This window comes from Paenibacillus sp. 7516 (assembly GCF_002272715.1).
In the GTDB taxonomy this organism is placed as follows: Bacteria; Bacillota; Bacilli; order Paenibacillales; family Paenibacillaceae; genus Paenibacillus; species Paenibacillus illinoisensis_A.
In genome coordinates, this window is the sequence record NZ_NPBI01000003.1 from 1 (window position 1) to 57,671 (window position 57,671).

The 57,671-nt window shown below is 45.6% G+C and carries 45 protein-coding genes; 31 read left to right on the forward strand and 14 right to left on the reverse strand.

Annotated features, from left to right (window positions below):
• The 3 genes from CHI14_RS29670 to CHI14_RS01665 form a co-directional block, all read left to right on the forward strand.
• Positions 1-601, forward strand: a 601-nt coding sequence (locus tag CHI14_RS29670; RefSeq protein ID WP_212676969.1) for a hypothetical protein, incomplete at its 5' end; no start/stop codon positions are given.
• Between the two features lie 413 nt (positions 602-1,014).
• The gene (locus CHI14_RS01660) at positions 1,015-2,649 is read left to right on the forward strand and encodes a helix-turn-helix domain-containing protein (RefSeq protein WP_095286692.1); all 1,635 of its coding nucleotides are present in this window, start codon (positions 1,015-1,017) and stop codon (positions 2,647-2,649) included.
• Positions 2,650-2,711: 62 nt separating this feature from the next.
• Positions 2,712-4,409 (forward strand): cache domain-containing sensor histidine kinase, encoded by a 1,698-nt coding sequence (locus CHI14_RS01665; protein ID WP_249280963.1) that lies wholly within the window; start codon positions 2,712-2,714, stop codon positions 4,407-4,409.
• Between the two features lie 40 nt (positions 4,410-4,449).
• Here CHI14_RS01665 and CHI14_RS01670 read toward each other — a convergent pair whose 3' ends face one another.
• The 3 genes from CHI14_RS01670 to CHI14_RS01680 all read right to left on the reverse strand — a co-directional run bounded on the left by CHI14_RS01670 (position 4,450) and on the right by CHI14_RS01680 (position 7,942).
• Positions 4,450-5,340 carry a carbohydrate ABC transporter permease gene (locus CHI14_RS01670; RefSeq protein ID WP_095286694.1) on the reverse strand — a complete coding sequence of 297 codons (891 nt, stop codon included), beginning with the start codon at positions 5,338-5,340 and terminating at the stop codon, positions 4,450-4,452.
• A 14-nt stretch (positions 5,341-5,354) separates the two neighbouring features.
• The gene (locus CHI14_RS01675; RefSeq protein WP_095286695.1) at positions 5,355-6,245 is read right to left on the reverse strand and encodes an ABC transporter permease; all 891 of its coding nucleotides are present in this window, start codon (positions 6,243-6,245) and stop codon (positions 5,355-5,357) included.
• A 92-nt stretch (positions 6,246-6,337) separates the two neighbouring features.
• Positions 6,338-7,942: a type 2 periplasmic-binding domain-containing protein gene (locus tag CHI14_RS01680; protein ID WP_095286696.1), complete on the reverse strand. Its 1,605-nt coding sequence runs from the start codon at positions 7,940-7,942 to the stop codon at positions 6,338-6,340.
• 905 nt (positions 7,943-8,847) lie between these two features.
• On the opposite strand from CHI14_RS01680, the gene CHI14_RS01685 reads away from it, so the two are divergent.
• Positions 8,848-10,074 (forward strand): multidrug effflux MFS transporter, encoded by a 1,227-nt coding sequence (locus CHI14_RS01685; protein WP_095286697.1) that lies wholly within the window; start codon positions 8,848-8,850, stop codon positions 10,072-10,074.
• Positions 10,075-10,520: 446 nt separating this feature from the next.
• Here CHI14_RS01685 and CHI14_RS01690 read toward each other — a convergent pair whose 3' ends face one another.
• On the reverse strand, positions 10,521-11,138 hold the full coding sequence (locus CHI14_RS01690) for a TetR/AcrR family transcriptional regulator (RefSeq protein WP_095286698.1): 618 nt from the start codon (positions 11,136-11,138) through the stop codon (positions 10,521-10,523).
• Between the two features lie 123 nt (positions 11,139-11,261).
• Here CHI14_RS01690 and CHI14_RS01695 point away from each other — a divergent pair, with 123 nt between their 5' ends.
• Positions 11,262-12,032, forward strand: a complete 771-nt coding sequence (locus CHI14_RS01695) for an alpha/beta hydrolase (protein ID WP_095286699.1) — start codon at positions 11,262-11,264, stop codon at positions 12,030-12,032.
• Positions 12,033-12,142: 110 nt separating this feature from the next.
• Entirely contained in the window at positions 12,143-12,379 is a 237-nt protein-coding gene (locus CHI14_RS01700) for a hypothetical protein (RefSeq protein WP_095286700.1), read from the forward strand.
• 62 nt (positions 12,380-12,441) lie between these two features.
• Here the strand turns inward: CHI14_RS01700 and CHI14_RS01705 are convergent, their stop codons facing one another.
• The 4 genes from CHI14_RS01705 to garR form a co-directional block, all read right to left on the reverse strand.
• Complete coding sequence (locus tag CHI14_RS01705; RefSeq protein WP_095286701.1) at positions 12,442-13,803, reverse strand: TolB family protein; 1,362 nt, start codon at positions 13,801-13,803, stop codon at positions 12,442-12,444.
• A gap of 216 nt (positions 13,804-14,019) precedes the next feature.
• Positions 14,020-15,339 carry a gluconate:H+ symporter gene (locus tag CHI14_RS01710; protein WP_095286702.1) on the reverse strand — a complete coding sequence of 440 codons (1,320 nt, stop codon included), beginning with the start codon at positions 15,337-15,339 and terminating at the stop codon, positions 14,020-14,022.
• A 128-nt stretch (positions 15,340-15,467) separates the two neighbouring features.
• Positions 15,468-16,904: a four-carbon acid sugar kinase family protein gene (locus CHI14_RS01715; protein WP_095286703.1), complete on the reverse strand. Its 1,437-nt coding sequence runs from the start codon at positions 16,902-16,904 to the stop codon at positions 15,468-15,470.
• On the reverse strand, positions 16,891-17,799 hold the full coding sequence (gene garR / locus CHI14_RS01720; RefSeq protein ID WP_095286704.1) for a 2-hydroxy-3-oxopropionate reductase: 909 nt from the start codon (positions 17,797-17,799) through the stop codon (positions 16,891-16,893). Before garR ends, CHI14_RS01715 begins: the two co-directional genes overlap by 14 nt.
• A gap of 292 nt (positions 17,800-18,091) precedes the next feature.
• On the opposite strand from garR, the gene CHI14_RS01725 reads away from it, so the two are divergent.
• A complete protein-coding gene (locus CHI14_RS01725; protein WP_095286705.1) occupies positions 18,092-18,742 on the forward strand; it encodes a GntR family transcriptional regulator in 651 nt (216 codons plus the stop codon).
• Positions 18,743-18,827: 85 nt separating this feature from the next.
• Here CHI14_RS01725 and CHI14_RS01730 read toward each other — a convergent pair whose 3' ends face one another.
• A complete protein-coding gene (locus tag CHI14_RS01730; RefSeq protein WP_095286706.1) occupies positions 18,828-19,229 on the reverse strand; it encodes a VOC family protein in 402 nt (133 codons plus the stop codon).
• Between the two features lie 286 nt (positions 19,230-19,515).
• Here CHI14_RS01730 and CHI14_RS01735 point away from each other — a divergent pair, with 286 nt between their 5' ends.
• The 3 genes from CHI14_RS01735 to CHI14_RS01745 all read left to right on the forward strand — a co-directional run bounded on the left by CHI14_RS01735 (position 19,516) and on the right by CHI14_RS01745 (position 22,831).
• Positions 19,516-20,055 carry a hypothetical protein gene (locus CHI14_RS01735; RefSeq protein ID WP_095286707.1) on the forward strand — a complete coding sequence of 180 codons (540 nt, stop codon included), beginning with the start codon at positions 19,516-19,518 and terminating at the stop codon, positions 20,053-20,055.
• A 181-nt stretch (positions 20,056-20,236) separates the two neighbouring features.
• Entirely contained in the window at positions 20,237-21,115 is an 879-nt protein-coding gene (rarD, locus tag CHI14_RS01740; RefSeq protein ID WP_095286708.1) for an EamA family transporter RarD, read from the forward strand.
• 537 nt (positions 21,116-21,652) lie between these two features.
• Positions 21,653-22,831 (forward strand): MFS transporter, encoded by a 1,179-nt coding sequence (locus CHI14_RS01745; RefSeq protein WP_095286709.1) that lies wholly within the window; start codon positions 21,653-21,655, stop codon positions 22,829-22,831.
• 52 nt (positions 22,832-22,883) lie between these two features.
• Here CHI14_RS01745 and CHI14_RS01750 read toward each other — a convergent pair whose 3' ends face one another.
• Positions 22,884-23,792, reverse strand: coding sequence for a LysR family transcriptional regulator (locus tag CHI14_RS01750; RefSeq protein ID WP_095286710.1), 909 nt, complete (start codon positions 23,790-23,792; stop codon positions 22,884-22,886).
• Between the two features lie 212 nt (positions 23,793-24,004).
• Here CHI14_RS01750 and CHI14_RS01755 point away from each other — a divergent pair, with 212 nt between their 5' ends.
• The 16 genes from CHI14_RS01755 (at position 24,005) to CHI14_RS01830 (ending at position 46,717) form a co-directional block, all read left to right on the forward strand.
• A complete protein-coding gene (locus CHI14_RS01755; protein WP_095286711.1) occupies positions 24,005-24,757 on the forward strand; it encodes an FCD domain-containing protein in 753 nt (250 codons plus the stop codon).
• Positions 24,758-24,772: 15 nt separating this feature from the next.
• Positions 24,773-26,818 carry a hydantoinase/oxoprolinase family protein gene (locus CHI14_RS01760; protein ID WP_095286712.1) on the forward strand — a complete coding sequence of 682 codons (2,046 nt, stop codon included), beginning with the start codon at positions 24,773-24,775 and terminating at the stop codon, positions 26,816-26,818.
• On the forward strand, positions 26,815-28,803 hold the full coding sequence (locus CHI14_RS01765; protein ID WP_095286713.1) for a hydantoinase B/oxoprolinase family protein: 1,989 nt from the start codon (positions 26,815-26,817) through the stop codon (positions 28,801-28,803). Before CHI14_RS01760 ends, CHI14_RS01765 begins: the two co-directional genes overlap by 4 nt.
• A gap of 59 nt (positions 28,804-28,862) precedes the next feature.
• Positions 28,863-29,999 carry an ABC transporter substrate-binding protein gene (locus CHI14_RS01770; protein WP_095286714.1) on the forward strand — a complete coding sequence of 379 codons (1,137 nt, stop codon included), beginning with the start codon at positions 28,863-28,865 and terminating at the stop codon, positions 29,997-29,999.
• A 57-nt stretch (positions 30,000-30,056) separates the two neighbouring features.
• Positions 30,057-31,175: an ABC transporter ATP-binding protein gene (locus CHI14_RS01775; protein ID WP_095286715.1), complete on the forward strand. Its 1,119-nt coding sequence runs from the start codon at positions 30,057-30,059 to the stop codon at positions 31,173-31,175.
• Positions 31,172-32,089 (forward strand): ABC transporter permease, encoded by a 918-nt coding sequence (locus CHI14_RS01780; RefSeq protein WP_095286716.1) that lies wholly within the window; start codon positions 31,172-31,174, stop codon positions 32,087-32,089. Before CHI14_RS01775 ends, CHI14_RS01780 begins: the two co-directional genes overlap by 4 nt.
• Before the next feature lie 10 nt (positions 32,090-32,099).
• Positions 32,100-32,903, forward strand: coding sequence for an ABC transporter permease (locus tag CHI14_RS01785; RefSeq protein WP_249280965.1), 804 nt, complete (start codon positions 32,100-32,102; stop codon positions 32,901-32,903).
• Between the two features lie 18 nt (positions 32,904-32,921).
• Positions 32,922-34,136: a M24 family metallopeptidase gene (locus CHI14_RS01790; RefSeq protein ID WP_095286718.1), complete on the forward strand. Its 1,215-nt coding sequence runs from the start codon at positions 32,922-32,924 to the stop codon at positions 34,134-34,136.
• 78 nt (positions 34,137-34,214) lie between these two features.
• On the forward strand, positions 34,215-35,417 hold the full coding sequence (locus CHI14_RS01795; RefSeq protein ID WP_095286719.1) for an MFS transporter: 1,203 nt from the start codon (positions 34,215-34,217) through the stop codon (positions 35,415-35,417).
• Between the two features lie 378 nt (positions 35,418-35,795).
• Complete coding sequence (locus CHI14_RS01800; protein WP_095286720.1) at positions 35,796-36,587, forward strand: SDR family NAD(P)-dependent oxidoreductase; 792 nt, start codon at positions 35,796-35,798, stop codon at positions 36,585-36,587.
• A 523-nt stretch (positions 36,588-37,110) separates the two neighbouring features.
• Positions 37,111-38,391 (forward strand): MFS transporter, encoded by a 1,281-nt coding sequence (locus CHI14_RS01805; RefSeq protein WP_095286721.1) that lies wholly within the window; start codon positions 37,111-37,113, stop codon positions 38,389-38,391.
• 333 nt (positions 38,392-38,724) lie between these two features.
• Positions 38,725-40,956 carry an S-layer homology domain-containing protein gene (locus CHI14_RS01810; RefSeq protein WP_095286722.1) on the forward strand — a complete coding sequence of 744 codons (2,232 nt, stop codon included), beginning with the start codon at positions 38,725-38,727 and terminating at the stop codon, positions 40,954-40,956.
• Entirely contained in the window at positions 40,953-41,846 is an 894-nt protein-coding gene (locus CHI14_RS01815) for a GNAT family N-acetyltransferase (RefSeq protein ID WP_141236627.1), read from the forward strand. Before CHI14_RS01810 ends, CHI14_RS01815 begins: the two co-directional genes overlap by 4 nt.
• A gap of 226 nt (positions 41,847-42,072) precedes the next feature.
• Positions 42,073-42,477, forward strand: a complete 405-nt coding sequence (locus CHI14_RS01820) for a VOC family protein (protein ID WP_095286724.1) — start codon at positions 42,073-42,075, stop codon at positions 42,475-42,477.
• A 266-nt stretch (positions 42,478-42,743) separates the two neighbouring features.
• Positions 42,744-45,038, forward strand: a complete 2,295-nt coding sequence (locus tag CHI14_RS01825) for a stalk domain-containing protein (RefSeq protein WP_095286725.1) — start codon at positions 42,744-42,746, stop codon at positions 45,036-45,038.
• A gap of 191 nt (positions 45,039-45,229) precedes the next feature.
• Positions 45,230-46,717: a S8 family serine peptidase gene (locus tag CHI14_RS01830; protein WP_095286726.1), complete on the forward strand. Its 1,488-nt coding sequence runs from the start codon at positions 45,230-45,232 to the stop codon at positions 46,715-46,717.
• A gap of 73 nt (positions 46,718-46,790) precedes the next feature.
• Here the strand turns inward: CHI14_RS01830 and CHI14_RS01835 are convergent, their stop codons facing one another.
• Entirely contained in the window at positions 46,791-47,216 is a 426-nt protein-coding gene (locus CHI14_RS01835) for a MarR family winged helix-turn-helix transcriptional regulator (RefSeq protein ID WP_095286727.1), read from the reverse strand.
• Positions 47,217-47,359: 143 nt separating this feature from the next.
• Positions 47,360-47,998 carry a nitroreductase family protein gene (locus tag CHI14_RS01840; protein ID WP_095286728.1) on the reverse strand — a complete coding sequence of 213 codons (639 nt, stop codon included), beginning with the start codon at positions 47,996-47,998 and terminating at the stop codon, positions 47,360-47,362.
• A gap of 246 nt (positions 47,999-48,244) precedes the next feature.
• Here CHI14_RS01840 and CHI14_RS01845 point away from each other — a divergent pair, with 246 nt between their 5' ends.
• Entirely contained in the window at positions 48,245-48,700 is a 456-nt protein-coding gene (locus CHI14_RS01845) for a DinB family protein (RefSeq protein WP_095286729.1), read from the forward strand.
• Between the two features lie 284 nt (positions 48,701-48,984).
• Here CHI14_RS01845 and CHI14_RS01850 read toward each other — a convergent pair whose 3' ends face one another.
• Positions 48,985-50,265 carry a glycoside hydrolase family 125 protein gene (locus tag CHI14_RS01850; RefSeq protein ID WP_095286730.1) on the reverse strand — a complete coding sequence of 427 codons (1,281 nt, stop codon included), beginning with the start codon at positions 50,263-50,265 and terminating at the stop codon, positions 48,985-48,987.
• 410 nt (positions 50,266-50,675) lie between these two features.
• On the opposite strand from CHI14_RS01850, the gene CHI14_RS01855 reads away from it, so the two are divergent.
• Genes CHI14_RS01855 through CHI14_RS01870 form a run of 4 tightly spaced genes read left to right on the forward strand, consistent with a single transcriptional unit; the run spans position 50,676 to position 55,271 of the window.
• Complete coding sequence (locus CHI14_RS01855) at positions 50,676-51,626, forward strand: ABC transporter permease (protein WP_095286731.1); 951 nt, start codon at positions 50,676-50,678, stop codon at positions 51,624-51,626.
• A 16-nt stretch (positions 51,627-51,642) separates the two neighbouring features.
• Entirely contained in the window at positions 51,643-52,554 is a 912-nt protein-coding gene (locus tag CHI14_RS01860) for a carbohydrate ABC transporter permease (protein WP_095286732.1), read from the forward strand.
• A gap of 38 nt (positions 52,555-52,592) precedes the next feature.
• On the forward strand, positions 52,593-54,203 hold the full coding sequence (locus CHI14_RS01865) for an extracellular solute-binding protein (RefSeq protein WP_095286733.1): 1,611 nt from the start codon (positions 52,593-52,595) through the stop codon (positions 54,201-54,203).
• Between the two features lie 51 nt (positions 54,204-54,254).
• Complete coding sequence (locus CHI14_RS01870) at positions 54,255-55,271, forward strand: glycoside hydrolase family 130 protein (protein ID WP_095286734.1); 1,017 nt, start codon at positions 54,255-54,257, stop codon at positions 55,269-55,271.
• A 58-nt stretch (positions 55,272-55,329) separates the two neighbouring features.
• Here the strand turns inward: CHI14_RS01870 and CHI14_RS01875 are convergent, their stop codons facing one another.
• A complete protein-coding gene (locus CHI14_RS01875) occupies positions 55,330-57,666 on the reverse strand; it encodes a helix-turn-helix domain-containing protein (RefSeq protein ID WP_095286735.1) in 2,337 nt (778 codons plus the stop codon).
• Positions 57,667-57,671 lie beyond the last annotated feature (5 nt).

The following is a 57,671-nucleotide window of genomic DNA, read 5'->3' on the forward strand; positions in this document are numbered from 1 at the left end:
CGTGGGTACAGCGGGTGCGACAGGAGTCACTGGAGCGACCGGTGCCACAGGTTCAACGGGAGTAACCGGTGTGACAGGGGCCACTGGAATTGCCGGCATCGATTCGCCGTTTATTGAAACTCTTAAAATAGGAGACATCGATACGTTAATCCCATTTAATGCTGGGAGCGGAAATAATCAGGCCATTGGGGCACTTGCTTTTGATGGTCAAGACTCTACGATCAGCAGGCTTGCAGCATTTGTTACACAAATGGGTACAAATACAGGTACCTTTCAGATGGCCGTGTTGGAGCCAGTCACTGGAACAACAACAAGTGTCATTGGTGTCACTACGGTAGCTACAACCATAACACCAGGCCTGTTCATATTGCCATTAACAGCACCAGTTACTCTTTCAGGTAATATAGTCTATTACTTAGCTGTGTATAACCAAATTAACGGTTCATCCATAGGTGGCCGTACTACAGGAACGGGGACTGTAGATGATGCTATTCCAATCAATTTCAGAGTTCAAAATCTTACAGGTTTTGCGGTTGGTGATCTTATTAATACCAGTGATGTCAGTTTGCTCTTATCCCCATGGGTCGCCGGATTAGTATAGCCGATATCCAACCGGCTTTGTTACTTTGTGGATGAATCGACGAATAGCTTGTTTCAAGCGTATTGAAATCATTTCATTTGATAAGAAAAGAAAGCCGTAATGGAGCAGCTTGTCAGTCGGCAGGTGCTCCATTGTCTTGTTTCCGGGGGCCTTTACAAAGTATTTTCCAAGGATTCAATCTTCGCAAGTACGGGCTTCAACAGAGCCAATTTACATAAAGTTTATTGGTCCAATTTGGTTTGGAGAGTAGATCAGCCCTGGTTTTACATATGAACCACAATTTTAGTTCTGAAGGAGATAGGCTCGTTCACTTTGCAATGGTAAAATAGCTAAAAAGCTCCAGGGCTTTTACATTTTTCAGCAAAATCAATGAAATAGGGTTCATCACGAAATAACGTAAACTGGGGGTTCTCATGTACAAACTAATGATTGTGGACGACGAATTGTTAATGCGCGTTGGAATTCGTTCCATGCTGAACTGGGAGGAATTTGACTTTTGTGTTGTCGGTGAAGCAGGAAACGGTAAGGAAGGCTTGGAGCTTGCACTCGAAGCTTCTCCCGATCTGATCATTACGGATATCAAAATGCCCATTATGGATGGTCTTAAGCTCATAAAAGAAGCATCTGTAGTACTGAAAAATTGCAAGTATGTCATTCTGAGTAATTTTGATGAACTCCATTATGTGAAGGAAGCATTAAAGCTGGGTGCTGTAGACTACTTGATCAAAAGTGAAATTACAGAAACATCCCTGATCGAACTGCTTACGAAGATCAGGCAGAAACTGCAAAGCGAACAGAACAGTCTGACCAATGTACCATTGGTGCAGCATGATTATTCGAAGAGTTTAAGACATCTCAAGGATAGTTTCTTCCAGGATATTGTAAGCGGATTCATAAGTGAAAAAGATATGATTACCAAAGCCGAAGAGCTGCATTTTCGCATACGGTCTGACAGGCTTGTGGTGATCAAGTTTGTCGTGAACTATTACGAGCAAGTGAAGAGGAAATATATTGAGAAAGGAGAGAAGCTGCTCCGCTTTTCGATCGTGAATATTATGGAGGAGATCATTCCATCCAAGTGGAACAAGGAGATTTTAGTTGAAAGTTCATCCGAATATTGGGTTATCGTCAATCTCCCTTCTGGCAGTGGATCCAACCAGGACGACATTAATAAACTGTGCAACAAGCTTCTATCCTCGATCAAGGATTTCATGAATCTATCGCTAACGGCTGGTGTAAGTACAACGGTTTCCGGATTTCGCTTTCTTAGGAAGGCATGTCAAGAGGCAGAGTCCGCGCTAAGGGAGAGTTTTTTCACAGGTAGCAACCAGGTTTTGTTTTACGAGAATATGGCTCAAGCTCCGGCACGATACGAAATAAATGGGATGCTGAGTCCGCAGCAACAAAAAGACATTCATAAGTTGTGGGTTAGCAAGGACGTCAAAGAGGCAGAGAAGTTTCTTGAAATGGTGAGATCGGATCTGGAAGCAAAGCGGGCGGATGAGCACAGTATTCGTAAGCAATATATCACGATAATGGAAATGCTCCACTCTCATATGACACGCGATACACGAGGCAGCAAGCCGTACTTAAAGGAAGAGTCGCCCTATGAAAGAGTTCTAAGAGGAGAGTATTGGGAGGACATTCATCAGGAAATGCTGACGCATATCGCAAATTGCTTCCAAGCCGATTCCCAAATCGTGCAGGAGCTTACGTATGCAGATCTGGCCATTCAAATCATTGACAAGTATTATGCCGAGGACATTTCATTGCAAAGCGTCGCTGGTCAGATTAATGTGAATCCGTCGTATCTTAGCAGAATGTTTAAGCAGGAAAAAGGAGAGAACTTTATCTCCTACTTGACACGGGTTCGAATCGAACATGCCAAGACTTATCTATTAAGCCGCGAATTAAAAGTATATGAGATCGCAGATGCAGTGGGGTACCACAATTACACGTATTTCAGTAAGATTTTCAAAAAGTCAGTAGGTGTAACTCCAGAGGAATACCGTGAGCTAGAGCTGGAGTCCAGGTTATCCCGTGAATAGAGGTGCAGCATATGAAGCGTCCAGGGCTCTTCCGTATCAAGTACAAAATTTTGGTGATTTGTATGACAGTGATAATCCTTCCGGTATTCGTGATGACCATCAATTCATATTACTCTTCTGAACGCTTGTTGGCACAGAATTATACCAAGCTGCTGAGCGATCTGGCCAAGCAGACCAATATTCGTATTGACGAGTTTCTCAAAGAAATCGAGAAAATCTCGCTGCTGGCCAGCAATGGTCTTAACGACAGTTTGTCTGCGACACATGATGGAAGCTTTCCGATACAGGATTTCCTGCGGGATGGTAAGGAGCAGAATGAGATTGCGGCCTATAATCTTCTAATGAATTACATCATGATGAAGGACCGTGTATTTTCCATTTACCTCTATAACTTGAACGGAGGACAGGATCTGTTCGTTAGTCCACACCAGCCCATAGACCCCAACTTCAAGATGGCGAACGAATTATGGTTTAAAAAGTTTATGCATTCCAATGATCGAACGATTACGTTGACCACCAGGATTGATAAGCAATTGGAAAATAAAATTCTGGCCGTATCACACGCACGCAAGATTCATGATGTGACCAATGGAAAACTGCTCGGAGTGATCGTCGTCAGCATCGATATCAGATTTATAGAGATCGTTAATCGCAACCTGCAGGAAGGGCTTCGCTCCAGATTTATGATTGTCGATGAGGATGACAAAATTGTATACAACGTAAATGATCAGCTGATTGGGACCTTGTTCCGTGATAACGTTCGTCCAGTAGAATCATTGAATATTGTCGTAACCAGCCCGCTAAGTCAGCAAAAGTGGACCACTTATTTATATATGCCTTTGGATGAGCTGACTGCGGATGGAAAAATATTGGGTCGTAATCTCATCATGCTGGCTATCGTCATGTCCCTGTTTGCTGCCATTATTTCGATCTTTCTCTCGCATGTGATCACGCGTCCCATCAAGAAACTTTTGCGTAATATCGCGCTGGTTGAAAAAGGGCAGTTTGAACAGGTGGAAGAGGTTCGCTCTCGAGATGAGATCGGACATTTGTCCGTTCGCTTCAATAAGATGTCGCATGAACTGAAGCGTATGGTTGAGCGAATGCAAAAAGAAGAAATAGAGAAAGCCGCAGCCGAGATGCGAGCACTTCATGACCAGATCAACCCTCATTTTCTGTACAATACACTTGGATCCGTAAAATGGATTGCATCCATGCAGCAAGCAGACAAAATCGTGGAAATGACAGATGCGCTCATTTCGATGCTTCGTTATGCGACCAAATCGGATGGAACCCTGGTAACCATTCGTGAGGAAGTGGATAATATCATGAATTACGCAACCATACAGAACGTCAGATATTACGGGTCTATTCAGATGAGATATGAGATTGAAGATGACTTGCTGAATTATCTTATGCCCAAGATGATCCTACAGCCCATTATTGAAAATGCCATCTTTCACGGTCTGGCCGAAATCGAAGAAGACGGCGTAATTACGATTCGAATTCAGCCGCAGGGCGATAATATTTCAATAGAAGTCTGCGATAATGGTGTCGGTATGGAACATCATGCCATTCGGAGTTTTATGGAAGGAAGGGTTGATGCGGGCAATGGTTCCAATGGAATCGGTCTTCACAATGTGCAGCGGCGCATTCAACTGCATTTTGGCAAACCCTACGGAGTACGGGTAGAGAGTAAGGTGGGAGAAGGTACGATTTTTTCCATCCTGCTGCCTGCAATTGCGAGTGTACCTGAGTAAAAAAATAGAGGCTTGCAGGTGATCCTGCAAGCCTCTTACGTTACCCTTTAACACTACCTAGTACCAAACCTTTCGTAAAATACTTCTGCAGAAACGGATAAACGAGCAAGATCGGAATGGCACCCAAAAACATCTGGGCTGCACGCCCGGTTCTGGCGTTCATCATGGAGAGCAGCTGAGTGTAATCGGAACCTGATTTCAGCAAGATTTGTTCAAAGCTCTGCAGGAGCGTCTGCAGATAGCTCTGTAACGGATAATTGGCCGGATTGTTCATATAGATAATTCCGTCGAACCAGGAATTCCAATGGGCAACGATACTAAACAACCCGACAGTTGCTAGAGCAGGTTTAAGAAGGGGGAGTAAAATACGGACAAGAACTTGTAAAGGACCTGCACCATCGATAATCGCAGATTCTTCAATCTCTTCTGGCAACCCCCTGATGAAGTTCATGAGAATGACCATACTGAAAACGGGCAGAGCGCCGGGTAATATCAGTGACCAGATGGAATCAATCAGTCCCATTTTGACCACCACGAGATAGGTAGGGATTAACCCTCCGTTAAATAGCATGGTCACGATGAAAAACCCCATATATACATTACGTCCCATCAATTTTTGCTTGGTTTTCGCGAGCGGATACGCTGTAAGCACAATGAGGACAAGATTAACGAGGGTTCCAAGCAGGGTACGTTTGACGGCTACCCATAGGGAAGAATAGAATGCTCCGCCGGATAATGCAAATTCATACGCTTTTGTCGTAAATTCTACGGGCCAGAATGTAACACTGCCTGCAGACACTGCCGCACTGCTGCTAAATGAAACGGCTAGCAGGTTGATAAATGGCAGAATGCATAGTAGAGAGATGATCATCAATATGGTGTAGTTTATGATATGGAACAAACGTCTACCTATACTATTATCGTTAATCATAGTGATTGTCCTCCTTAGAAGATGCGATAGCCTGCTACCCTATACGCCAGGAAATAAGATAGGGCCATCAGTATAGTGGAAATGATGGATTTGAATAATCCGACAGCGGTACCGATGGAATATTGCGCCTGTTGAATCCCTAATCGATACACATAGGTATCAATAATATCGCCTGTTTGATAGACGACAGGGGAGTACAGGTTATAAATTTGATCAAAACCGGCATTAAGTACATTTCCAAGCGATAATACGGTCATCAGCACAATGGTTGGCATAAGAAGCGGCAAAGTAATATATATGGTCTGCTTCCACCGTTTGGCTCCATCAATCACTGCGGCTTCATATAGCCCGGGATCAATACTCGTTAGGGCTGCCAGATAAACAACGGTACCAAAGCCAAAGCCCTTCCAGATATCACTTATAATCATGGTCCACGGAAAAATGGATGGTGTACCTAGAAATGAGATTTTCTCAATCCCGAATACCCCTAAAAACGTATTAACGATGCCGTCGGCGCTAAGAATATCGAGCATAATTCCAGCCATGATGACCCAAGAGAGGAAGTTGGGGATATAAACAAGGGTTTGGAACGTGCGTTTGACTGCGCTTCTTACGACCTCGTTAAGCAGTAAGGCGAAGATAACAGGTACAATAATGCCGCCAATGATCTTGAAGACAGACATATACAGCGTGTTCCAGATCGTCCTAACAAAATTGGGCTGATTAAACACGTGCGAGAAATTGTCCCATCCTACCCATGGAGAACTGAATCCCAGCCCCGGATTGTATTTCTGAAAGGCAATAACGAGTCCGTAGAATGGGATGTAACTGAAGATGAAAACCAAAATTAAGCTAGGTATCAGCATTAAATGGTAGGGACTCTGCTGCTTTAATTTTCTCAGCATTCATTTTCCTCCGTTCACGGTAATAAGATTGAATCTCCAGCAAAATAAAAGGGGAGAGAAGTAAAATTCCTCATCCCCGCTACAAAACCTATTTATTTTCCGTATGCTTCATTGACTGCGCGGGTCGCTTCATCCCCACCGGCAGCTCTCCAGTTCTGAACAATCACATCGAAATGATCGATACTTTCCGTACCCATAATGATCTTGGTGAATCCTTCGGTCAGGATATCATCCAGAGTTGTGCCGTAGCTCGCCAGCGCTTCTGGAGTTACTCCCCAAAGTCCTGTCTTGACATAGTTCCCGCTATCGAGCACTTTTTTCGCAAGACCATAAGCATTCTTGGGAGCCCCTTGCTGCAAATAGTCACCGACTGCTCCTGGCGTTGCATTTTCCATGAATTCAATACTGTTGTTATATTTTTGCCACATTCCTGAAGTGGTGAGCCCGCTGGTGTCCTTGGACTGAAGTGCTGCGGATACCGCCTCAAACTGCTCATAGTCGGAGTTCGGATTAAGTACACGGAAAGCTCCAACCACGTGAGCGATATCGTTGTCCAGTAAGGCAGATAACGTTTCTTTCGATTCCTTACCCTGACCTTCATCAACGATATAAGCATAGTCGTTCAGGATTTTAATGACTTCTTCAGCATGTTCAAACCCCTTTTTCATGACAATATAGTTGCCGTTCGCGAAAGAGATCGATTGTTTTGCTTCCTTACCGTCGATTGTGGGGATGATATACGGATAGAAGATGGCGTCCTTGCCCAAATTGGCTACCGTATCAACTCCAGGGTTATAACCCCACCATTGATAGTAAGGCTGCATGCCCACTTTGCCGGCGACAATATCGGCATTCATGGCATTAAAGTCTTTGATCGCGAATTCCGGATCAATGATGCCAAGCTTATACCATTCGGCCCATTCAGCCAGTGCTGCTTTCATCTCCGGTTGAATTGAACCATATACGAGCTCTCCGCTGCTATTCTCGATCCAAATATCCGGATGAGCATTCCATGCGATGGCGAGCAAATTCAGATAATCCAGCGATTGATCTACTGCCATGCCATAACCACCGTGCTTTTCCATAAATTTCAGTGCGATATTCTTGATATCTTCCACCGACTTTGGATCTTCGAGGCCCAGTTCTTCCTTCCAATCGTTCCTGATCCAGACGAAATCCGGTTGTTCAATCAAACCCCAGTGCATTTGAGGTATCCCGTACAACTGGCCGTCTTTTTTCCCCGATTCAAAACTGTCTGCATCCGCTTTCATATATCCTTTGAGGCGGTCGGAGGCGTGCTGATCAAATGCATCTGTAAGATCCATGACCATATCTGCTTCGACTAATTGCCGTAATTGTGAAGGGTTCACCCGAAAGACGTCAGGAAGATCGTTCGATGATATGGCCAGATTCAGTTTGGTATCGTATTCATCACTAACCCAGTCTGTTTTTACATCAATATTAAGTTTCTCTTTGTATCTCCTGATCCACACATTGTTGGTGATATCGTCACCTTTGGGATATTTGGCCGAAGTGTATTCAGAGGTTACCGTGTGAATGGTCACCGTTCCAGGCTCGTTGGTCCCAGAATCTGTATTCGTTGGACTTTTCCCGGAGCTGCCGTCACTGGTGCACGCGGCCAGTAATAAGGATGAGATGCATAAAGACAACATGACCAATTTGCTTTTCTTGTTCATTTCTTTTCCCCCTTATTAGCAATATTCAGCAAATCTATTCTTGAAAATATTGTAATCTAGAAAGAGATAACGCGATATCAAAGTTATTGACGAGAACACGTTCGTTTTTTACTTTTGACGCTGAGAGGAGAATGGAGAAGAGGAGAACATGCACATATTTTACTTTCGACTAAACCTTTTTTTACTCAGGAATTGGGTTTTTGTTTTTTCAATAAAGAAGTAGAAGGAGTGCGCGATTCATATAAGTTAAAATCAAGGGCAACTTCAATGTTGTAAATCGGCTGATCTCCCGGGCTTACACCCAACCCAAACCGTAATACTGGGCATAAAGTGGTGTTAGGTCAATTACCTATAAGGAGTGAATCTGAAAATATGGCATATCCACAATCCATGTTTCCCTATCCTGTTAACCCCTTGGGACTTCAAAATTGCATTAATCGTTTCACGTATATGTGGCTTAGGAATGGAGACAACTTTTGGTTTTTCTTGACAGCGGTCGGTGAATTCAGAGCCTATGGCTATAGATTTTTTGGCGGGAGATGGAATCAATACTCAATTGGATTGCGTGAGATTGCTTCCTATAATTGTTCCCCGGTCCCAACGTTATATTGAAACAAAATCAACAAAGCTGCCGAGTATTTGGGCGGCTTTTTTTAGGTTGCAATCGTTCTACTATTTAGTGCGTGACCGTTAATGTCAAACGAATAGTAAATAATCAAAAACCGTTAATCTAAAATGATTAACGGTTTTATTTTACCTAGTTTAATGAACGGAGCGTGGCTAACTAATAACAGTTCGTACAACACTTGTATCAAGAATGCTTAAATATAGCTTGACCTAAAGTTAACTCTAAGAGCTATACTGTCTAAAGGTTTAAAGTAATTTTTAGAGAGAGGTATGGATCAATGATTAAAAGCAACAAATGGAATGTTGCAGGCTTGGCCTTATTATTGGGTTTATTTTCAACCTTGGGCCCATTCACGATCGACATGTATTTACCAGCATTCCCTGAGATTGCAGCAACGTTCAACACGAACGCTTCACTCGTTCAGTTCAGTCTTACTGCTTGCTTACTAGGGCTGGGTGCGGGACAACTGCTCATGGGACCACTGAGCGATGCTTATGGAAGACGTACACCGTTAATGATCTCCATGGCCGCCTATATCATTTGTTCATTGGCGTGCGCCTACGCTCCAAATATTGGTCTGTTGATTTTGTTTCGCTTCACTCAAGGCTTCTCGGCTTCAGCAGGGATCGTTATTTCTCGCGCGATAGCTCGCGACCTATACAGTGGACATGAGCTTACCAAGTTCTTCTCCTTATTACTGCTCGTAGGAAATTTGGGGCCTTTGGCAGCACCGATCGCGGGCAGTGGCGTTCTTTCATTTACGACATGGATTGGTGTGTTCATCTCACTCTCCGTTCTGGGAGTTTTCTTATGGGCAATGACCAAATGGCGGCTGAAAGAGACAAACCCGCCGGAACGACGCGTTGCTCCTAACTTCAAACTTCAGTTGCGTAACTATGGTCAGCTCCTACGTGACCGGAAGTTCGTAGGTTACATGCTGGCACAGGGAATTATGACGGCTGGGGTTTTTGCATATGTAGCAGGCACACCTTTTATCTATCAAAATATATATGGAGTCACGCCGACAGTTTTTGCTATATTATTTGCTTCAAACGGAATCAGCCTGATCATCGGCTCTCAGCTTGTAGGCCGCTTGGCACAGCGAATCTCTGAGCAGACACTTCTATTATCGGGACTATGGCTTGCGCTAGTGGCAAGTATTGCTGCCTTGCTGGTGACTCTGGCTCATGGCCCGCTGTTTGCTCTGGTTATACCGCTGTTCTTCTTTGTATGCTCTATCGGGATTACGTCAACAGCAGCATTTCCACTTGCCATGGAGAGTCAAGCCAAAAGTGCCGGAAGTGCCGCAGCATTACTTGGGGTTGTTCCCTTCTTGCTTGGCGCGCTGGTCGCTCCGTTGGTGGGGATTGCCGGTGAAGACACGGCTGTTCCATTGGGCCTTACTTTGTTAGGGACGAGTATTGTTGCGATTATCACTTACTTCGTACTCGTTAGAAAGGTAACTGATCATACTCAAGAGGTTCAGTCCGATCTCAACATGTAGTTATACGAGTCCTAAAACATTGTACTTCGAAAAGTCGCTAATACCATTTAGCGGCTTTTTTGTTTCTTGGAATGAAATTTTATTTTGCTGTTCACAGGGCAACCTTCTATATGTAATTCAGGTATCGAGCGATAGGCGGGATGGAGTGTCGTTTCGAATCAGACTGGACAAATCTCATATGAATAAAAAGCGTACGGACCAGTCTGCTGTAAGTGGGAGGTATGTAAGAAATATCTATAGTGGCTTGCCTCAAGGAATACATTCGGGACACTCTGCATTTGAGGTGTATCGTGGCTTTTACTTCAACACAGTATGTAAAACCGCAGCCAAGCACTAAGCTCGACTGCGGATAACAATCTAATATTGCAGTTCAAGGACTGATCTGCAATAGTTCCTCCAGAAAATCAAATAAACATATTTACACTGGATAAACAGTAAACAGTAATCTAAGTTGATTTCGCACCGCTCAGAAAGATACCTACTAACCTTTGGCCCAGTGCAAGATTAGATTCATACTTTTGCGGGGTGTTCTCCCGGTTCCCCATTAACATCAGGGTCGAAAAAGTCTCAGCTAAGAACATGGGATCCTCTTCGCGGAGAGTTTGCTGGTCCATGGCCAATTGGAAATGGGTCGCCAATACCTCATGAATGCGAGCCTCGGCTTCTCTAATTTCCTGAATTTGATTTTTTTCAAGAAAAGGCTCAGCTTCTCTAATCATTGTTTCAACTTCTGCATGCGGGTTCGCCAACCTGGCTTCAGCCAACCTTATAAGTCCATCTTCCAGATGTTCAGCATGTTCAAGAAAGTCTGAAGTTACTCGGCGTACATTCTGGAACATGGTTATCATGGCAACCTTGAAAAGTTCAGGCTTGCTAGCAAAGTGATAATATATGGTCGGCTTGGACACATTGCATCGTTTTCCAATTTGTTGGAGCGTGACAGTTTCGTAGCCGTATTCCTTGAACAATTCGGAAGCAGTTAAAATGATCGTTTGCTGTACGGAAATTTGGGTGTCCGCTTGCTTGGGTCTTCCGGGTAAACGTTTGGGTGATTTATCTGGCATTGCACACTCTCCTCCATGAATATTTTATGACAAACCTTGTTCATAAGCAAAATCAACTTGTAATTATATTTACCGGTAAGTATAATTTATATGAAACTAAAACGAGCAATGAATAAAGGTGGAATGAAGTTGAAGACAGCAAAGCGCAGTAACAAGTGGAAAAAGGTACTCATTTGGTCTAGTCTATCCGTAATTATAGTTGTGGTTGGACTTTTCGTTTATCTCCAATCCGTCACGTATAGTCCGTCGGAAAGAGCCGAAACGGCCCTTAACCCGGATAGTCAGGTTAGCATCAATAAGATCAAAAATGGCTATCGGTTTGAACCGGTGGGTACCGAGATCGTGGAACCCAACATCATTTTTTATCCGGGAGGTCTAGTGGAACCAGCCAGTTATGCTCCGTTTGCCAGAAAATTAGCAGAAGAAGGACATAGAGTCTATATTGCCGATATGCCTTTAAATTTAGCCATGTTTGGGGAAAACAAGGCGGATTCTTTTATTGAGGAACATCCTGATGAAGCCTTTGTAATTGGTGGCCATTCGCTGGGAGGCGTCTTTGCATCACGGTATGCTGCGCAGCACACAGACACGCTGGAAGGTGTCTTTTACTTAGCATCCTACGCCGATGAGAGTGGTAGCTTGAAGGGCACGGACTTGACCGCCTTACAGATCACTGGTACAGATGATGGAGTGCTGAATTTCGAACGATGGGAAGAATCCAAAATAAATCTTCCGGAAAACACGACTTATGTAAGCATCAAAGGCGGTAATCATGGACAGTTTGGTTCGTATGGGGAACAAAAAGGAGATCATGCACCAGCAATCACTGAGGAACAGCAATTGGAGGAAGTAGTAGCTGGACTCGAAGGATGGTTTAACCTGATAAATCGCTAATATAAGTTATGAATCTTCAAATCCTTGAATGGAAACTATTTATAATTACCTTCGTATGTACTATGATACATAGAAGGGAAAATAAGGAATCACTTCAAGGAGGAAAAGGGTTGAAAAAGAGCACAAAATGGGTATTATGGATTTTGGGAATTATGCTGAGCGCAATTTTTATTAATTTTTTCATGAATTTATTCAGTTTTGCTTATGCCTTGATTACTGTACTTTTACTTGCCTTAATGGGATGGGGATTCGTAGTAAAGTTAAAGAATGATGTTCGTCAGTACGAAGATCATTATAGAAGAGAGTCGCATTCCGAGATAAACGATATTGAAAGGTATACAAGGTAGTTCTTATCACATCCTTCACAGTTAACAGCCGCCTATTTTAAGGCGGCTTTTCTGTTTTTCGATTAAATGAAAGTCAAAGTCTTTACCAGTGAGATTAAGTGATCCTGATCGGCCCACAAGATGAAATAGGAATACGTATTTCCTTGAATCACAATAGGAGTAGGGTATTTGACAATAAGTGCCGCCTGATTTCTCATTTCTACGGGTTGGTCTTCTGAAGGGAATATGAAACAGGCTTCCTGTGCTTGAACCAAAGCAGGGAAGATTCGAGGATTGGTTCCATAGGGTTGCAGGACATGGAAGGCTTCCGCTCTGCATATTGCGTGAAGTTCCTCTTCGGAAGATATCGCCGATATCTGAAAAAATCCGTTCGATCCTTCAAATCGTTCTTCGGTCACTTTGTGCCAGTTTCGCGGATAATAGAAGGATACCTTGTATACCTCGTTTAGATATAATTTATAGGAATCATGTTCATGGAATTGTGGTGACCAGGCTAGAGATGTAATCCATTTGGCTTGAACAATTTTGGTCGGATGATTAGGGTGATCTAAATGAATAACCCAAATTTCGTCTGCTTGTTCTTGATTGCTGCATCCAGATAAGTATGCAAGTCGTTTCCCGTCCGGAGACCAACTGAGCGGGGTGGAGAAACAGGTGGAGACGGCCCATGTTTTTTGCAGTCCGCCAACTCGGCTGTCAGTCTGGATGAGTGAAACGTATTGATTATTCACAATATCTGTAGCACTGTATGCGACTGTCGTAGAATCTGGGGACCATTCTGGAAAATAGTTCTTGGCCTGAGGTCCACCTTGGAGTTGGTAGCTCACTCCTGTTGATAAATTCACGGTAGTGATTAAGGAAATGCTGGCCCCTGGGGATGTATATAGAGCAAACTCTCCATTAGGAGATATTCTGACATTGTGGAGTGGACCCTCCGTATTATGTGTTAATTGCTGTTTGTTCATGCCATCCCGGTTGATCTTATATAATTGAGTGATGCCTGCTTCATCCGGCGCTGCAAACAGGAAAGCTTCCCCAGAGGGAAACCATTGAACATCGGTGACTCCATATTGAACGATCGAGCCGCTGGTATGGGTGTAGATATTGTAGATCACAATCCGATGGTCCTTTACATAAGTCAAGTAATGACTATCCGGTGACCAGCTCAGTAAAGTATAAGGTTCAATTTGATCAATCTGTGCCCATGTTCTACTGTTAAGATTCAATACCATCACAGTATTATTCTTACCGATAAAGGCGATGTGCTGAAGATCTGGAGACCAATATGGAATTGAGAATTCTTCACCAAGGTTCTGGGTTAGCTTCATGGTCCGACCTGTTAAAGCGTGATAAAGCCAAATGTCGTACGAACCACCCCCAACATTAGAATTAAAAAGGATTGCTTCACGATCAGTACGATTCATATGCCAATCCGTCCTTCCATTCGAATTCCTACAATATATTCAAGAATGGAAAATGGGCGAATTATTTATTATCAGAGCTTGTGTTATAAAGCTTGAGGACATAAATACAGATATCAGGCACATGGCATATCAATGACTGTTTCAATGTTGGATCAAAAAATAAAGGCATCGTTCTGATAAGAACGTGCCTTTATTACTTGGTTACCTATCTATGATTTAAATGAACATATCCAATATCAGAACACCAGCAAGTCCCACAAGTGAGATTATCGTTACCATGACCGACCAGGTTTTTATCGTTTTACCGATACTAAGATTGAAGTACTCCTTGTAGATCCAGAATCCTGCATCATTGACATGAGAGAAGGTTACGCTACCGGCACCCGCTGCGAGAACCATCAATTCTGGACTTACGCCCGTTGCAGCAACCAGAGGTGCGGCTATACCGGCTGCTGTCATACCGGCTACGGTTGCAGAACCGACGGCAATTCTTAAGATTGCTGCGATTAGCCAGGTTAAAAGGAGTGGAGAGAGGGTCGAGCCTGACATAAGATCAGAAATATATTGGTCAATATGACTGTCGATCAAAACTTGCTTAAACGCACCACCACCAGCGATGATTAGAAGGATCATTCCGATTCCGCTTACAGATTCGCTCAGTGAGGTCATAATCTCAGGCATTTTTTTGCCCAGATTTAACCCGAAAGTAAAGATCGCCACAATAACTGAAATTAGTAGAGCCACGTTCGCATTACCGATAAAGTCCGTTACTGGCGAAATTGCTGATTCTGGAGCGAAAATCTCAACAACGGTTTGAAGCGCGATCAAAATAACCGGTAGAAGAGCTGTAAAAAGACTGATTCCGAATTTAGGAAGTTCTTCTTCTTTGAATTCCTTCGGATTAAATAGACCTTTAGGGATATCGATCTGTAATGCTTCTTTTTTGAACAGCTTGGTGTAAACAGGGCCCGCAAGGATAAAGGCAGGGATCGCAATAATCATACCTAGAATCATCGTTAATCCGATATTGGCTCCAAAAACGTTAGCAACCGCTGTTGGTCCAGGATGCGGAGGGACGAATCCGTGCATGGTGATAAGGGCTGCAATAACGGGCATTCCCAGATACAGAACTGGCACACGTGCAGCTCTCGCAATGGTAAATACCAATGGAATTAATACCACCACCCCTGTTTCGAAGAATAAAGCGATTCCAACAATAGCTGCTGTAATAACTGCCGCTAGCTGAGTCCGTTTTTGACCGAAGGCACCTATCATGGTTGTGGCAATACGCTGCGCACCACCGGAATCGGTCATTAGTTTCCCGAGGATCCCTCCGAAAATAATAATCATCGTTAAATGTCCTAACGTTCCGCCTAGACCGGATTCGATGGATTCGACAGCTTGAATCGGTGTCATTCCTTCCAGTACGCCAACGGCCAGGGATACAATAATCAATGATATGAAAGCGTTTAACTTAAAAGCCATCATTAATATGAGCAGTAAAATGACCCCAATGGTAACAGAGATAATTGGCATATATTTTTCCTCTTTTCTTTATTGGCTTGATCAAGGAGACCAGAATGTAAGGAGTGCACGATTGATTTTGTATTATTTATTCATCAGTGTTACTCCTTACAGTCTGGCCATGCTAAACCTAATTAGAATTACTTTGCACTCAACATTTCAACGACTTCTCTCAAATCCGTTTTGGTACCGACGTTACCAGGGAAGATGACATAGGAAATCCCCGGGAATTTACTTTCACTTCCTGTTGTCCACACCGGGATACCTGGCCGAATCTGTCCAGCAACGGTAGCTCGTTTTACTTCCAGACCATTCGTTCCAATATCGCTCGAGGTAATCCCGCCTTTAGCAATGATATACGATGGTCTTACTTCCAAACGTTTGACAATACTCGTGACAGCATCCGAAATTTTGACGGAAAGTTTTAATTCCTCTTCTTTTCTATCTGCTCCAAGGTCCAAGCGTTCTCTTCGGGTGTAGACAGCCACATTTTTACCTTGAAGAATGAATTGGTTGGTAGTCTCCACAACTCTGTTAAGCTCGTTCTCGAATTGATCGGGCTCCAGGACAAGGTGAACATTAAATTCAACAAATTCTACTGCACCGGATTTCTTCAGTTCTTCAAACTGTTCCGTTGTTTTCTTAACATGGGATCCGATGATGACTAATCCGCCATGGTTTGTGTGATCACTCATCATCTCTTCACGAGTGAGCAGGCTTTTGTCACTGACGCCTCCCATAACCTTCGTAAGGGCAGCAGCACTTCTAAACATAAAGTGTTTACCTTTGTTGATGGCTCGAATTAAAGCAATGGTAAAGATCTGTACATCGGCATAGTCAACCGCATTCACAATAACTTTGTTAAAATCCTCAACGTTCAACAGCTGCTGTTCAATCAGATCCATGTTCATGGCACGCAGACTTTCAAGCGAAATGTAAGTCATGTGTTCGGCTTTATACTGACCATTCGATTTTTCCTCTGCCCACTCACCTAAATGGGACTTGGTGTAACCAAAGGTGCGGTCCTTGGCGAATTCGGTTTCTCCAGCAGGAACCAGTTCCGTATCATATTGCACGTAGTGAACATTATCGATCGTGAAGCGTCCGCCTTCTTTGAAGAAAGGAAGGATGATCTCACCGTCAAATCGGATATCTGACTGGGCTTCAACGGTATCCTTCAGTACTTCCGTTTCCAGCGGGTAGTGGCCTCTAAGTGTGGAATCTCCACGACTAATAATGGTGAACTCACGGTTGTTTTTCTTGGCAGCTGCTACGATATTTGCAGCAATGTCCTGGTGTGCTTTTTTCGTTTCCGCAGCTGTAAAGCCACGTGAGTTGGTGAGAACAAAGAACATGGAATTCTCTTCCTTAAAACCTCTGTCGATGCTTTCCAACGACCAATCCGTATAGACCGATACACCATGTACCGTTTGAACACCAGTTGGATCATCATCCAACACGATAATTTTGTGATTAAAGCGTTGAAGCTCTTTAGCGATCATTTCATGGACAAGGCTGGTATCCACAGAAGGGATGCTGCTGAACACTTCTTCAACAGACCGATTATTTGTTTTCATGGCCAAGACCCCTAACTTCGACATTTGCTAATTTTTCATAGTACTGTACGATCCCGCCGTGATCGTCCATTAATTTTCCGTCAACTTTTAGGGCATGGAACATTTCTAACAAGTGACTGGAAAGGGGAAGAGGTACTCCAATCTCGTGAGCTGTATCCATGACATTTGTAATATCTTTCATATTGATAGCAATCGTGCCTCCTGGGGCAAAGTTTCTGTCCAGAATGAGCGGAACTTTGGCATCCAGAACAGCACTGCCAGCTAATCCGCCTCGGATTGCCTGATACATTTTCTCAATATCGATGCCCGCTTTGGCAGCCAGGACAAGGGCTTCGGACATCGCCGCAATATTCAAGTTAACGATAATTTGATTCGCGAGCTTCGCTGTAACTCCGCATCCGCTATCTCCAACCAAGGTGACAGCCGTTCCCATGTCAAACAATACGGACTTGGCTTGTTCGAATACGCTTTCTTTACCGCCCACCATAATGGCTAATGTACCATCAATGGCTTTAGGTTCTCCGCCGCTAACGGGTGCATCCAGAAAGCCAACGCCTTTTTTCGCAGCTTCTTCTGCAAGAGCAATGGAAACAGCAGGAGTAATGGAACTCATATCGATAATAATCGAGCCTTCTTTGGCTCCGGATAAAATGCCTTGTTCACCCAAAACAACAGCTTGCACATGTTGAGATGCAGGGAGCATCGTGATGATGATTTCACAGTTTTCAGCGACTTCTCTAGGTGAGGAAGCTGAAGTTGCACCGGATTCAACCAATATTTGAACCGCTTCCTGATTCAGATCATTGACGGTTAGTTCGTGTCCTTTTTTTCTGAGATTTAGAGCCATCGGTTTCCCCATGATTCCGAGTCCAATAAAACCAACTTTTTTTGCCATGATGTTTTCCTCCTAATAACTTTTCTAAGAAAGGCTTATATGCCTATGAATTGAGTTCTGTACACAGATTAGATTCAAACAACGTTGAAGTGAACTTGGGTTACTGAAAATAAAATGATTGATTCAGCAACCGCTTACATCGTTGATTGCGTTTTCATTGTATACTAAAAATTTAAAATTGTATACATTAAATCAGAAAAATGTATACAATTTATGAATTATCGTATACTTTTATTGCCTGGAATCGTTTATTCGAATGATTTTATGAACATAATTTGGTACTATATTTAATATGAGAAATGAAACTGAGGTGAAGTTAGTGCATGACAATAATAGCTCACGACCGGCGTATCATCAGTGTTACGAAATTCTCCGAGACAAGATCTTAAACGGTGAGCTTCCTAGCGGTACAAAGATCGTTGAAGAGAAACTAGCGGCAGAGCTTGGAGTTAGCAGAACGCCCATAAGGGATTCCATACGAAAACTGGAGAACGAAGGATTAATTGTTCAAAAGAAAGTGGTTAAGCCAACGGAAAAGGATTTGCGCAATTTGTTCAATGTTCGGATATTGTTGGAAGGGTATTCAGCTAAATGCGCGGCAAATTTCCTGAAAGACAATGAGATTGAGGAACTGTACAAGTATGTGGAAATCGGGAGATCGGGGACCAAAGATGAGATTATGTCCGCGAATGAAAGCTTCCATAATGACATTGTAAAAGCGAGTAATAATCCGCTCATGATCGATATTATAGACCGGATGCAGGCTATTATTTATCTGTTCAGGAAAACCGTTGTCATCTATAATCGTCCTCATCTTATTGATGAGCATGAAGAAATCTATAATGCAATCAAGTCCAGAGAAGGCGAGAAAGCCGAAGAGTTGATGAAAAAGCATCTGGAGAACGATCTGAACTTTTATCTTCATGTCATGAGTAATCAGTAAGAAACAAGAGGGTAAAAGAAGAGTGAAGAGGTTATAACTAAACTAAAACGCCGGTGACCTTCAGAAGGTTACCGGCGTTTTTTAATTAGCGTTTCGGCATTTTGCTCTCATCCATGTACAACAGGTTCCACCGGTGACCGTCCAGGTCTGCAAATCCTGCGCCGTACATCCAGCCATCATGTTCACCTGGTTTGCCAAAAATACTTCCTCCGGCAACTTCAACTTTCTGAATAAAAGCATCAACTTCTTCTCTGCTATTTGCACCAATTGAAAATATGACTTCTGCGCTATGAGAAGTATCTGCGATGGTTGAACCTGTAAATTTCTCAAACGCTGCATCCGGGAACAGCAAAATTGTGGTTTGGCCGATGGTAAGCTTGGCTCTTTCGCTATCAACGCTCACCGCATGGAATCCAATCTCGTTGAAAAAGGAAGTAGATTTCTCAACGTCTTTGACCGGCAGGTTAATCCAGATATCCTGTGACATGGCAGTAGCCTCCTGGAATATATTTTTAACTAATTCTACTATACTCTACTGCTGCTGCCCAAGACAGCATGAATTGGAAGGGTGTGGTAAAGTAAGGGGGGAGCGATAAAACAAGCTGTATTTTTTCACTTATCGTATTATTAATGATTCAGCAACATTTCATGTGAGCAGCTGGCTGACAATCGGTTGCTTTTTTGAAATGTTCTTTGCAAGATAACTGGAGGGAAGGTCATGAAAAAATTTCATAGCTATTACGTGCCTATTGTTGGTGGGAGTTATACTGGTTATGGCCTTAGAAGGATTACATTTCACTGAAACGAATGCAATACCAGGCGATGTAGAAGTTGTGCGCTCCGAAGAAATCAACGATTATGGAAAAGCGGTGTTGTTTGAAGATAACCAAGATAAGACATTTGGGGTTACTCATTTGAAAAAAGAGTTTAATGTCCTGTACCGTTATGGCGGAAGTACAACTGGTCATTGGATCGAGGAAGGTAAACCGTTTGAAGCTGCTGGAATAGGTGATGAGAAACACTTCTTGGTTGCGATAAAAACAGCGAAAGATTCAAATATCAAATATATTGCACTTGGAAATCACATGGAAGATGTGTTGCCCACAGAAACCTATGAATTATCTCTTGAGAATGTGAAAGAAAACCCAGGTGACTACCATCTAAAAGAGGTTCATGATAACTATGTCCTGTTTGTGTTGGATGGATACTCAGCGGATACCTGGACTATAAGAGCCTTTAGCAAAGAGGGGAACTTCATTGCAGATAAAATATTCGGCGGAAAAGCAAGATACATTGATTCGAGTAAGATCTGATTCAATAAGCTGGTAATGAAACGGGATAATATTTCTTCTGAAGCGGGAAACCTTCTCTCTTAAATAACGCAGTCGGATAAGAGCCTGGTCTGCTGCATGTCAGATTATTTCCTTTACTTAGGTTAGGATCAAGGCGTATAATCCGTTCAGACATCAGAGAGAGAAGAGGAGAATTGGATTCATGAACAACGGGTTAGTCAACGCTATCATTGCTTATATCATGTGGGGGGTTCTCCCACTCTATTGGAAATTGTTCAACGATGTGCCAGCAGGCGAGATTCTATCACACCGTGTCGTCTGGTCGTTTGTCTTCATGGGGATTCTCGTGGCTGTCCAGCGCCGCTGGGGTGATATGAAGCGGATTGCTGCTAATCGGTCACAGCTGCTATCGCTCGCCACAAGTGGACTGTTGATTGCAGTGAATTGGCTTATTTTCATCTGGGCGGTCAACAATGGACACGTTGTTGAGACAAGTCTTGGTTACTATTTGAACCCACTGCTAAACGTACTGCTAGCCGTTGTTTTCCTTCATGAGAAGCCAAACCGCGGGCAGTGGCTCGCCATTGCTATCGCTGGTGCCGCGGTACTCATTATCGCCATCGACTATGGTCGTTTTCCGTGGGTCGCAATCTCGCTGGCTGCATCGTTTGGCTTGTACGGTCTTGCGAAGAAAAAGACGGTGCAAGACGCTTCTGTAGGCTTACTATCGGAGACGGCAGTAGTCCTTCCCATCGCACTGGGCTACTGGATCTATTTGGCGGTCGTAGGAGAATCGACTGCATGGACGCTGTCTTCGTCGATGTTCATCGGACTGCTTCTTTCTGGTGTGGTAACGGCGCTGCCGCTGTTATTTTTTGCGCGTGCTGCTGCACGGATGTCGCTGTCCACACTCGGATTCGTGCAATACATCGGGCCAACCATCATGCTGTTCCTAAGCATATTTGTATTTAAGGAATCCGTATCGCCGGTTCTCCTTGTTGGGTTCGCGTTGATCTGGACTTCACTGATCGTATATGCGATATCATCAGTTCGTGGTACGAAACTCGTGAAAGCGAGCTGACGGCAGGGTAGATCGGTTTTGTCATCTGGGGCATTACTATCCAATGGATAGTAATGCCCCTTTGCTGTTTTATTAATTTAAATATCCAAACCATCATGAACAACGCAAATGAGTGATTCGTACGATAGAATGTCCAACATGGTTTAATCATTTTGGTTTAGAAATGCCTTATAGGCATTTCATGATATCGGTTATAGGTAATTGAAATATGTGAAATACGTCATACAATAAAGGTATAGGAGATCCGATCATTCGAGTGCACCGAAGATCCAATAAGAAACATATTCATGTTAAAAAGCCAAATTAGCTTGTTGATGTTATTCACAGGCTGTAATAAGTGCCCCGTTGGGAGAAGAAACAATCCCAATGCCGTTTTTGAGTTCAAAGATGAAAGAAGAAAATAATGTTTTATGTAAATTCATGAAAATAATCTTTTAGACTAAGTTAGAGATTTCTTATTGTTAAACTCCTTATCTCAACTGAACTGTAAATAGTCGTTCAGATCATCCTATATACTTCACGACAGGAGATGTTTTTTTGCTAACCAGTAAGAAATTATTAATATTTATTCTGACAGTAGGCGTCTTTGGTATCCTAAACACGGAGATGGGGGTTATAGGCATACTGCCTACCATTGCTCAGAACTTTAATGTGACAGTTACACAAGCCGGATTACTAGTAAGCCTGTTCGCTCTGGGGATTGCTGTCTCGGGTCCGATTCTACCATTGGTATTCTCCGGACTGGATCGACGAAAAGTAATGCTGCTTGTATTAGGCATTTTCGTTGTTGGAAATGTGGTTTCCATCTTTACCACCAGCTTCACAGTTCTGCTCATCGCACGGATTATTCCAGCTCTTTTTCATCCAATCTATATGTCTTTGGCTTTCACCGTGGCTGGATCATCTGTCAGTCAAGAAGAAGCTCCCAAAGCAGTCGCCAAGGTTTTCATTGGAGTTTCAGCAGGTATGGTAGTTGGTGTGCCCATCGTAAGTTTTATCGATAATACCTTTTCTTATGAAATGGCTATGACATTCATCGCGATCGTCAACATCATTGTGTTTGTCGCAACGCTGCTATTTGTCCCATCCATGCCCGTAAAGGAAAAACTGTCGTATGGCGCCCAATTTTCGGTACTTAAAAGACCGGTATTATGGATATCCATGATCGCAGTTTTATTATTAAATGCATCTGTCTTTGGAGTGTACAGTTATGTGACAGAATATTTATACGCTGTGACTCATATGTCACCACAATGGACCAGCATGACACTACTTCTGTTCGGAGGAGCCAACATGCTAGGCAACATCATTGCTGGGAAGGTACTTACGGATTATCCCGCGAAGTCTATCATTATGTTTCCACTCTTGTTGGGTATTGTTTATATTGTATTTTTTGCAATTGGAGAGCACAGAGTACCTGTGACGCTTCTGACGATTTTGTGGGGAGTTTTGGCCGGGGGAATCATGGCCAATCTGAATCAGTATCTGATTTCATCCGTGGCAGGGGATGCTCCTGACTTTGCTAATGGATTATTTGTGACCTCCTGCAACGTGGGTACAACAGTAGGATCAGCCTTTGGAGGCTTACTAATCTCCACTATGGGGGTGGAATATGTTATATTAGTCGGTATTTTCAGCGTTGTATTAAGTTTGATTATGCTTTTGATCAGAAGCTACCTGAATAATTCAGCCAAAAAATGGACGGCGTCCTCATAAATAAATCCCCTCATGGAATTCTTTATGTTCCAAAGAGGGGGTTATTTTTATTTTAAGTCACGAGATTAGGACTCTGAAGGTTTGCCTGAATTTCTTCGAGAAATCTCTCAGCAGCAGCAGAAAATAATTGATTCTTTCTCCAAACAATACTCAAACCCGATTCCAGCTTGGGCTCCAACGGTCTAAAGCAAAGGTTGCTATCGGGTGAGGTATTGACAATCTTATGAAGTGTTATCGCATAACCTACACCTTCTTCGACCATGATCGCTGCGTTATAGGCAAGATTAAATGTGCTCACTACGTTTAACTTTTCAAAATGTTCACCAAACCAGTTACAAAACTCATTTTTGGAAAAGGTCTGTTTTATGGCCTGCCTTGAACAAATAAGAGGGAGGTCTAATAGATCGTTCACTTGAATTTGTGTTTTCTTAGCCAAGGGACTGTCTTTTCTCATGATCACCCCCCAAACATCTTTGGCTGGAATATTTACATAGTTGTATTTAGACAAGTCAGCAGGTTGAATTAAAATTCCAAAGTCTAGTAAACCTTTATCCAATCTCTCCGTAACATCGTCTTCATTACCACTATAGAGATGATATCGAATCTCGGGAAATTGTTCTTGTATATTCCTAACGAGGCGTGCAATTTGCTTCATTGCATCAGTTTCACCGCCACCAATATATACATCTCCCCGAACGGTTTCTTCCATGGATTGAAATTCCGATTCCAGTTTCTCCATCATGTCCACAATTTCTTCTGCTCTTTTTCGCAAAAGCAATCCCTCTTCCGTAAGGACGATATTGTGGCTGCTTCTAACAAATAATTTCTTTCCCAATTCTAGTTCCAGCTCTTTGATCTGCCTAGAAAGTGTTGGTTGAGTCAGGTGCAAAAGATGTGCAGCCTTCGTCATATTTCCCTCTCGTGCAATAGCAAGAAAGTATCGAAGCACTCGAACATCCAATAATTCTCCTCCTTTCAAAAAATATAGATGGTTGTTTACGTTTGGAGCCTATCCATGATCTTATCAGATAAATTGTCATTTAAAAAATCAATTCATACTAATTTGGTCCGAATGATTGATATTATGTTTGATAGAAGTTATACTTCTGTTTATTACGTTAATCATCAGTGAGTAACAAGAAAGTGAAACTTACATATATAGGAGGGGAACATGTGGCTCCAGAGTTATATGAATTGGAATTGGAGTACGACCTGCTGAAGCAGCTTCAGGATGCAACTGCTCCTATCGGTGCAAGTACGCTCGTTCATACGTTAGGCAAAAAATACGGATTAAGCCAGGCAACTATAGGCAGACGGCTAATGGAGATGGACGTTGAAGGGTACACGGCGCTGGAAGGCAGGAAAGGTCGTATTTTGACCGAAGCGGGTTCAGAACGGCTGAAGTTAATTGAACGGGAGCTGCAGCAGAAAAATGCTAACTCACGCCTGATGCAGACGCTGAACCATTCTGGGGAAAAGGCGCTTCTTGACATTCTCGTTGCACGAAAAGCGCTTGAACGGGAGATTGCTTCGTTGGCAGCGGAGCATGCCACAAAAGAATATATCCATCTGCTCGAACAATCCATTCAGGAGCAGCATCGGAAATTGGAGCAAAATATCATACCTTATGAGGAAGATCGGGAATTCCACCGGTTACTCGCCTTTGCAGCCCAGAACCAGTTTTTGCGCCATGCCGTGGAATTGGTATGGGACACCAGCAGAGACTTCCTGGAGACTGCGTATATTCGGCGCACTGTTGGGAGTGAATTGGTGGTTGATCATCGTCAGATCCTGGATGCCATCATATCACGGTCCCCGGAAGATGCCGAAGCGGCCATGGTCAATCATATCAATCAGATGATCGAAGATGTCAAACGTTATTTTGCTATAAAAAACCAGATGCTAAACATCGAGGAAGCGCGTTAAAAAGGAGATGAACTTGTGGACAAAAACTATCGCTTGGGTATCGACATCGGAGGCACGTTCACGGACGCGCTGGTGACGGATCGGCAAGGCAGGATGGTGGCTGCACTGAAAACGCCATCCATCGCAGAAGCGCCAGAACGGGCTATTTTTAATGCATTGGATCAGCTCCAGGAACAAGGTGTGGACATTGGCGATATCGACTTGTTCGTACATGGCACGACGCTTGGTGTGAACACGTTGATCGAACGCAATGGAGCTGTAACCGGGTTGATCGTAACCCAGGGCTTTCGGGACATTCTTGAAATTCGAAGACTTCGCCTGGAGGATACGACGAACCTGTATGGTGATAAAACGGAGGCGCTCGTACCGAGATATCTTGTCAAAGAAATTGAAGAACGGGCCCTAGCTAGTGGAGACGTGCTGCAACCACTCAACAAAGATCAGTTGGTGCAGGCGGTTGATGAATTGGTGGACGAGGGCATTACCGCACTGGCGATCAGCTTCATGCATTCTTATGCTAACCCTGCTCATGAGAAGGAAGCCGAAGAGATCATCAGGGAACGGCATCCGCAGTTGTTCATTTGCCGCAGTAGTGCCATCTGGCCGCAGCAGCGTGAATTCGAGCGGACACTCGCAACGGCCATGAATGCATATGTGGGAGAACGCATGGGTTCGTACTTTGTGAGGCTCCAGGAAGGCATTCATCAGTACGGTTTAAAAGCAAACCTGCTCTCAACGATGTCCAACGGTGGCATTATGACAGCGGCAAGCGCCGCGAGTGAACCTGTCCGTACCCTGCTTTCGGGCCCGGCTTCAGGTGTCATTGCAGCGACACATATTGCCCGTAAGGCCGGCATTGATCAAGTCATCACGTTTGACATGGGCGGTACAAGTGTGGATGTGGCTTTAATTGACAAGGAGCCGGCGTATTCCACGGAAAACAAAGTCGGTGATTTTCCGGTGATTCTGCCAGCGGTTGACGTTACGGCGATCGGCGCTGGAGGCGGATCGGTTGCATGGCTGGACAGCGTCGGTGTACTCAAGGTTGGGCCGCGCAGCGCCGGGGCCTATCCGGGACCAGCGTGTTACGGCCGTGGTGGCGAGGAACCGACAACGACGGATGCTTACCTACAGCTTGGCATTTTGCAGGAAGATCGTTTCCTTGGTGGTCAGATGAGACTCTATCCAGAGCTCGCAGAACGTGCACTGAACACGGTCGGCACGAAGCTGGGACTTAATGCGTCACAGACCGCACAAGCGATTCTGGATGTGGCCACGGCGAACATGTACGCCCAATTTTCGCCTCTAATGGCTCGTAAGGGTGTTGATCCGCGTGATTTCACACTGCTGGCTTACGGAGGAGCGGGACCAATGCATGCGTTTCTAATGGCCCGGGAAGTTGGGATCCGACGTGTACTTGTGCCACCTGCTCCTGGAACACTTTGTGCCATGGGTTGCACGGTGGCAAATCTCCGAAACGACTTTGTCCTATCACTGCACAAGAGCAGCCATGCATTAGCCAGTGGAGAATTAGCCTCCTTTTATGCAGATCTGGAGCAGCAGGGACGAAGCTGGGTAGAGGTAGAGGCACGGGGCGGTGTTGAACTCGAGAGCGTCTACTGTCTTTATAGTGCCGATATGCGATACGAAGGACAGGCTTTTGATCTGGAGATTGCACTAACGCGGGAGGAGATTGCCGATCCTGAACAGGCCAAGGAGAAGTTCCATGCGTTCTATCATAATGTGTTCGGAATCAGCCAGCCGGAATCCGAAGTGATGTTTATCAGCCTTCGGGCGACAATTGTCGGCATCGTACCAAGCCATGGAAGTGTGGATTCGTATGCCCAAGGCAGTCATGGGGGAGGAGCAGAGGAACGAACGATAACGTTTGATCATGCGCAGAGAACGGCGAAAGTGCTAACTAGAGATGAGATCCCGCTCGAAGCAAGTATTCCGGGCCCAGTCATCGTGGAGGAATACGATACGACCATTTTTGTTCCTCCAGGTTATAACGTAAGAAGGGATGCGCATGGCAATCTGATCGGAGAGGTGACCGAATGATCGCGGACAAGGTATTTCTGGAAATTTTCAACAATCGAATTCAAGCGGCTGTAGAAGAGATGGCAAACGTCGTTCTACGAACGGGATTTACTGCTTTTGTCAAAGAAACCGGTGATTTCGGTACTTATCTGTTGTCTCCTTCAGGAGAGACGTTTGGTTCACCTCTGGAAACAGGGTATAACCTTTCGCTCGGTATTCCTGCAGAAGCGACGATACGCAGCATTGAGTATTGGCAGGAAGGGGACTTGGTCATCTGCAATGATCCTTATGCGACCCAAGGCATGGTAACCCATCTGCCCGACATTCATCTGATTAAACCTTATTTCCACGAGGGGCGCATTATTGCTTATGGGATGTGTTTCGTACACTCATCCGATGTTGGCGGTAAGGTACCTGGAAGTGTCTCTCCAAGTGCATACGATATACATATGGAAGGCATACGCATCGCACCGGTCAAGTTATATGAAGCAGGCGTGTTGAACGAGCAGGTTATGCGAATGTTTCTGGATAACAGCCGGATTCCAGAGCAAAACCTCGGGGATCTCAAGGCGCTGATGGCTGCCTTAAATCGGGGTGAACAGCGACTTGCCGAACTGATCGCGCGTTATGGCGCAGAACGGATTGAGCAGGGCATCGAGCAATTACTCGAATATGCCGAAATGAAGGCTCGGGCCATCGTTCGTGAAATTCCGGATGGAGCTTACGATTTCTGGGATTATCTCGAAAAGGGACCCGGAGGATATCCAATCCGTTTACGATGCAAAATGACAATCGAAGATAGCAACATTCATCTCGATTTCAGCGGCACCGACCCTCAGGTCCGGGCTTCGTTCAATATTCCGACGCATAATCAGCAAGGCCACTACATGCTAGTACCTGCGTTGATTCGCTATTTCCGCACCCTGGACCCGACAATTCCATGGAACTCCGGCATGATTCGCATGGTGAGCAATTACGCGCCACCAGCCTCGGTGCTGAATCCGGAACCGATGGCCGCTGTCGGTGCACGTGCAGCCACGTTTATTCGTCTGATGGACGTGATCACGGGTGCTCTTAGCAAAGCCGAGGCCAGTAAAGTGCCTGCGGCCGGAGCAGGACAAGCTTGTATCGTCATGATGGCAATGACGGATGCAAATGACGGAAAGAAAAAGGTTGGGGTCATCCAGCCGATCTGCGGTGGTTCCGGAGCTAGACCAATGAAAGACGGAATTGACGGTATGGATTTCGCTGTTGGTCATCTGCGCAACATTCCGGCAGAAACGGTGGAGGCCGAGATGCCGGTCCTCATTGAGCATTACGGGCTTCGCGAAGACTCCGCGGGCGCCGGGGAATATCGAGGCGGAAGCGGGATCGCCCTGCGGGTTAGAATCGTCACACCTGACACGGTCATGACGGCACGCAACATGGAGCGCATGGAATTTCAGCCTTGGGGCCGAATGGGCGGCGATGTCGGAACGCATGGAGAGGCAATTCTGAATGAGGGGTTTCCCGATGAGAGAGACCTTGGCCGAATAGACGAACTGCTGCTGCAACCTGGGGATACGGTGACCTTCCTGTCCCAAGGAGGAGGAGGATATGGAGATCCGTTAAACCGAAATGTCCAGTCTGTGCTCGCAGACGTTCGAAGCGGTTTGCTTTCCATGGCAAAAGCACGTGAACTTTATGGCGTCGTGGTGAAGGGTACGAATGTTGACGAGTCTGAAACGCAATCACTCCGGGCGACTAAGCAGATCAATGTGGAAGATTTCAGTTATGGTCCAACCCGAGACCAATTCGAAGCCATCTGGAGCGATGAGATGCAGCTGACGTTGGGACAAGCGTTAAAGGAATATCCGATTGCTCTTCGGGATTACCTGAAACGCCGTACGATGGATATCTTGGAGCAAAGGCATGCTGATGGCCTGTCCGTGAGAACAGAGGAAATTGCCTCCACCGTGAGCGGATTAAGGAACAGCATCGGACTGCAGGGAACAGGTCGCACGTAAGCCTGCAAAATGTGAACGTGTATGGGTATTAAACCAACTAATCTTATGGGGGAGTTCGTATGTTTAAATCAAAGCGCAAACGTTTTTTCAGCTTGGCCTCTTTAACGCTGACTGCTTCACTTATTCTTTCAGCCTGCGGCGGAGCTAGCAGCTCGGGAACCGCTTCAGAGAATGGGGGCACTTCGGATAGCAGCGGCGACAAAATCAAGCTGACCATGTTTATCTGGGCAGGCTCCAATCAGGACGTCGTACCTAAAGAAGTGGTTGCGGAATATGTCAAGGAACACCCTAACGTTGAAGTTACTTTCGAGGAATCCTCCAATGCAATCATGTATCCCAAAATGGTAGCGGGCAAACAAGCCGATCCGAACAATCCTGTCGTCAACTTCGGTTACTTTAATGCAGATGCCACAGCCAAAGGCGTAAACGATGACATGTGGGAGCCGCTGGATACCAGCATCGTAACAAACATCAAGGACATTCCTGAACAATTTCACCAGCCTGACAACAAGGGCGTCGTATGGGGCGTATCCAGCTTCGGCCTGGTTTACAACAAAGATCTGGTAACTACGCCGCCAACCAGTTGGAATGATCTGTGGGATAACGTGCAGTTCAAAGGCAAAACGGCATTATGGGATTACATGTTCTATTCCTATATTTCACCTCTGATTGCAACCAAAGGTGAGGAGATCGGCGCATCTTACGACAATCCTGAACCTGCATTTCAATACTGGGCTGACCACAGTGATCAAGTCGGCACGCTCGTTACATCCAACGACCAGTTGAAAGCATTGCTCGAATCCGGTGATGCCCTCATTGCACCATTCAGTGCGCAAGTCGCTCAAACCTGGATTGATGGCGGTTCACCGCTGGCTGTAGCCTACCCGGAAGAAGGGGCAATCTCGTTTCCGTACTCGCTTCAGGTCGTTAAAGGTTCAACACCCGAACAAACACGTGTGGCCAACGAAATTATCAACGAGCTGCTGAGTGCAGACGCGCTGACACGTTACGCCGAAGCAACCGGAACACCAGTGACCAGCACAGCCGCTGCTGTACCGGATAAATACAAGGATGATCCATCGTTCTCTGTTGAGACCCAGAGCGGTGGCATCAATCCGGATTGGGACGTACTCGCTCGGAACAGCTCTGCATGGAAGGACCTCTGGGATCGTCTCGTGAAAACCAATCTTCAATAACATGGTCGCCTGGAACATAGACGAAATGATTACCAGGCAGGAATAGGAGGATCCGAGATGAGCAATGTGCACCAATCCGTCTCGATTGAGGCAAAGCATGTTACGAAAATCTATGGCGGACGGGCTGCCGTCGATCAAGTCACGCTTCAGGTCAACAAGGGAGAGTTCGTCTCCCTTCTCGGTCCGAGCGGTTGCGGCAAAACGACGCTGCTTCGAATGCTGGGCGGGCTCGAACAACCCGACGACGGAATCATCCTGCTCGGTGGGCAAGATGTCACAGGTGTCCCGGCATACGGTCGGAACAGCAATATGATTTTCCAGCAGTTGGCACTGTTTCCGCATATGGATGTATTTAACAACATCGCTTATGGACTCAAGGTGAAAAAGACCCCAAAAGCAGAGATCAAACGCCAGGTCCATGAGATGCTGGAACTCGTACAACTTGGTGACTACAGCAGAAGGGCCGTGTCTCAGCTATCTGGCGGACAGGCACAGCGTGTAGCGATTGCGAGAGCATTAATCAACAAACCGGAAGTGCTGCTGCTGGATGAACCGCTCTCCGCGCTGGACATGCAGCTGCGTCTTGATATGCAGCGGGAGTTGAAACGCATCCAGCGTGAATTCGGCGGTACCTTCATCTTCGTCACACACGACCAGAGCGAAGCGATGAACATGTCTGACCGCATCGGCGTTATGCGTGCAGGTCGGCTGCTTCAATACGCAACGCCGGATGAAATTTATGAAAGACCTGCCGACAGCTTTGTAGCCAAGTTCATCGGGGATACCAACCTTTTGGACGTTTCGGTTGTCGAGCCGGATTCCAATGGAATACGTGTAAGCATTCTGGGACATTCGCTGCTCGCCGGAAGCAATGAAGAACCTGCTTCATTTCGGCCAGGGGCGAAACATTCCTTATCGATCCGTTACGAGTATATTCGTCTAGGGGAAGAGGCGGCCCAATGTGCAAACCAGTTGCAAGGTCGCGTTATTGAGAGTGTATATGGCGGGGCAAGTATCCGTTATGTCATCGAAACGCTGGATCATCTTCGCATTCAGGCGAGTGTACCGCATCAGCGCGGAGGAACGCGATATTCCCAGGGCGAATCTGTCCAGCTGGGTTTTGACCCAGATGATGCTCTGCTGCTCGCAGACTCAGGCACGGGTGCGGCATCATGAGCCGGATTACCGACAAGGTCGTCGATGTATACTCGTCCGGCAATCGCAAATGGACGACCCAATTGCTTCTGCTTTTGCCCGCGCTGCTATTGATGGGCATCGTGTATCTCGGCGGACTGCTGATATTCGGAAGATACAGCTTCGACATATACGACAATGGCAAACTGGTTCGCGGCTGGGACTGGAGCACATACAGAGCTTTTCTGACGGACCCATATTATTGGAAACTGATCGGAAATACGTTCCGCATTGCGTTCAAGGTAACTGCGTGGAGCCTGCTGCTCGCTTATCCGCTTGCATATTGCATCGCGGGCTTGAAGAAGCCGGGATGGAAGCAGTTTTTGCTGCTGCTAACGTTTCTGCCTCTGCTCGTGAGTGCGGTCGTGCGTTCCTATGGCTGGCAGCTGCTTCTGTCCAAGCAGGGTTTCATGAATTGGCTGTTCATTCATCTGGGTTTGACCGAGGAAGGTTTCAATATGATGAACAACGAGACTGGCGTAGTCATTGCACTCGTACACATCTTCCTGCCGTTTATGGTCTTTCCGATTCTGAACGTGCTCTCACAGAGTGATGCTTCACTCAAAGCAGCTGCACATGATCTCGGAGCCGGAAGCTGGCGGACCTTTTTTACGATAACATTGCCGTTGTCGGCCAGAGGTATTGCAAGCGGAATCCAAATCGTATTTACCTTGTGCCTGACGGCGTTCACGACCCCTCAGCTAATCGGCGGGGGAAGGGTAATGACGCTGCCGGTCTTCATCTACCAGCGAACACTGGACACCAACTGGCCGATGGCGGCAGTGGCTAGCTTGTTCCTGCTGGTGTCGTCCGTCGTGGTGTCGCTGCTGGTCAACAAAGGAGCGGAGTGGCTTATGTTCCGCCGTTCCCGGGAAGGGGGACGTGCACATGGTTAAATCGGGACGTATGACAAAATGGCTTCTCACGGTGTTCGTTGGAGCGGTCGCCATATACTTGCTGCTTCCATTATTAATGATTGCATTCACTTCCATAGGCTCGGGTTCAGCAAGCAAATTTCCGCCTCAAGGGTTCACATTGGAATGGTACGCCAACCTGAAGGAACAAACGCAGTTTCTTGATGCTTTCAAGAACAGCTTGATTGCTTCAGCAGGAGCTGTCATTTTGGCATTGGTGACGGGGACGCTCGCTGCGGTAGCCATTGTGCAGTATCCTTTTCCGGGTGCGGGGCTGCTCCGAGCTTTCTTTGTATCGCCCATGGTCATGCCCAAAATCACATTGGGTATCGCATATCTGATCCTGTTCTCCAAAATGCACATCGCAGGCGGATTGTTTGGACTTGTACTAGGAGAAGCCGTCATTGTAATGCCGTTTGTACTCACCATCGTGGGCAGTGCATTGGCCAATCTGAAGCCGGTCCATCGGGAGGCAGCGGCGGATCTGGGGGCAAGCCCTTGGCGCATCTTTTTTACCATTACGCTGCCTCAGCTCAAATTCGCTATGTTGTTGTCCGGATCGATCGCCTTTGTATTTACGTTTGATCAGGTCGAAGCTGCATTGCTGCTTCTTCGTCAGGACAGCTATACACTGCCGATTCAGCTATTCCTCTATATGGAGAAGTGGCAGGATCCAACGATCGCAGCCGTTTCGGTTGTATTGATTGTTGGTGCCTTGGCACTATTCTTGGCCATCAAGCTGGTGCTTCGCTCCATTCCGGGATTCGAAGGATGGTTTGGAAGCCGAAAAAAATAAAAGGGAGGAATCGAAAACATGAATTCACAGCAACCATCCGAAGCTTCAGGCTTAAACAGGGACCGTGCAGATGAAGTAATGAAAGCGAAGGGACTACAAGCCCTGATCGCAACGACGCCGGAAAACATCCATTATGTCATCGGATCGCAATTGCGTGCCAGCAATTGGACGATGCAGATCTATGCCATACTACCCGCTGACCGTTCTGCAAGGCCGTGCATTGTCATTCCGACGAATCGTCTGGGCGTCGTTGCTCAGTTTGGTATCACCAACGTTGATATTTTTGCTTATAGCGATTTCTTCGTTGAGGGAACGATTGAAGGCAAACCATCCACTGCAGATATCGATCTGTTCTATTCATTGCTGCAAACGACCGTGATTCACCAAGGGGCAGCAGATGCCCTGTTTGCTGCGTTGAAACACCTTGGCATCGAGAACCAGCCTATTGGCATCGACGAAATGCGGATTGCGCCGGATATTATGGCACGGGTCCAGGATGCATTGCCAAATGGTGCTGTTGTACCTGCTTATAAATTGTTCCGGCATATCCGACTAGTCAAAACACCATTTGAAATTGAACGGCTGCGCCGCGCGGCAGAGGTCAATGAACGGATCGAGCAGGAGCTGATTCATCTTATCGCGGCAGGTGTGCACGAAAAGGAACTCGCCGATCATTATCGGATCGCCGTGATGCGTGCAGGCGGTACGCCAGCGATGACAGCCGTGGGAGCAGGACCGCGCAGTGCTCTGCCACTGATCGAAAATTATTTCCACACGATTGAGCAGGGAGACCAGATCCGCTTCGATTTATGCATGCAGTTGGACGGGTACTGGGGGGATACGGGCCGTACCGTCGTTGCGGGTGAACCAACGGCCTGGATGAAAAAACATTTTCATGCAGTGAAGAGCGGTTGGGAAACTGCCCTAGAAACCGTACGACCTGGTGTCAGAGCGTCGGATGTATTTCATGCGGCGGTATCCCGCGTACAGCAGGAAGGCATCCCTCACTACCGGAGACAGCATGTGGGCCATGCGATCGGCCTCGAGCTGTATGATGACTTGACCATTTCCCCGGGTGACCAGCACATACTGGAGCCTGGTATGGTTCTTTGCGTCGAAGTCCCTTATTACGAGCTTGGCGCAGGCGGCTTCCAAATCGAAGATACGGTTGTCGTGACGCCAGACGGATATGAGTTTCTGACGCATATGGAGCGCAAATTATTCATTAAATAACGAATCCCGGAAGGCTTCGAGCAAGCGATCAGGCAGCTGCCGATCAGGAGCTTTCCTGCCGAGAAAGTTGGAATTTCAATGATTCAGCAGGGAACCAAGACGTTTCGAAACATTAGCCTTGCGTTGTTTGCCGCAGGATTCGTTACGTTTGCGTTGTTATACAGTCTCCAACCTCTTATGCCGGAGATTAGTGCTGCCTTTGACATTACTCCGGCCCAATCGAGCCTGACGCTTTCCGTTTCAACGGTGGCCATGGCTATCACCATGTTGTTTATCGGCACACTTTCTGATGCCCTTGGGCGGCGATTTATTATGACGGCGTCCTTGGTGCTGTCTTCCATCATCGCTATTCTGAGCGCATTCAGCCAAGGGTATGCTGACTTGTTGCTGCTCCGCGTCTTGCAAGGCGTGGCACTTGCAGGTCTGCCTGCCACGGCGATGACGTATTTATCGGAAGAAATTGAACCCGGTAGTTTAGGGTACGCCATGGGGCTGTACATCAGTGGCAATTCAATCGGGGGGCTGGCAGGACGTTTCATAAGTGGGGTTATCACGGACTGGTTCAGTTGGCGAGCTGCCATCGGATTTATCGGTGTGCTCGGCCTATGTGCGGCTGTTGTTTTCTGGTTGGTCATTCCGGCATCAAGGAATTTTATTAAGACTTCTCCAGGAATAACCAAGGCACTGCCTCTTCTATGGTCACAATGCAGAAACCCGCGGCTCCTCAGTTTGTATGGGCTGGGCTTTTTACTAATGGGGGGCTTTGTGACGCTGTTTAATTACATCGGTTTTGAACTGACCGGTGCTCCGTATTATCTCAGCCAATCCTTGGTAGGAAGTCTTTTCGTCGTGTATCTTATGGGCACAGTCAGCAGTACCTGGATGGGCAGGCTTGCCGACCGTTATGGACGGTCCCATGTACTTAGCATTACCATTGCGATCATTCTGGCGGGTGCCATCTGCACCATGCATCCGGCATTGTGGATCAAAATTGTGGGTCTCGGTTTGTTCGCCTTCGGCTTCTTTGGTGGACATTCCATCGCCAGCAGCTGGGTCGGTCTTGTTGCGGCACATCATAAGTCGCAGGCCAATGCCCTGTATTTATTCTTTTATTATGTTGGTTCCAGTGTCAGTGGAACTGGCGGGGGATATCTGTACAGCCATTTTGGATGGATTGGCATTGTAGGCATGATCGGCGCGTACGCGGCGGCAGGCTTTGCACTGTGCCGTTTTCTCCTGATTGGGCAAAAACAACAGACGACCGGCACTCCGATCTACTGAAAGACAACTTGAAATGTCAAAGATCAGAACACCATTCACAAATGAAATCCATAGTGATTCGGTTATGAAGGGTGTTTAATAGATTCTTGAAGAACATATCCTTTATGAGAATCTAAATATTATATTTGAACCGTTGATCTCAAGATCAACGGTTTTTTGATTTGAAATCTTTGTCTGTAAACAAGTGGATTCAGTCCCAAAATCTCCTGGGTTGTTTTCTGGAACGTATCATTCGAGAAAGGCGTGATCTGCTAGTTTGTTGTCGCTCTCTGCTAGTTACACATCGAATTGTCGAGCGTATCATTAGATCCGTGCAGTAGATATGCCTTCAGAAAGAATGAATATTCATTAATCAACCAGAACGAGGAGAAATGCATCATGGATATGGGTTTAAATAACAAAACAGCGTTGGTAACAGGTTCCACGAAAGGAATAGGCAAAGCGATTGCCATCGAGTTGGCCAAAGAAGGGGTCAACGTACTTATTAATGGACGGAATCATGAGGATGTTGAACGTGTTGTCGGAGAAATCAAGTCTGCGTATCCGAATACTTCGCCTCAAAATGCGGCAGCTGATATCGTCAATGTTGCTGAGCGCGAAGCATTGTATGCAAAGTTCCCGCAGGTTGATATTCTGATAAATAACACCGGGATTTATGAGATCATGTCTTACTACGATGTAGATGATGCCGTGTGGGAAAAATACATTCAGACCAATGTGCTTTCCGCAAATGCATTAACCAAATTTTATATGCCCGCTATGCTGAACAGCGGATTTGGCCGGATCGTCTTTATAGCGAGTGAAGAAGCCGTGATGCCAGGGCATATGCCGCAATATGCCGTCACCAAGTCCATGCTGCTCTCATTATCGAAGAGTCTGTCCAAGCTCACAGTGGGAACGGAAGTAACGGTCAACACAATTATGCCTGGACCAACACTTTCGGAGAATGTACAACAGATCATCGAGAGCGTTTATCAGGATGAAAACATGACTTTTGAAGAAAAAGAAAAAACGTTCATGGCTGCGAATCTCCCGCAATCCGAGCTGCAGCGTTTCATCAGACCGAGCGAGATCGGCAGACTTACTACATTCGTATGCAGCCCTTATGCAGCACCATTTAAAGGTTCACCGATTCGTATGGATGGAGGAATGGTCCCTACGATTTACTAAACATATCAGTTTGGACATGAATTAATAACTGTTATACCTGGTTGCGTATATGTTCATTTTCATTGATCGGAAGTTGGTAAAATAGTAGTTATTCAATCATTTAGTGCTTGAAATTTACATGTTGGCGAGCTTATGGGCTCGCCTTTTTTTCGTTAGCTCTACATTGCTTCTGGAATGCAGTTAACTTGTCTCACTGTACCGTTATCGTTGAATAATTGAAAGAGTATGCCGCGACTGATCCAGAAGGTATCCATATCGTCTTGAATTAACGGCCCTTTTCTGATCGCGCCTTAACGAGTCGCTATTTTGCGGCTTTTTTTGTTTCCACAGGACTAGTTAGATCGGAGGGTGACCTCAATGCATTGGAATAAGGTGTACCACTTATACGGTGACTTGCTGCCACTCCCTATATTATTTATTTTAGTTGTAAAACAGTTTTAAGTACCGTAATCTTATTTTGATTGAAATATCAAATTATATTGTTTTATGAAGTAACTTATGGAGAAATGGAGAATAAGCTTCGATGAAGTCATCTGATTTAACCCGTCCATTTTATTTTCTATGGACGACACAGACTGCTGCGAATGCAGCAGACGTGCTTTACATCATGGCACTTACAGTGCTGGTCCTTGATCGTACCGACTCTCTTGTGTCGGCAGCGCTTATGCCACTAATGCGCAGCGGAGCCCAAATGTTGAGCAGCTTGATTGCGCCATTACTGATTAATCGTTTCAAGTTGTCCAACCTTCTATTGATGTCGCAAGTGGGACAATTTTTGTTATTCATTGGCCTGGCGGTTTATTTGCAGTTGAACGGAGAGGCTTCATCACTTGTTTTGGTATTTTTGCTTGTATTCGTGATGTCTTTTCTCGATGGATGGACAACTCCGGCTCGTAATGCACTTGTTCCACGTTTGGTATTGCGTGAGCAAGGTCTGCTCAAAGCCAACGGACTGCTTAGCGTCAGCGACCAGATCGTGCAATTTGCAGGTTGGGGACTAAGTGGTATCGTCGTTGCATTTATGGGAGCTAGCCCTACTTTATTGCTCACCGCTGTTATTTATGGTCTGGCCGCGGTATTTACGCTGGGTGTCAAAGAACCCGTGAGTTCGGAAGTCGTCGGAAAGGAATTAGGTGCACTTTCTTCAAATGCCATATCGGAAATTGGCACATCCAAATGGCATACGTTAACTGAAGGCTGGAAAATGATATGGGAAACGCCTCGCCTGAGGGTTTTAACCTTTATGGACATTATTGATATGCTCGGGGCATCCATTTGGGTAGGCGCATTTACCCTTGCTTTTGTACAAGTTGCACTTGGTCAAGGCGAAGAATGGTGGGGATTTATTAATGCCGCTTATTTCGCAGGGACCATAGGTGGTGGTTTGCTGGTACTGGCACTGGCACGGACCATCGGTAACCGTTATGTAATGGTGATGATGATTGGCATGGCTGGATATGGAGTGCTGACCGCGCTTTATGCACTTAACACGCTGCCTTTTGTCGCTCTCATTTTAGTCATGTTAATGGGGCCATTCGCAGAACTCTCCGTGATTAACCGCCGCACATTGATTCAGCATAGTGTAGACAAACAGCTGCTGCCCAAGGTGTTATCTGCGCAAGCTTCACTTATGCATCTCGTATTTTGTATTTCGCTACTGGGCATGGCTGGACTTGCCGAATACATCGGGATTGTGAATCTCTATTTGTTCGCGGCCGGACTAACCATTCTAGCACTCTTGGTAGGTTTGCTGAGCTACAGGGCTTTCCGGGACCAAGCCGATCATACCCATATAAGCGGGTAATTGATGCCATGTACCATGATTAAGAAACGATAACGATAACGTTAACTCAAAAAACACGGGCAGTCTGCGGAATGGCAGTCTGCCTTTTTTTAATACATGAAATTTGAATCGGTTTGAATGATTTAAGATGTTAAGAATCTAAAAAATTATGAGGTGTAAATGGTATTCAGTTTTTCGATTAAAGATCGGGTGAAAGAAAGAAGAAATTCCCAGTAAAAAATATGTAGTTACATATAAAGAATTGTGAGAAAAATGTCGAAATTGAATAGGCATAGATTCTTTACTCCATGAGATTTAGGTCTATTTTGTTTCATATATATAGGGGGTAATCATTTGAAGAAAAAGCTACTCATCAAAGTCATGACAACTACTGCTCTGCTTAGTGCAAGCATCCAACCTGCTTTTGCTTCAACGGAACTGACGGATATCCAAGGTTCTTTTGCCCAAGACGCCATTCAGAAGTTGGCTGAGGCGGGAATTATTAATGGGCAAGGTGAGGGTAAGTTTAATCCCACTGGCAAAATAACCAGGCAGGATTTCGCAATCATTCTTGCGAAAGCTCTGAATCTGGATGTGGAAAGTGCGCCAGTACAGCCTACGTTCTCGGACATTCCGGCTGATAGTTACTCCTACAAATACGTTGAAGCCGCTGCGCAAGCAGGCTTGATCAGAGGACTTGGTAACGGCACTTTCGGTTTGGGACAAAATCTTTCCAGGGAAGATATGGCCGTTCTGTTTGCCAGATCACTAAGCTATACTGCAGGTGCTGATATTACATCTGGTAAGGCATCGCAGCTGAAATTCACGGATGCTAACTCCATCTCGGATTATGCTAAAGATTCGGTAGCAGTAGCTGTAGAGCTTGGGTTGATTAATGGAAACAGCAACGGTACCTTTAATCCACAAGGCAATGCTAGCCGGGAGCAGGTAGCTTTGGTGGCCAGCAAATTTCTTACAGCTCAGCAAAAAATACAAGAGGATCTCGCAAACCAGCAGTCCGAGGAGCAGGATAATGCAGTACCCCCGAGCACAACGACTGACGATGTAGTGTCAATTCCACCCGTTTCTTCTTCCAGCGGAAGCAGCAGCGGCAACAATGGAAGTCCTGCAGCCCCAACGGATTCCGCAGCTCCAACGGTTGCCATCATGTCATCCACGCCTGTTCCAGTTGGAGGAAACGTAAGTGTAACGAGTTCTGAAACCGGGGTTGTTTATTTGGTACCATTTGAAGGCACTCCAACAGCAATATCGGGCCTCAATACATTGGTGACAGATCACCGTGCTGCCAAGAAGTCCGTCACAGCAGCCAATACCCAAACCTTCATCTCAACTGAGGGACTGGCTGCCGGAGTGTACCGGGCAGTTGCTGTTGATGCAGCAGGAAATGTTTCTGCGCCTTCAGCTACATCGATTGAGTTAGTTGAGAACACAATTCAAACGACTTCAATCGAGTTTTTGGATGCCCGAACGATTGCCTTGAGTTATGATGAAGAGTTGGACCCGACTCATATTCCCACTGTTTTTAACGAAGAAGGGGATACAATTTCCTCTGATTTGGTTGTTAAAGCCTTAGATGGTGATGTTCTTTACCCTATTTCTTTAAATGATGAAGATGTCTTGATTTCTGGGAATCAAGTATTAATCAAACTGCCATTCCCGGTACAATTTGAAGACTATCTGTATATCTCCTATCAGCCTCTGGTCGAGGAAAATGCTCTACGCACCTTATCAGGGAAAAAGGCACTGTCAATTAACGAATACAAAATTCAATACTCAGAGACGAATGAAACCGCACTATCCTTGTCTCTTGCACCAAATGCCTCTTTTGTAGTTAATCCTTCTTTAGGAGAGAATGACTCCATCTTATTATCTGCAACAGCCAATCCAGAAAACTACAATAAGCGCAGCATTAAGAGTTTAATTCAAGTTAAACGGGGAGAGACCGTAGAGAACCTCCTATACAATTCAGTAGATAAAGATTTTGATATTATCGATACGGAACAGCAAGTGCTTGGCAGCATAAGCGTCACTTCTACCTCAGATGCGTTGACGATTAATCCCAATACGGATAGCGGATTGACTATTGTTCCTTCTAGCTCTTTATCGGATATGAACACTCAGCTGGTGTTCACACTTCACGAGAAGGGGAATGATCAGTCGAAGCAGGTTTCACTGCCTGTTACGTTTGATCAAACCAAACCAAGCGTGACGGATGCGACTTATAAAAACGGAAATATTACGTTGACCATTAATGAGCCGATCACTGTATCTTTCCCTTCTGGGGGGAGTAGCACACTGGAATACGCACCTAGCGGTGATTTCACAGCAGAAGATAACAAGGTATTATTTGGAGCGCCTGCAGGTATTGTTAGTCCTGAAATAGATTACCAGTTTTCCTTGGTTAACAATCAGCTAGTATTTATGCTGACCGAGGAAGCTTTCACAAGGTATAACTTTGCATCTCCCGGGAAGTTCCAAGTAACACTTATTGGCTATCAAGATTACGCGAAAAATATTTTAGAACAAAATCAGTGGGAAGTTTCTATTCCTGCGATTCAGGATTGAGCCAGCCAGTGCGAGTGGAATTTGTTATCTATCAAAAGGCTATTCCAGTCGAGTTTCAAACTTATCTCTCGATAGAGCACCGCGCTGTTCTCAAGCAGATGCCAGACTTTTACGCTTGTGTGGGTGCATTAATTCAAGGGAAGCCAGCAGGAGTTGCATTAATCCATCTCCCTGTTCTTGATACTAAGCGAACGGCAAAATTACTTGATATCAGTATTGATCAAGCGCTTCGCCGGCAAGGAATTGGGCGAGCGTTAATGAATCAGCTCTGCTTACTGCTTAGAAAGGCAGGAGTACACGAACTGACTGTTGAATATATGATGAGCGAAATAAATCAACCGAAGTTATCGGCTTTTTTCCAAGCTTGCGGCTTTGATCTTTCGGTCCCCGGTATCCATGTATACAGCTCATCACTGCAGGTTCCATCAGAGTTCCCATGGGTAAGAAGCTTATCCTTACCTGATAGCTTTACAACCCGGCCTTTCTATTCCATTTCTCCTGAGGAACGGGAACAGATACAAGGTGGGTTAGGAGAGTGGTATCCATCAATTCTGGATCCGTTTGCAGAAGAAGAGCTGATTGACAAAAGTCGAAGTGTTTTTCTACGCCACAACGGGGAGATTGTGGGGTGGCTGATCTTTGAACATTTTGATGACAAAACCATTCTGTGTAAAACCATGTTTGTCCGCACTCCTTTTCAGCGTATGGCAAGAGGTGTAGCATTGATGGCGGAGGCAAGCCGGAGGCTGTCAATGGATCCGGTGTATAGTGAATTGGTTTTCTTTGTGGAAGCAGAGAATCAGCCGATGGTGAAATTTATTAAAAAACATGTGTGTTCTCCACATTTAAAAGAAGAAATTTTATGGAGATCACAGAAAACACTTCATTAAAAGTAATCGTATACGTTTCATAAAAGTTAAGCCTCGGCTTAACTTTTTTTATAGTCGGAGGACTTCTACCTGCTTCTCATTGGAAGGGATGAAAAAAGTTAAAACGCTACTGACATACCGTGGTCAGTAGCGTTCTTTTATGATTCATGAAGTAAACCTGTGGGGATGGAAAGCTTGTTTTAACCCAAGGGGATTGTATCTTCTATTGTAGAAAGGATGTATTTTTATGAATTTCGCTTCTATACGTGTGATTACCGACGACGTGGATCGTCTTGTCGAGTTCTATGAGGAAGTTATGGGTATAACAGCGGAACGTCCCGCGCGAGTCTTTGCCGAACTCGTTCTGACTTCGTGCACTCTGGCTATAGGTCACTCCCAGACGGTACCTCTGTTCGGTGTTGGTTCCGCAGTGGCTGCCGATAATCGCAGTGTCATCCTCGAGTTCCGTGTTCACGATGTCGATGCCGAATACAAGCGCTTGAAGCCCGTTGTTGATGATTGGGTGAAGGAACCGACCACGATGCCGTGGGGGAATCGTGCGATATTGTTCCGTGATCCCGACGGTAATCTCATTAACCTCTTCCAGCCGGTGAGCGAGGAAGCGATTAAACGGTTCAGCGGTAGAGGTTGAAAGTCTATCACTAGTTAACCGAAATCAAAGCAGCTGATCCATATGATCAGCTGTTTTTGATTTACTTCTAACCTAACGAAAGCACAGCGTCTGAGCTAGAGATGACTCAATAATATTGTTATATGAATAGCATCCCTATTGAAAATAGCTGCATCAAATCCATAATATTCAATTTATTTAGTAACTTTTTCCGTATTCGAGCGTTTAATAGTATGACTTTTAATAGATTGAAATTTGCGAGGGAGCGAAAGGGGAAGAAATAAAGAATGAATCTGAAGAGGAATATGTCCATAGTTACCGCTGTAGCTGTACTTCAAGCATTTACAGTTGGTTCGGCGAGCGCACAACCCGTGGATCAAGGGGAAGCAGCAGTTGTAACGCCTGCCAAAGTAGAATCCGTAGAGGTCATGAAGATAGAACAGCCGAGTACCGAGAATGAAGTGAAAATAAAAAGCAGCACATCATCAAAAGCTGAATCTACTGTAGAAGACACGGAAGCCTCCAAATCAGCAGTCGTGGAGACAACACCGGCGGCAGAAAATGATCCGGCTGCTATTGATCAAGCAACAACAACGAATGAATCCGAGGAGGGTTCCACGATTCAGGAAGGAACTGCCGAGGATGACAAGACGCCAGCTACTCCAGCTCAAGTCGAGCAGCCTGCAACAGGTACTGCTGCCGGAACGCCGGGTGGAGACCTTACATTGTACATGAACAGCAATAAAATGGAGCAGGATGGGAATACGTTTCTTGCCGGCCAGCCAATGACTGTCAAAAACGGTGTATCCTATGTTGCGATTCGTGCACTGGTGGATCGTGTGGGATACGGAGTTAAATACGATAACAAAACCAAGGAGACCATTATTATCAGTGGGGACAATGAGCTCCGATTCAAAACAAACAGCAAGGTTTATACCGTTAATGGTGAGTCCAGAACGATGAAAGGCCCTGCATATCAGCAAAAAAATACGTTTATGGTGCCGTTAACTTCCATTACTCAAGCTCTGAACATTTCCTACAAAGTGAATCAGTCGGCGAAAACCGTTGTGCTCAATTTACATAAGAAACCTGTTGCAAGCTTTGTGATTTCCCAAAAGGAAATTTTTGCGGGAGATACAGTGGATTATGTGACTTCCTATAGTTCTCCAAACGGTCTTGAGATCACGAACGAACGCTGGACAGGTCGTCAGGATTCGTTTGATCAAGCGGGTACATATACCATTTCATATCAAGTTCAGGATTCAAACGGCCAGTGGAGCGATCCCTATTCGGTTACAATTCAAGTTTTGCAGCCTAATCTTCCACCTGTAGCCATGTTCACAACGGACAAGGACCAATATAAAATGGGTGAAAAAATAACGTACATGGATCAAAGTACAGATGATGAAGGCAAGATTGAGAAAACGGTTTGGGATAACAATCCGCTTGCATTCTTTGAACCTGGACCACAAACGGTGACCTTGACCGTCACAGACAACCATGGGGCAACTGATACGTATTCCAAAGTCATAAACATAACCAATGAGACGTTATATAATGTTTCGGATTTTAATTTACTTTTCACACCGGTTGGACAGAAATTTACCTTCAATGGTGGCGAAGTGACTTCCATGGAGAAAGTACCTTATACGTATAGGGATGAGGCAAGTCTGCTCATTCGCAGCAACAGTCCGGAAACGGTTAATACGGAAGGTATTGTGTACCAAGAGTCTTCTTCGGGGCAGACGCGCTTCATGATTCACCATGTGAACAATACAGGCAAAAGAGTAAAAATGTATGTTATTGCAACAAATAACAACCCATATCCGGCAGTATTTGAACAGCAAAATATGGGCTTCGCAGGACCTACTCCGTTTGCTACCGTAGCCGGGAAATTGTCTATTGATAAATGGTTCAAGTCAATACAGGCTGGTGCCGATCAAAAGAAAGAATATTTTGAACCTGGGGAAAGTAAACTGATTTTGACCGAACTCAATAAAACTCCGATGAAAGAAGGACAAGTGATCTCATTGTATTCGGATGCATTCAGCGATTATTCCCTGGATTATAACGTTATTCTGGTCGAAGAAAATAAAGATCCGTTCGAAGCGTTACCAACATTGCCAGTACTCGATCGTGACGGTGTGCACAACCGTGGCACATACCCGAATGCAACTCGTGTTATAACGTACGACCAGCAAGTTGGAGCCACGCCGGCACGCTTACCTCTTGGAGACAATGCAAGTGACCCGAATTTGGTTGGAACAGATCCGATGGCTTACACGGATGCATCCAATGCAGGTAACTTTGGAGTCTTATACAAAATCACGTTAAGCAATGTTGCTCCGCGTACACTGATCTCGTTTAACCCACGTGGAGGAAAGTACTTTGGAGTAGCTCTTGTGAACGGTCAAGTTGTACAAATTGTCGATGGTAGCTTATCGATCAATACGTCCAGTGAACAAAGCGTACTTTACCGAACAGGATCCTCTTCGGAGAGTGTAACGATTCTTTTCTCAGCAGCGCCAGGAAGCAACCTGCCAGTTAACCTGCTCTTTACACCGCTCCCAATGGAGAAGTAATGTAGTTGATCTTATGGACTAGAGTGGTAACAAATAAATTGTTAGGCTTTAAGCATTGAAAGAAGGGACTCCTTAGGGAGTCTTTTCTGTTATACAATCGCTGTTAGAAGAATTTGACGGCAGGGTAGTAGAATAGTCTGTTAAAGCTAAATTATCTCTATTACGAACGATATAGGGGGGGGATAACAACGATGGCATTTCCTGATCCCACATGGGCAAGGTTAGGATTCATGGAGCCACCGGATTTTCATAATTCCGGCCATAATATTGGAGTAGTAATCATTGATAAAATAAAACCCCATCATACGATTCGCCACCTGGGTGACCGAATGAAGTACGTAACTGTCCAAAATGATTTAACTATAAATTGCAATAATATTGCATTCCAATCTTCAGGCGAGGTAGATGAGGAAGTCGGTGAACATGGCTTAATGACATTATTAACCCTGTCTCATAAACCTTTCTCTTTAGAAGGAAAAACACATGTAGGTCTTTCTCCTGCTGCAAACTTTATTGTGCTTGACCATGGTGCTTTCAGAGAAGGTGAAGGTGAGCGTTTAAAATATGGAATGGATTGGGTCCTGAAACAGCCAAACTGGAATATTAAAATTATTTTATGCACAGGTTGGCATGCTTCGGATAATCCTGTACTCCTACAGAAAACTCATAAAAATTCAACAGTTCAAGCTTTAAATTCTGCAGTCCAAAGAGGTTTGATGGTCATCTGTTCAAACGGTAATACCAGATTGGGGAACATTATGCCGCCTATCGAATATTTCACTGTGGGCGGCTTCAATGATCGTGGAAAGGCGGAGCGTCACCTGCATTTGCCTTATCCCGATGAGCCGTTTGGCAAGAATGGAGATGGTCATTTCAGGCCAGATATTCTAGCTCCAAGAGTATACCTAACGCTTCCTTTCTGTGAATGCAAGGAGAGAGAAGAACAGGTATCATATTATTGGGGAACTTCCGGTGCAGCAACACTCGTAACGGGTATTGCTGCGTACTTATTTTCTAAATATCCAGAATTAGATTCAAAAAAATTACGTAGTAAATTGATTGAAAATGCTGATCCAATAGAAGATTACAAAAATAATGCACCAAGAATAAATGTAGGTAATGTAATTCATAGTTTAGAAATGCAGGTCAACCTGAAAAAAGCAAACCAATGTGTATCGAGTGTCCGTATTGCTGGCGATGACCATTCTATAGAATCTTTAAATGATATTGAAAGGGGGTTAGCTTTATCTAAACTTGTTCAACAACAAATCGTAACTCGACAAGAATTATGGAAGTATGCTGAAGATGAATCCGATGTAATAAGGAAAATTGCAGTCTACGCCTTAGCTAAACCAGAAGACGAAAATGAGAGAAGGCTCTATTGGAAACGATTAAGCGAGGAAAGCGAGGGAGGAGTGCGCGGTTGGTATGCGCACGGATTGTTACAAAATACGAATGAATCAGAAGTATCCAAGTGGATTCCATGTTCCACAGATAGCAATTGGGCAGTCCGTTGGTCTGTTAGTGAATACTTAGCTAGATATGTTGAATCCTTTCCTCAATTGGAAAAGACGCATGATCCGGATTTGATACAAGAAAAGGCAAGTAAGGTACTGCAGTGGTTAAAAAAAATCCAAGGATTTAATGTGAAGAAGAACAGGATTGAAAACGGTCTATAAAATTCGCTAATAGGACGTAAGGATCTTCATAAGATGGACCAAGCTCGGCAGTTTCAGACCGTTTCCTTACATGTTACATATCTTTCATATTGAATTGCATACGTGCGAGCATGTCGGTCATCATGGCAACTTCTTCCTCACTGAAATCAAGCAGCATCTGATGAACGAACTGGTTACGATCCTGTTTGAAGTTGGCTATATGCGTGAGTCCATGTTCCGTTAACCGAACGAAGGTTTCTCTTTGGTCAATGGGATTTCGTCTTCTTGAAACGAGACCATCTGCTTCCAGCTGTTTCAAATGGCGTGTAATGGCAGCACTATCGATGTGAATGGCTTTTTGCAAATGGCTTTGAGTCACCTCTTCATGAATGTAGAGATGATACAGCAGAACATATCGTGAGGAACTGATCCCCGTACAACGTTCAAATTTGGGTTTCAGCTGATTGCTTATATTTTTAAGTAGAATTAATAGGTTTTCTTGCTCCAAAGAACAATTCATGTGTGCCCCTCCTTGAATGGTGCCGAATATCTTGGAAAAGCAGCCTGGTAACCAAGGCACATCTCTTCCAAGACATTCAGCAGCTAAAGGCAACTATATCACAATGTGATGGCTTCTCGCATCATGGCAAGCAGCTAATTGATTTAAGCCCAGAATGTAGTTTCTTCTGCTGGCAGGCGGTAGGAGGTATATCCCTCGCTCGCAGCTTTACCAATTGTCAGCAGCATGACTGGTACATAACGTTCTTTATCCAATCCAAACACTTCGGCAATTTGATCCTTTTCATACCCACCAATTGGATTGGTGTCATATCCATGCGCACGGGCAACCAGCATCAATTGCATGGAAACCAGACCGGAGTCAAGCATAATGACATCGTTCATTTCAGCATCAGACATGCTGTTATAGATCGGTTTGAATGCATTCAACTGAAAGTCCTTCACATCCTGTGGCATTAATCCGAGCTCAACGGCTTTTCCATAAATGTTTTCGGCATAATCGAAGTTATTTTTGTCTGCAAACACGGCAATAACAGCTGAAGCTTGAGCTACTTTTTCTTTGTTGAAGCGGGACAGCGGAACGAGTTTGTCTTTTCCCTCTGGTGTATCCACAACAAGGAAACGCCAAGGTTGCATGTTAATGGAGGAAGGAGCAGTGCTCGCTTCGTTGATCATTTGAGTCATTTCTTCTCTGGTAATTTTGACGGATGGATCATACGTCTTAATCGAGCGGCGTCCGTATATAATTTCATTAAAATCGTTTGTTTTTTGAGATGGTTTCATAATCATTTCTCTCCCTTTATCTATTAGTTGATGCATCAATATTTGACTAGTCAATAGTTGATATGTCAAATATAATTGAATTCTTGAATCATTTCAACCTTTTTATTATGTTAAAATCTAGCAAATCATGAGATAAACGATTGCATTGTTCAATTGCACAATAAGAAAATAAGCGTTTGTCGAATGTAGTTAATTAGAATTGAACTGGCGAATTTAAAGTGATGAGAAGAAGAGGGGATGGTCGAAATGAAGACAATTAAGGCTATGATGGAGCATCTGTACTGGGCCGACGGACGAATCTTGGACGCGCTTGAGAAAAGTGAGACGAGGAACAAAGACCTGTTAAAGCTGATTAGGCATGTCGCGGTTGCAGAACGTGTCTGGCTATCCCGATTGCTTGGCAAGAATAGCGGGCAGTATACGTTGTGGGAGGAGGTTGAAGACCTCTCGGTGATCCGGTTGATGTTCGAAGAAAACGCCAAGCAATATCGCGTCTATATGGAAGGACTTGAAGAATCCCGGTTGGACGAAATGCTTGACTACGCGAACCAGAGCGGGGTTCTCTTTCAAACGTCTGTCAGGGACATCCTGTCACAGGTTATATTACATGGGCAATATCACCGGGGACAGATCAACCAAGCGCTTCGAATTGAATCGGCAGAACCTGTCCCAATCGATTACATCACGTTTGCGAGGCTATAAGAGGAGCTAACACTCAATAGATTGAAAGGAATTGGGTTTAACATATCGATTAGCGGTAGCTCAATAAAAACGAGAAGATTTACGGGGAATGACAGCTGATAGCTCAACTGTTTGAAAAAATAGCAAGGAGCTTCTGCTGCTAGCTCCTTGCTTAAATACTCGACTATAACTCCAAAATCGACTGTGCCCTTCTAATCTAATCGGCACAGCGTTTTTTTTCGTTGCATAATAATATTTTTTTGAAGGTAGGGTTTCTTCAGAAAGACAAGATCAGCGGGAAGAGATTAGACAATTCCCTTGTCCATCGCTTTGCCGATCAGCGTAGCAAAAAGGCTGTTCGACCAGGCGAACCATTCACGTGAAAAGTCAGAGGGATCATCGGGGTGGAAGCCTTCATGCATATACCCGGTATCTGCATCAGTCCTGATCAGCATATCGATTAATTCCTTCATTTCCTCATCGTTATCTGCTGTTAGCGCCTGCATAGACAGTGCCATATGCCACACATAACCTCCTGGCGTATGCGGACTGCCAATACCTTTGGCATGTTTACCTTCGAAGTAGAAGGGATTGTCGAAACTGAGAGCAAATCGGCGGGTGTTTTGATATATTTCATCCTCCACCCCTACATAACCAATATACGGAATAGATAGTAATCCAGGTGTGCCAGCATCATCCATCAGGGAAAAGTTCCCGAATCCATCTGTTTCATAGGCATAGATTCGACCGTATTTCGGATGATTCACAATCCCGTATGTCCGGATGCCGAAGTCAATTTCCTTGCGCAGCTTCGCTGCTCGGGCAGCCAGTCTTTCGTCCTTAAAGATGACGCTGGCGATCTCGCGGATATACTCGAGAATCACCACAGCGAACATGTTGGAGGGGATGTTGTAGCCGAATTCGCAGCTGTCATCACTCGGGCGGAAGCCCGACCAGCTCATGCCGGTGTAGTTGACAGGCATGCCGCGTCCGTTATTATGCAACGTCTCCGTATCCTGAAGCGTCTGCCGGATAAAATGGTAGGGCGACTTTTCTCCGTGGTACTGCTCCGTTTCAATAACGTTCACAATGGAGCTGAGTGCTTGGTAGCAATCGGTATCAAAGATATCGGTTTGCTCCACCTCCTTCCAGTACATATAAGCCAGCTGAACGACAAAACAGAGGGAATCCAGCTCGTATTTGCGCTCCCACATCCAGGGATTTAAATTGCAATCATCCGTAGCCCGGTAATGCTTGTCGCTTGCTGTTTCATTGAATGCATTCGTGTACGGGTCGATATTCACATAGAACATTTGCCGGGCAATCAGGCCGCGGAGAATCCGCTGAAGCTCAGAGTCGTTTTTGGCAAACGGAATGTAGTGGCGCACCTGCTCCGTAGAATCGCGCAGCCACATGGCTGGGATATCGCCAGTAAATACAAAAGTGGTGCCGTCTTCAAGCAGCTTGGTTGTCGTTTCAAGTGTATTGGGGAAGCAGTTGCGAAACAGTTTTTGCAATTTGGGATGATGGGCAAGCCGTTCGTCGGCCTCATTCAAGTACTCGATAATGGAAGCTGGCAGGTTCATAGTCAAACTCCTCCTACGTAGTTAGGGTAAGGTAGCAAGCACGGTTCATAATGGAAACCTTCTGATATTATCAGTCCGTATGGTAGCCTTGGCATTCGTAGCAAATGTTTGCATACTTGCCCGTTGATCACAATATGTAACTTTTGCAGCTTAAAGAGAGGTTCATAATTCACACATATTATCCATGTTTCATCCGGGGACATTTGAATTACAGCAAGTCTGAAAGTACTGCAGCAGCGCGGTTTTATGCACTTTTTAACATGACAATGCACAACCTACATATTTACGGTGTCAGCAAGGTTTCACTACAATTTGAATTGTAAGCGCTAGCATAGGGGAGGTCAGCTAAATGCAAAGCGGATACAAATTTATTTTATGTAACGAAAAAAACCATAGAGAGGAGTGGGAGAATGAAGGTGAGTCATGCTGCAGTATCCGTAAAACCTTCATTAAAGAACAAATCCCTTGGCAAAAGAATCTGGAAAAATTGGGAGCTTTATTTGTTCATGCTTCCCGCGTTGTTGTATTTCCTCGTTTTTCATTACGGCCCGATGTACGGCATTCAGATTGCTTTTAAGAATTTCGTACCTTCAAAAGGAATTACAGGCAGTGAATGGGTTGGCTTTGACCATTTTGAACGATTCTTCAATTCCTATTTCTTTTGGGATCTGCTCTGGAACACGTTCAGCATCAGCTTTTATGAGCTTGCGATCGGGTTTCCACTTCCGATTATTCTGGCGCTAGCCTTTAATGAGGTGCGGAACGGTCCGTTCAAGAAATCGGTTCAGACGGTAACCTATGCTCCGCATTTCATTTCCGTCGTTGTTATGGCGGGGATGATCATTACCTTTCTGTCGCCTTCCAGTGGAATGATTGTCCGGCTCATCGAATTCCTGGGCTTTCAACCAGCACAATTTCTGACGGATCCGGCCTGGTTTAAGACAATTTATGTTTTCTCGGGGGTCTGGCAGAGTACCGGGTGGGGTACGATTATTTATCTCGCGGCTCTGTCTGGCGTAGATCCCCAGCTGCATGAAGCGGCCATTATGGATGGGGCGAGCCGGATTAAACGGATGCTGCATATCAATCTGCCGACAATTGTACCCACCATTACAATCATGCTGATCTTAAATATGGGTAATATACTGGGCCTTGGCTTCGAGAAAATTCTGCTGCTGCAGAATTCACTCAATATGGAAGCCTCCGATGTCATCTCCACCTATGTCTACCGCGCCGGTCTGGTGGATGCCCAGTATAGCTTCTCAACGGCTGTGGGTTTGTTTAACTCGGTAATCAACGTTATTTTGCTAGTTACTGTCAATCAGATTGCCAAACGTACCAGTGAGAATAGCCTCTGGTAGGAAGGAGTTGAAGTCTATGGTAACTGCCATGAAAGAGTCCAGAGGGGACAAGCTGTTTGTGATCTGTACCTATATTTATTTGGTTCTTGCTCTGCTGGTTGTTCTCTATCCGCTGATCTATATTCTCAGTGCTTCCATCAGTTCGCCGCAGGACGTCAATTCGGGAGCCATGTGGCTGTTTCCGAAGAATGTGACACTGGACGGTTACAAGCTTGTTTTTGATAACCCGAAGATATGGAACGGTTATTTGAACACGATTATTTATACGGTGGTAGGGACTCTGGTTAATCTCGCCGTTACGCTGCCAGCCGCGTATGCCCTCAGCAGATCCGATTTTGTAGGACGCAATCTGTTCATGGGTCTCATTCTGTTTACGATGTTCTTCAGCGGCGGTCTCGTGCCGACGTATCTGCTGGTCAAGAACCTTGGACTCATCAACAGCATGTGGGCATTGATTCTGCCGGTGGCTGCTTCAGTTTGGAATATTGTCGTAGCCCGCACCTTTTTTCAGACGACCATCCCCAAAGAACTGCAGGAAGCGGCTCATATGGATGGCTGTACGAATCTGAAGCTGTTCATCCGCATAATTCTGCCGCTATCGGCACCCATTATAGCCGTTATGGCCCTATTCTATGGAGTAGGCCACTGGAACAGTTATTTCCCGTCCCTGATCTATTTGAATGATGAAGCCAAGTATCCGCTGCAGATGGTTCTGCGCCAGATCCTTGTCCTTCAGGAGATGTCGGCCGAAACCACGGGCGCTTCGATCAATAGCGAGGTGGCGACCGCCATGAACAATAAGGCTGAAACGGCATCATTAATCAAATATGGAGTCATTGTGGTCTCCACGCTGCCGATCGTGGCGGTCTATCCATTCCTGCAGCGTTATTTTGTCCAAGGGGTCATGATTGGCTCTGTTAAAGGTTGAATCATTAGAATGTGTATATAACAAGGGAGGAATTATTCATGCAGACCACACGCAAACCATGGAAACTTCTGTTGTCTTCGGCTCTAGTTCTTACACTGCTGGCAGGCTGCAGTAATGCTGACAAAGGAGCAGGAGATAACAGTACCGGAGCTGTTGCTGTGAATAAAGAGGGTTTCCCGATTGTTAATGAATCCGTAACTCTTACGCTGATGGCGCCGGATGTAGGGATTCAGAACTGGGAGAACATGAAAGTGCTCCAGCAGATGCAGGAGAAGACGGGCATTAAGCTGGAATACAGGAATGCACCGAAGGACAGCTTCGAGACCAAGAAGAATCTGGTGCTCGCCAGCGGGGATTACCCGGATATTCTCTATGCTGCCGGTTTGACCACTGCAGAGCAGATGAATTATGGAGAGCAGGGCATCCTCGTTCCTCTGGAGGATCTGATTGAAGAATACACTCCGAACTTCAAGGCCTTGCTGGATGAGAATCCGGATGTCCGCAAATCCATTACAGCACCGGACGGGCATATTTATTCTTTGCCGGTAGTAGAACTCAGTCAGCATTGGTATCGCAACCCAATGTGGTACAACGGGGACTTCCTGAAAGCATTAAATATCGATAAGCTTCCCGAAACGACAGAAGAGCTGTATACCTACCTGAAGCGTGTGAAGGAGGAAGATCCGAACGGCAACGGTATCGCCGATGAAATTCCGATATCCTCGGTGACAACACCTGCTGCCAACCTCCGTGATATCCGTACCTGGCTGCTTGGCGCTTTCGGTATTTATGAAGAAGAAATTTACGTGGACGATAACGATAAGGTGCACTATACACCGCTTGAAGAAGGATATAAGGAATATTTGACCTATATGAACCGTCTGTGGTCCGAAGAGCTGCTGGATCATGAGAGCTTCTCGCAGACGGCGGAGCAAAAGAAGGCCAAGGCACAGAACAACCAGGTCGCACTCTTCTCCGACTGGCATGCCTACATGTCCAAAGGCGGAGAGCCTTCGACGGCAGATCCGATGTTTGCACCTGTCCGCAGCGAATCGGTGGCTGCTCCGGCAATTGCGAAGAACAGAGGCATTACAACGGGTGCCTTTGCCATTACGGAGAGCAATCCGGCGCCGGAAGCCTCCATGCGTTGGGTGGATTATCTCTATTCCTATGAAGGTGCCATGTTCTTCAACAAAGGGCCAGAGGGCATTCTCTGGGAATACACCGACAAAGAAAACCGGGTCAAGAAATACTTGCCTGTTCCGGATGGAAAGGAAATGGAAGATTATCGGGCGACTCTGACACCTAACTACGGTATTCCTGCTCCAACCCTGTCCATGGATGATATTAGTAAAGGGCTGAAGACAGACTTTGATCTCTGGGTAGAGAAGGAAACGGAGCAGAAGCTTCTTGATAAAGGCGCTCGGATTCCGTTCCCAACACTGTTCCTGACCGTGGAAGAGCAGACGGAAATCAGCAACCTGAATTCGGATTTGAGCACATATGTGAAGCAGATGGAAGCGAAGTTCATCACCGGTGCAGAGCCGCTAACCAGTTGGGACAATTATGTGGCGACCGTCAAGAAAATGGGCGGAGAACGTGTGGCTGAAATTAATCAGGCTGCGTATGACCGCTGGAAATCCAACTAATCAAGCCCTGTGTAAACTATACCTTGAACATGAATCCCAGGAGGAACAGACATGCAAATAACGAGACACCCGAACAATCCCATTGTCGTCCCGGGCGGCTATGAGTGGCGCAAGGTTACGGTCTTCAACCCGGCGGTCATCATAGATAACGACAAATTTTACATGATTGAGCGCACCGCAGGCTCCCTGACTCCATGCAAGAATTATCTGGGGCTGCTGGAGAGCGATGACGGGGTAAACTTCACCCACGTGAAGGATGAGCCCATTGTGACGCCCGATATGCTGGGTTTTCCTTATGGTAGTGTGCAGGACCCTCGTATTGTCAAAATTGATGGAACCTTCTATCTGAACTATGCCCTGCGTCCCTGTGCCATGAGCTACTATCCAACCGGAGCAGGCGTCCCCCTGCGCTCTATTCCCGAATATCCCGACGGATGGGGGGAAGAGGAGGGGCACTGGTTGACCCGGTCCTCCATTCTGAAATCGGATAATCTCCTGGATTGGGAGTTTGTGGCGGATACGACGCCTCTGGATATTAACGACCGGGACAACATTTTGTTTCCTGAAAAAATAGGTGGCAAATTCGTGCTGCTGCGCCGCCCCGAGGAATATGTGGGAGAAGACTACGGTACGGATCGGGCGGCCATGTGGATTACCTACTCCGAGGATCTGGTGAACTGGGAAGAGCCCAAGCTGCTCGCCACCGCCGGAAACTTGTCCTGGGAATCGCGGAAAATCGGGGGCTCGACGCCTCCAATCCGGACCGACAAGGGCTGGCTGGTGCTCTATCACGGCGTTGATGAAGATATCGTCTACCGTGTGGGAGCTATGCTGCTGGATTTGGAGCAGCCGGAGAAAATCATTGCCCGGATCCATCATTTCATTATGGAGCCGGAGACGTACTACGAGAAATTTGGATTTCAGATTCCAAATGTAATCTTCCCGACCGGAAACGTGGTCAAAGACGGACTGCTCTATATCTATTACGGAGTAACGGATACAGCGATTGCTCTCGCTACGGTTCCTCTGGATGAGCTGGTAGAGCATATCCTTCGGGAAGGGCAGTAAGCAGGGCCAACTTGGTTAGTCATTCAGGTGCTTTGCAGGGGAAGAAGGAAGCCCGGAATTAAATGGGCCTTTTCACAACAGTCCCCTTCAAAGCATGTTCTTTACGGTATTGCCCTGGTGTAAGACCGATTTCTTTTTTGAACTTGCGGATGAAATTCGGCGTATCCAAATAACCGACCTGCTCGATAATTTCCTTGAGGGGTGCGCTAGTGTTCTCCAACAGACGGATCACTTCGTCCACACGTTTTTGCCAGATATATTGTGAGAAATTGGTGCCAGTCTTCTCTTTGAAACTCCGGCTCAAATAAGAGGTTGAAATGGCAAACTTAAGCGCCACATGTTCCAGGCTGAGTGTATAGTCTGCGAACTGCTCGTCCACGTATGCCAGAATGTCATCCATTAACGATGATTCGCTAGTCTCCGTATTCCGCTCGACCTGCATGCATATGTCAGCGGCCAGAGAGAGCAGGCGGCTCTCCAGCTCTTCCAGCGTTTCAAAGGAGGTTAATTCCGGCATATTGGCGAAGACACTGTCCATCCCAAGTTCGGAGGCCGTTCGCAGAAAAGCGTTCAGCAGTTCGAAGCAGATGCAGCGCAGCAGATGAACCTGCAGCGGCTCGTCTTTGACCATCTCGATGGTATCAGCAATCATCTGGACGGCTACGGGTTCGTTACCCTGTTTCAGACTCTGCTCCAGCTTCAACATGGATTTGCGCGGAATCCAGAAACTCTCGGTGGCGGAAGGGTTCAGCTCTGCAAGCTGTTCGAAGTAGGTTACCTGTCCGCTGCGACGGATCATTCGATGTTCGAGTGCGGCCGCAGCTTCGATAAACGATTGGTTAAGACGGCTCAGGTCGCTGTATGCCATACCGACACCGATGCTTAGTGACAGCTGTGAGTGCTCGTGAATGATCGCTTGAATGCCTTCAATAACCTGCTCCATTCGGGTCTGGACCACCATGTCTACTTCTCCGGGAAGGGAAATGATCAGGGCAAATTGGTCCTTGACCGAAAATTCCACTCCAAAGATCTGTGCACCAGAAGGGGGCAAGCACACATTGCCGAGGATCTCCTGCAGGAGATGCCGATCCTGCCAAGACTTGCTGCCCGGCTTGGTGTCATCCCAGGACAGAATAGCTGAGAAATAGAGGCCTTCTCCCTGAGGATGCCTGAAGCCGGTACTGAAGATCATCTGCTCGATCTCAGGATCGTCAGGCTTGCCATGTTTGAGCAGCAGCAGCATACACTGATTGCGGACGAAAGGCTCCTGTAAATCAATTTTGGCACTGTAATCGTGGAGAGTCTGCCGGATCCATTCCCACTCATTGCGAACCTTGGGAGCATCCTTGCCGCTGCTTTTCAGCTTGGCGAATTCCATCAGATCCCTGATCGGATGGTACTGCCGTTTGGCCAGCAGAAGTGCCGCAGCAATGCCAGTGATTACCGTAATACAAAAGACAATTAAAATCAGCGTCTGAACATGGGCCACACGGCTGAAAAATTGGAAACTTGGCATCGTGGTCACATAGGTCCATCCATTTTCTTCCGATTGCACCGAAACGACGGAGTGCTGTTCCCCGTCCAGCTTCAGATTATGAATTCCAGGCTCAAGTCCGGATATCTTCTCAAGCTCGTTCTGGGGAAGAGTGACACCATGGCTGTTTGCGGTCAAAACCTCTCCAGTAGGACCGAATATATAGCTGCTCCCCGTGAAGTCACTCAAAATCGAATCCATGACGCCAGTAAGCTTGGATTCTTTCATTAAATAGACCACCGTTCCGTAAGGATAGGGGTCATTCGGTTTAATGGGTACGAGCATGACGACCATTGGATCCGTCCGGGAATTTATGGTTACATTCTCCGCTGGACGCACCAACGGTTGTCGGGTTTCATTTAAGTCCTGCCGCAATTCTGCAGGGGTCCAACGCTCAAATTGATAGAGTGTATCGAAGGTGACATGAAGATCAGCGAGACCACGGTGAGAATAGATGTTGGAGTCGTTATGGAAATACAGAAGCAGGTCCTCAGCAATGTTGCTGCTGGCTTTGTAATTCGCCAAGGCTTGTATAGCCTCTATGCTGTAGTAGGGATCCCTCACCATGTAAGGGGTCAAATACTTGTCATAAGCGATTCGCCCGGCTATTTCCTGAAGCTCGTTCATACGGGTATCTATGGTGTTCTTCACCTGATTCAGCTGATTGACATTGGATTGTTCGATTTCGACACGAAGGCCCTTGACAGCGTTTTCATATACGAAAATAGTAACCCCTGTTAGAGGGATGAGAAATATGAGTATGTAGGAAAACGCATATTTCAGAAGAAGTCTTGATTTGAAATGATTCCAGCTGAGTCTAAATTGGTTGAGCAAGGATGGCTTGAGTGCCGGATTAGCCATGTAGT

What these genes read in the sequence shown, in the direction of transcription:
- CHI14_RS01660 (WP_095286692.1), top strand. Translation starts at nt 1,015, where the DNA reads ATGTACAAACTAATGATTGTGGACGACGAATTGTTAATGCGCGTTGGA.
- CHI14_RS01665 (WP_249280963.1), top strand. Translation starts at nt 2,712, where the DNA reads ATGACAGTGATAATCCTTCCGGTATTCGTGATGACCATCAATTCATAT.
- CHI14_RS01670 (WP_095286694.1), bottom strand. Translation starts at nt 5,340, where the DNA reads ATGATTAACGATAATAGTATAGGTAGACGTTTGTTCCATATCATAAAC.
- CHI14_RS01675 (WP_095286695.1), bottom strand. Translation starts at nt 6,245, where the DNA reads ATGCTGAGAAAATTAAAGCAGCAGAGTCCCTACCATTTAATGCTGATA.
- CHI14_RS01680 (WP_095286696.1), bottom strand. Translation starts at nt 7,942, where the DNA reads ATGAACAAGAAAAGCAAATTGGTCATGTTGTCTTTATGCATCTCATCC.
- CHI14_RS01685 (WP_095286697.1), top strand. Translation starts at nt 8,848, where the DNA reads ATGATTAAAAGCAACAAATGGAATGTTGCAGGCTTGGCCTTATTATTG.
- CHI14_RS01690 (WP_095286698.1), bottom strand. Translation starts at nt 11,138, where the DNA reads ATGCCAGATAAATCACCCAAACGTTTACCCGGAAGACCCAAGCAAGCG.
- CHI14_RS01695 (WP_095286699.1), top strand. Translation starts at nt 11,262, where the DNA reads ATGAAGTTGAAGACAGCAAAGCGCAGTAACAAGTGGAAAAAGGTACTC.
- CHI14_RS01705 (WP_095286701.1), bottom strand. Translation starts at nt 13,803, where the DNA reads ATGAATCGTACTGATCGTGAAGCAATCCTTTTTAATTCTAATGTTGGG.
- CHI14_RS01710 (WP_095286702.1), bottom strand. Translation starts at nt 15,339, where the DNA reads ATGCCAATTATCTCTGTTACCATTGGGGTCATTTTACTGCTCATATTA.
- CHI14_RS01715 (WP_095286703.1), bottom strand. Translation starts at nt 16,904, where the DNA reads ATGAAAACAAATAATCGGTCTGTTGAAGAAGTGTTCAGCAGCATCCCT.
- garR (WP_095286704.1), bottom strand. Translation starts at nt 17,799, where the DNA reads ATGGCAAAAAAAGTTGGTTTTATTGGACTCGGAATCATGGGGAAACCG.
- CHI14_RS01725 (WP_095286705.1), top strand. Translation starts at nt 18,092, where the DNA reads ATGAGAAATGAAACTGAGGTGAAGTTAGTGCATGACAATAATAGCTCA.
- CHI14_RS01730 (WP_095286706.1), bottom strand. Translation starts at nt 19,229, where the DNA reads ATGTCACAGGATATCTGGATTAACCTGCCGGTCAAAGACGTTGAGAAA.
- CHI14_RS01735 (WP_095286707.1), top strand. Translation starts at nt 19,516, where the DNA reads ATGGCCTTAGAAGGATTACATTTCACTGAAACGAATGCAATACCAGGC.
- rarD (WP_095286708.1), top strand. Translation starts at nt 20,237, where the DNA reads ATGAACAACGGGTTAGTCAACGCTATCATTGCTTATATCATGTGGGGG.
- CHI14_RS01765 (WP_095286713.1), top strand. Translation starts at nt 26,815, where the DNA reads ATGATCGCGGACAAGGTATTTCTGGAAATTTTCAACAATCGAATTCAA.
- CHI14_RS01770 (WP_095286714.1), top strand. Translation starts at nt 28,863, where the DNA reads ATGTTTAAATCAAAGCGCAAACGTTTTTTCAGCTTGGCCTCTTTAACG.
- CHI14_RS01775 (WP_095286715.1), top strand. Translation starts at nt 30,057, where the DNA reads ATGAGCAATGTGCACCAATCCGTCTCGATTGAGGCAAAGCATGTTACG.
- CHI14_RS01780 (WP_095286716.1), top strand. Translation starts at nt 31,172, where the DNA reads ATGAGCCGGATTACCGACAAGGTCGTCGATGTATACTCGTCCGGCAAT.
- CHI14_RS01785 (WP_249280965.1), top strand. Translation starts at nt 32,100, where the DNA reads ATGACAAAATGGCTTCTCACGGTGTTCGTTGGAGCGGTCGCCATATAC.
- CHI14_RS01790 (WP_095286718.1), top strand. Translation starts at nt 32,922, where the DNA reads ATGAATTCACAGCAACCATCCGAAGCTTCAGGCTTAAACAGGGACCGT.
- CHI14_RS01795 (WP_095286719.1), top strand. Translation starts at nt 34,215, where the DNA reads ATGATTCAGCAGGGAACCAAGACGTTTCGAAACATTAGCCTTGCGTTG.
- CHI14_RS01800 (WP_095286720.1), top strand. Translation starts at nt 35,796, where the DNA reads ATGGATATGGGTTTAAATAACAAAACAGCGTTGGTAACAGGTTCCACG.
- CHI14_RS01805 (WP_095286721.1), top strand. Translation starts at nt 37,111, where the DNA reads ATGAAGTCATCTGATTTAACCCGTCCATTTTATTTTCTATGGACGACA.
- CHI14_RS01820 (WP_095286724.1), top strand. Translation starts at nt 42,073, where the DNA reads ATGAATTTCGCTTCTATACGTGTGATTACCGACGACGTGGATCGTCTT.
- CHI14_RS01825 (WP_095286725.1), top strand. Translation starts at nt 42,744, where the DNA reads ATGAATCTGAAGAGGAATATGTCCATAGTTACCGCTGTAGCTGTACTT.
- CHI14_RS01830 (WP_095286726.1), top strand. Translation starts at nt 45,230, where the DNA reads ATGGCATTTCCTGATCCCACATGGGCAAGGTTAGGATTCATGGAGCCA.
- CHI14_RS01835 (WP_095286727.1), bottom strand. Translation starts at nt 47,216, where the DNA reads ATGAATTGTTCTTTGGAGCAAGAAAACCTATTAATTCTACTTAAAAAT.
- CHI14_RS01840 (WP_095286728.1), bottom strand. Translation starts at nt 47,998, where the DNA reads ATGAAACCATCTCAAAAAACAAACGATTTTAATGAAATTATATACGGA.
- CHI14_RS01845 (WP_095286729.1), top strand. Translation starts at nt 48,245, where the DNA reads ATGAAGACAATTAAGGCTATGATGGAGCATCTGTACTGGGCCGACGGA.
- CHI14_RS01850 (WP_095286730.1), bottom strand. Translation starts at nt 50,265, where the DNA reads ATGAACCTGCCAGCTTCCATTATCGAGTACTTGAATGAGGCCGACGAA.
- CHI14_RS01855 (WP_095286731.1), top strand. Translation starts at nt 50,676, where the DNA reads ATGAAGGTGAGTCATGCTGCAGTATCCGTAAAACCTTCATTAAAGAAC.
- CHI14_RS01860 (WP_095286732.1), top strand. Translation starts at nt 51,643, where the DNA reads ATGGTAACTGCCATGAAAGAGTCCAGAGGGGACAAGCTGTTTGTGATC.
- CHI14_RS01865 (WP_095286733.1), top strand. Translation starts at nt 52,593, where the DNA reads ATGCAGACCACACGCAAACCATGGAAACTTCTGTTGTCTTCGGCTCTA.
- CHI14_RS01870 (WP_095286734.1), top strand. Translation starts at nt 54,255, where the DNA reads ATGCAAATAACGAGACACCCGAACAATCCCATTGTCGTCCCGGGCGGC.
- CHI14_RS01875 (WP_095286735.1), bottom strand. Translation starts at nt 57,666, where the DNA reads ATGGCTAATCCGGCACTCAAGCCATCCTTGCTCAACCAATTTAGACTC.